At 70.2% G+C, this 56702-nt stretch carries 51 protein-coding genes and 1 pseudogene (1 of these 52 running past the window's edge); 23 read left to right on the top strand and 29 right to left on the bottom strand.

Annotated elements, in window-relative coordinates; genetic code table 11:
• Both ACIBK5_RS29475 and ACIBK5_RS29470 read left to right on the top strand, forming a co-directional pair.
• Positions 1–188, top strand: partial view of a response regulator transcription factor gene (locus tag ACIBK5_RS29475; protein WP_399024150.1) — the 3' portion only. The gene continues 481 nt to the left of window position 1, outside the view; only the last 188 of its 669 coding nucleotides appear in the window; the start codon falls outside the window, past its left edge; the stop codon is at positions 186–188.
• Positions 185–1597 (top strand): ATP-binding protein, encoded by a 1413-nt coding sequence (locus ACIBK5_RS29470; protein ID WP_399024148.1) that lies wholly within the window; start codon positions 185–187, stop codon positions 1595–1597. The genes ACIBK5_RS29475 and ACIBK5_RS29470 overlap by 4 nt, the downstream gene beginning before the upstream one ends.
• Before the next feature lie 15 nt (positions 1598–1612).
• Here the strand turns inward: ACIBK5_RS29470 and ACIBK5_RS29465 are convergent, their stop codons facing one another.
• The 4 genes from ACIBK5_RS29465 to ACIBK5_RS29450 all read right to left on the bottom strand — a co-directional run bounded on the left by ACIBK5_RS29465 (position 1613) and on the right by ACIBK5_RS29450 (position 4287).
• Positions 1613–2089 (bottom strand): MarR family winged helix-turn-helix transcriptional regulator, encoded by a 477-nt coding sequence (locus ACIBK5_RS29465; RefSeq protein ID WP_184590382.1) that lies wholly within the window; start codon positions 2087–2089, stop codon positions 1613–1615.
• A gap of 116 nt (positions 2090–2205) precedes the next feature.
• Positions 2206–3006 (bottom strand): AIM24 family protein, encoded by an 801-nt coding sequence (locus tag ACIBK5_RS29460; RefSeq protein ID WP_399024146.1) that lies wholly within the window; start codon positions 3004–3006, stop codon positions 2206–2208.
• The gene (locus ACIBK5_RS29455) at positions 3003–3653 is read right to left on the bottom strand and encodes an AIM24 family protein (RefSeq protein WP_399024144.1); all 651 of its coding nucleotides are present in this window, start codon (positions 3651–3653) and stop codon (positions 3003–3005) included. Before ACIBK5_RS29455 ends, ACIBK5_RS29460 begins: the two co-directional genes overlap by 4 nt.
• A 1-nt stretch (position 3654) precedes the next feature.
• Positions 3655–4287: an AIM24 family protein gene (locus ACIBK5_RS29450; RefSeq protein ID WP_184591833.1), complete on the bottom strand. Its 633-nt coding sequence runs from the start codon at positions 4285–4287 to the stop codon at positions 3655–3657.
• 229 nt (positions 4288–4516) lie between these two features.
• Here ACIBK5_RS29450 and ACIBK5_RS29445 point away from each other — a divergent pair, with 229 nt between their 5' ends.
• The 4 genes from ACIBK5_RS29445 to ACIBK5_RS29430 all read left to right on the top strand — a co-directional run bounded on the left by ACIBK5_RS29445 (position 4517) and on the right by ACIBK5_RS29430 (position 9192).
• Entirely contained in the window at positions 4517–4861 is a 345-nt protein-coding gene (locus ACIBK5_RS29445; RefSeq protein WP_399024142.1) for a DUF3817 domain-containing protein, read from the top strand.
• Complete coding sequence (locus tag ACIBK5_RS29440; protein ID WP_399024140.1) at positions 4858–5151, top strand: MTH1187 family thiamine-binding protein; 294 nt, start codon at positions 4858–4860, stop codon at positions 5149–5151. The genes ACIBK5_RS29445 and ACIBK5_RS29440 overlap by 4 nt, the downstream gene beginning before the upstream one ends.
• Positions 5152–5364: 213 nt before the next feature.
• Positions 5365–7233, top strand: coding sequence for a glycosyltransferase family 2 protein (locus ACIBK5_RS29435; RefSeq protein ID WP_399024138.1), 1869 nt, complete (start codon positions 5365–5367; stop codon positions 7231–7233).
• A gap of 3 nt (positions 7234–7236) precedes the next feature.
• Complete coding sequence (locus tag ACIBK5_RS29430; RefSeq protein WP_399024136.1) at positions 7237–9192, top strand: galactose oxidase-like domain-containing protein; 1956 nt, start codon at positions 7237–7239, stop codon at positions 9190–9192.
• Positions 9193–9229: 37 nt separating this feature from the next.
• On the opposite strand, the gene ACIBK5_RS29425 is transcribed toward ACIBK5_RS29430, so the two are convergent.
• Complete coding sequence (locus tag ACIBK5_RS29425) at positions 9230–10231, bottom strand: glycoside hydrolase family 6 protein (protein WP_399024134.1); 1002 nt, start codon at positions 10229–10231, stop codon at positions 9230–9232.
• Positions 10232–10415: 184 nt separating this feature from the next.
• Between ACIBK5_RS29425 and ACIBK5_RS29420 the strand changes: the two genes are divergently transcribed.
• The 3 genes from ACIBK5_RS29420 to ACIBK5_RS29410 all read left to right on the top strand — a co-directional run bounded on the left by ACIBK5_RS29420 (position 10416) and on the right by ACIBK5_RS29410 (position 13083).
• Positions 10416–10925, top strand: a complete 510-nt coding sequence (locus ACIBK5_RS29420) for a MarR family winged helix-turn-helix transcriptional regulator (protein ID WP_399024132.1) — start codon at positions 10416–10418, stop codon at positions 10923–10925.
• A gap of 43 nt (positions 10926–10968) precedes the next feature.
• Positions 10969–11307, top strand: a complete 339-nt coding sequence (locus ACIBK5_RS29415; RefSeq protein ID WP_399024131.1) for a DUF3817 domain-containing protein — start codon at positions 10969–10971, stop codon at positions 11305–11307.
• A 75-nt stretch (positions 11308–11382) separates the two neighbouring features.
• Complete coding sequence (locus tag ACIBK5_RS29410; protein WP_399024129.1) at positions 11383–13083, top strand: methylmalonyl-CoA mutase; 1701 nt, start codon at positions 11383–11385, stop codon at positions 13081–13083.
• Positions 13084–13190: 107 nt separating this feature from the next.
• Here ACIBK5_RS29410 and ACIBK5_RS29405 read toward each other — a convergent pair whose 3' ends face one another.
• Positions 13191–13811, bottom strand: a complete 621-nt coding sequence (locus ACIBK5_RS29405; protein ID WP_399024127.1) for a TetR/AcrR family transcriptional regulator — start codon at positions 13809–13811, stop codon at positions 13191–13193.
• Positions 13812–14044: 233 nt separating this feature from the next.
• Here ACIBK5_RS29405 and ACIBK5_RS29400 point away from each other — a divergent pair, with 233 nt between their 5' ends.
• The 4 genes from ACIBK5_RS29400 to ACIBK5_RS29385 all read left to right on the top strand — a co-directional run bounded on the left by ACIBK5_RS29400 (position 14045) and on the right by ACIBK5_RS29385 (position 18397).
• Complete coding sequence (locus ACIBK5_RS29400) at positions 14045–15019, top strand: tetratricopeptide repeat protein (RefSeq protein ID WP_399024125.1); 975 nt, start codon at positions 14045–14047, stop codon at positions 15017–15019.
• Positions 15020–15641: 622 nt separating this feature from the next.
• Complete coding sequence (locus ACIBK5_RS29395) at positions 15642–16286, top strand: DUF6230 family protein (protein ID WP_399024123.1); 645 nt, start codon at positions 15642–15644, stop codon at positions 16284–16286.
• Positions 16287–16476: 190 nt separating this feature from the next.
• Positions 16477–17061: a DUF6114 domain-containing protein gene (locus ACIBK5_RS29390; protein WP_399024121.1), complete on the top strand. Its 585-nt coding sequence runs from the start codon at positions 16477–16479 to the stop codon at positions 17059–17061.
• A gap of 91 nt (positions 17062–17152) precedes the next feature.
• Positions 17153–18397 (top strand): hypothetical protein, encoded by a 1245-nt coding sequence (locus ACIBK5_RS29385; protein ID WP_399024120.1) that lies wholly within the window; start codon positions 17153–17155, stop codon positions 18395–18397.
• A gap of 79 nt (positions 18398–18476) precedes the next feature.
• Here ACIBK5_RS29385 and ACIBK5_RS29380 read toward each other — a convergent pair whose 3' ends face one another.
• From ACIBK5_RS29380 to pta, 4 genes are all read right to left on the bottom strand, one after another.
• Complete coding sequence (locus tag ACIBK5_RS29380) at positions 18477–18842, bottom strand: hypothetical protein (protein ID WP_399024117.1); 366 nt, start codon at positions 18840–18842, stop codon at positions 18477–18479.
• Positions 18843–19001: 159 nt separating this feature from the next.
• A complete protein-coding gene (gene pyk / locus ACIBK5_RS29375; protein WP_399024116.1) occupies positions 19002–20429 on the bottom strand; it encodes a pyruvate kinase in 1428 nt (475 codons plus the stop codon).
• 74 nt (positions 20430–20503) lie between these two features.
• Positions 20504–21718 (bottom strand): acetate kinase, encoded by a 1215-nt coding sequence (locus ACIBK5_RS29370; RefSeq protein ID WP_399024114.1) that lies wholly within the window; start codon positions 21716–21718, stop codon positions 20504–20506.
• Positions 21715–23817 (bottom strand): phosphate acetyltransferase, encoded by a 2103-nt coding sequence (gene pta / locus ACIBK5_RS29365; protein WP_399024112.1) that lies wholly within the window; start codon positions 23815–23817, stop codon positions 21715–21717. Before pta ends, ACIBK5_RS29370 begins: the two co-directional genes overlap by 4 nt.
• Before the next feature lie 261 nt (positions 23818–24078).
• On the opposite strand from pta, the gene ACIBK5_RS29360 reads away from it, so the two are divergent.
• A complete protein-coding gene (locus tag ACIBK5_RS29360; protein WP_382497242.1) occupies positions 24079–25104 on the top strand; it encodes an ATP-dependent 6-phosphofructokinase in 1026 nt (341 codons plus the stop codon).
• A 37-nt stretch (positions 25105–25141) separates the two neighbouring features.
• Here the strand turns inward: ACIBK5_RS29360 and ACIBK5_RS29355 are convergent, their stop codons facing one another.
• On the bottom strand, positions 25142–25882 hold the full coding sequence (locus tag ACIBK5_RS29355; RefSeq protein WP_399024108.1) for a helix-turn-helix domain-containing protein: 741 nt from the start codon (positions 25880–25882) through the stop codon (positions 25142–25144).
• Positions 25883–26060: 178 nt separating this feature from the next.
• Between ACIBK5_RS29355 and ACIBK5_RS29350 the strand changes: the two genes are divergently transcribed.
• Entirely contained in the window at positions 26061–26519 is a 459-nt protein-coding gene (locus ACIBK5_RS29350; RefSeq protein ID WP_399024106.1) for a PPOX class F420-dependent oxidoreductase, read from the top strand.
• Between the two features lie 75 nt (positions 26520–26594).
• Here the strand turns inward: ACIBK5_RS29350 and ACIBK5_RS29345 are convergent, their stop codons facing one another.
• Complete coding sequence (locus ACIBK5_RS29345) at positions 26595–27383, bottom strand: IclR family transcriptional regulator (RefSeq protein WP_399024104.1); 789 nt, start codon at positions 27381–27383, stop codon at positions 26595–26597.
• Between the two features lie 196 nt (positions 27384–27579).
• On the opposite strand from ACIBK5_RS29345, the gene ACIBK5_RS29340 reads away from it, so the two are divergent.
• Together ACIBK5_RS29340 and ACIBK5_RS29335 are read left to right on the top strand one after the other, a co-directional pair.
• Positions 27580–28917 (top strand): gluconate:H+ symporter, encoded by a 1338-nt coding sequence (locus tag ACIBK5_RS29340; RefSeq protein WP_399024102.1) that lies wholly within the window; start codon positions 27580–27582, stop codon positions 28915–28917.
• Between the two features lie 36 nt (positions 28918–28953).
• The gene (locus ACIBK5_RS29335; protein WP_399024100.1) at positions 28954–30288 is read left to right on the top strand and encodes an enolase C-terminal domain-like protein; all 1335 of its coding nucleotides are present in this window, start codon (positions 28954–28956) and stop codon (positions 30286–30288) included.
• Between the two features lie 338 nt (positions 30289–30626).
• Here ACIBK5_RS29335 and ACIBK5_RS29330 read toward each other — a convergent pair whose 3' ends face one another.
• From ACIBK5_RS29330 to ACIBK5_RS29310, 5 genes are all read right to left on the bottom strand, one after another.
• Positions 30627–31466, bottom strand: coding sequence for a carbohydrate ABC transporter permease (locus ACIBK5_RS29330; protein WP_399024098.1), 840 nt, complete (start codon positions 31464–31466; stop codon positions 30627–30629).
• A 6-nt stretch (positions 31467–31472) separates the two neighbouring features.
• Complete coding sequence (locus ACIBK5_RS29325) at positions 31473–32396, bottom strand: carbohydrate ABC transporter permease (protein WP_399024096.1); 924 nt, start codon at positions 32394–32396, stop codon at positions 31473–31475.
• Between the two features lie 4 nt (positions 32397–32400).
• A complete protein-coding gene (locus ACIBK5_RS29320) occupies positions 32401–33792 on the bottom strand; it encodes an extracellular solute-binding protein (RefSeq protein ID WP_399024094.1) in 1392 nt (463 codons plus the stop codon).
• Positions 33793–33888: 96 nt separating this feature from the next.
• Positions 33889–34587 (bottom strand): response regulator, encoded by a 699-nt coding sequence (locus tag ACIBK5_RS29315; protein ID WP_399024092.1) that lies wholly within the window; start codon positions 34585–34587, stop codon positions 33889–33891.
• Positions 34584–36254, bottom strand: coding sequence for an ATP-binding protein (locus ACIBK5_RS29310; protein ID WP_399024090.1), 1671 nt, complete (start codon positions 36252–36254; stop codon positions 34584–34586). Before ACIBK5_RS29310 ends, ACIBK5_RS29315 begins: the two co-directional genes overlap by 4 nt.
• A 177-nt stretch (positions 36255–36431) precedes the next feature.
• On the opposite strand from ACIBK5_RS29310, the gene ACIBK5_RS29305 reads away from it, so the two are divergent.
• A complete protein-coding gene (locus ACIBK5_RS29305) occupies positions 36432–37826 on the top strand; it encodes a cation:dicarboxylate symporter family transporter (RefSeq protein WP_399024088.1) in 1395 nt (464 codons plus the stop codon).
• A 127-nt stretch (positions 37827–37953) separates the two neighbouring features.
• On the opposite strand, the gene ACIBK5_RS29300 is transcribed toward ACIBK5_RS29305, so the two are convergent.
• The 4 genes from ACIBK5_RS29300 to ACIBK5_RS29285 all read right to left on the bottom strand — a co-directional run bounded on the left by ACIBK5_RS29300 (position 37954) and on the right by ACIBK5_RS29285 (position 41020).
• Positions 37954–38166 carry a ferredoxin gene (locus tag ACIBK5_RS29300; protein ID WP_399024086.1) on the bottom strand — a complete coding sequence of 71 codons (213 nt, stop codon included), beginning with the start codon at positions 38164–38166 and terminating at the stop codon, positions 37954–37956.
• A gap of 3 nt (positions 38167–38169) precedes the next feature.
• On the bottom strand, positions 38170–39411 hold the full coding sequence (locus ACIBK5_RS29295; protein ID WP_399024084.1) for a cytochrome P450: 1242 nt from the start codon (positions 39409–39411) through the stop codon (positions 38170–38172).
• A 72-nt stretch (positions 39412–39483) separates the two neighbouring features.
• Positions 39484–40374 carry a DUF4097 family beta strand repeat-containing protein gene (locus ACIBK5_RS29290; protein ID WP_399024082.1) on the bottom strand — a complete coding sequence of 297 codons (891 nt, stop codon included), beginning with the start codon at positions 40372–40374 and terminating at the stop codon, positions 39484–39486.
• Positions 40375–40489: 115 nt separating this feature from the next.
• The gene (locus tag ACIBK5_RS29285) at positions 40490–41020 is read right to left on the bottom strand and encodes a hypothetical protein (RefSeq protein WP_399024080.1); all 531 of its coding nucleotides are present in this window, start codon (positions 41018–41020) and stop codon (positions 40490–40492) included.
• 218 nt (positions 41021–41238) lie between these two features.
• Here ACIBK5_RS29285 and ACIBK5_RS29280 point away from each other — a divergent pair, with 218 nt between their 5' ends.
• Positions 41239–43488, top strand: a complete 2250-nt coding sequence (locus ACIBK5_RS29280; protein WP_399024078.1) for an MMPL family transporter — start codon at positions 41239–41241, stop codon at positions 43486–43488.
• On the opposite strand, the gene ACIBK5_RS29275 is transcribed toward ACIBK5_RS29280, so the two are convergent.
• Together ACIBK5_RS29275 and ACIBK5_RS29270 are read right to left on the bottom strand one after the other, a co-directional pair.
• Positions 43485–44402, bottom strand: coding sequence for an aldo/keto reductase (locus tag ACIBK5_RS29275; protein WP_399024076.1), 918 nt, complete (start codon positions 44400–44402; stop codon positions 43485–43487). The genes ACIBK5_RS29280 and ACIBK5_RS29275 overlap by 4 nt on opposite strands.
• Before the next feature lies 1 nt (position 44403).
• Positions 44404–45318 (bottom strand): NAD-dependent epimerase/dehydratase family protein, encoded by a 915-nt coding sequence (locus tag ACIBK5_RS29270; RefSeq protein WP_399024074.1) that lies wholly within the window; start codon positions 45316–45318, stop codon positions 44404–44406.
• A 45-nt stretch (positions 45319–45363) separates the two neighbouring features.
• Here ACIBK5_RS29270 and ACIBK5_RS29265 point away from each other — a divergent pair, with 45 nt between their 5' ends.
• The 4 genes from ACIBK5_RS29265 to ACIBK5_RS29250 all read left to right on the top strand — a co-directional run bounded on the left by ACIBK5_RS29265 (position 45364) and on the right by ACIBK5_RS29250 (position 49058).
• On the top strand, positions 45364–45873 hold the full coding sequence (locus ACIBK5_RS29265; protein WP_399024072.1) for an Lrp/AsnC family transcriptional regulator: 510 nt from the start codon (positions 45364–45366) through the stop codon (positions 45871–45873).
• Between the two features lie 29 nt (positions 45874–45902).
• On the top strand, positions 45903–46316 hold the full coding sequence (locus ACIBK5_RS29260) for a MerR family transcriptional regulator (RefSeq protein ID WP_399024070.1): 414 nt from the start codon (positions 45903–45905) through the stop codon (positions 46314–46316).
• Positions 46317–46339: 23 nt separating this feature from the next.
• Positions 46340–46654 carry a thioredoxin family protein gene (locus ACIBK5_RS29255; RefSeq protein WP_399024453.1) on the top strand — a complete coding sequence of 105 codons (315 nt, stop codon included), beginning with the start codon at positions 46340–46342 and terminating at the stop codon, positions 46652–46654.
• A 124-nt stretch (positions 46655–46778) separates the two neighbouring features.
• Positions 46779–49058, top strand: a complete 2280-nt coding sequence (locus ACIBK5_RS29250) for a HelD family protein (RefSeq protein WP_399024451.1) — start codon at positions 46779–46781, stop codon at positions 49056–49058.
• Positions 49059–49107: 49 nt separating this feature from the next.
• Here the strand turns inward: ACIBK5_RS29250 and ACIBK5_RS29245 are convergent, their stop codons facing one another.
• From ACIBK5_RS29245 to ACIBK5_RS29220, 6 genes and pseudogenes are all read right to left on the bottom strand, one after another.
• Positions 49108–49515 (bottom strand): hypothetical protein, encoded by a 408-nt coding sequence (locus ACIBK5_RS29245; protein WP_399024068.1) that lies wholly within the window; start codon positions 49513–49515, stop codon positions 49108–49110.
• Positions 49512–49982, bottom strand: a complete 471-nt coding sequence (locus tag ACIBK5_RS29240; protein ID WP_399024066.1) for a hypothetical protein — start codon at positions 49980–49982, stop codon at positions 49512–49514. The genes ACIBK5_RS29245 and ACIBK5_RS29240 overlap by 4 nt, the downstream gene beginning before the upstream one ends.
• A 145-nt stretch (positions 49983–50127) precedes the next feature.
• Complete coding sequence (gene glgB, locus ACIBK5_RS29235; protein ID WP_399024064.1) at positions 50128–52884, bottom strand: 1,4-alpha-glucan branching enzyme; 2757 nt, start codon at positions 52882–52884, stop codon at positions 50128–50130.
• A gap of 31 nt (positions 52885–52915) precedes the next feature.
• Entirely contained in the window at positions 52916–54358 is a 1443-nt protein-coding gene (locus ACIBK5_RS29230; RefSeq protein ID WP_399024062.1) for a maltokinase, read from the bottom strand.
• Positions 54359–54570: 212 nt separating this feature from the next.
• Positions 54571–56271 carry a maltose alpha-D-glucosyltransferase gene (gene treS / locus ACIBK5_RS29225; protein WP_382497191.1) on the bottom strand — a complete coding sequence of 567 codons (1701 nt, stop codon included), beginning with the start codon at positions 56269–56271 and terminating at the stop codon, positions 54571–54573.
• Positions 56268–56702: pseudogene (locus ACIBK5_RS29220) on the bottom strand (alpha-1,4-glucan--maltose-1-phosphate maltosyltransferase); the annotation flags it as partial. The pseudogene ACIBK5_RS29220 and the gene treS, both read right to left, overlap by 4 nt.

Raw genomic sequence — 56702 nt, 5'->3', positions numbered from 1 at the left:
AGCAGCTCGTCCTGCGGGCCGGGGAGGTCGTGTCCAAGTCCGAGATCCTGGAGCATGTGTGGGACTTCGCTTACGAGGGTGACCCCAACATCGTCGAGGTGTACATCAGCACCCTGCGGCGGAAGCTGCGGCCGGGGCTGATCCGGACCGTGCGCGGGGCCGGGTACCGGCTGGAGAAGTCGCCATGAGGCGGCTGTTCGGGTCCGTCCGGGCGCGGGCCACGCTGGGCGCCACGCTCGTGGTCGCGGTGGCGCTCGTCGCGGCCGGGGCCGCCGTGCTGCTGTCGCTGCGGTCCAATCTGATCGGCGAGGCCGGGACGCAGGCCGAGCAGTCCGCCCGGGCCGTCGCCTCCGAGCTCGCCGCCGGGACGCCGTACGACAAGCTGTCCGGGCTGGACGGTGACGACGGGCCGGTGCAGGTCCTCGACGAGCACAAGCGGCTGGTCGCGGCCAGCGAGGACCTCCAGAAGATCAGCGGCACCGACTCCGACCAGGTGAAGCCGCAGCCGCCGGCCACGCCCGGCGCGGACGATGACGACGACGCCGACGAACACGAGGAGGCCGCCCTCGAACCCGGGGAGATCGCCGGGGAGAGCGTCTTCAGCAACGGGGCCGCGACGATCGACGGTGACGCGGAGGACTACCGGTTCGCCGCCGTGGAGGTGGAGACCCAGGACCGGGGGACCCTCAAGGTCTACGCCGGTTCGCCGCTGGCCGCCGAGCACGGGGCCGTGCGAACCGCGCTGACGGTGATGCTGATCGGGTTCCCGCTGCTGCTCGGCGTCGTCGGCGGAGTGACCTGGCTGGTCACCCGGCGGGCGCTGCGGCCGGTCGAGGGCATCCGGAGCGAGATGGCCGCGATCACTCAGTCCGAGGACCTCGCGCGGCGCGTCCCGGAGCCGGACACGCATGACGAGATCGCCCGGCTGGCCAGCACCACCAACGAGACGCTGGCGGCGCTGGAGACCTCCGTGGAGCGGCAGCGGCGGTTCGTCGCCGACGCGTCCCACGAGCTGCGGAGCCCTATCGCCTCGCTGCGCACGCAGCTGGAGGTGGCCGCCGCGCATCCCGAGCTGCTGGACCTCGACGGGGCCGTGGAGGACACCGTGCGGCTCCAGCACCTGGCCGCCGACCTGCTGCTGCTCGCCCGGCTGGACGCGGGGGAGCGGCCCAACGACGCGGGGGTCGACCTCGCCGGGTTGGCCCGCGAGGCGACCGAGGGACGCACGGGTGTGACGGTGGACGCGGAGCCGGTGGAAGTGGCCGGATCGCGGGGGCAGCTGGGGCGGGTGCTCGCCAATCTCCTCGACAACGCCCAGCGGCATGCCCGGTCGGCCGTCACCGTGAGCGTGCGGCGGGAGGGTGACCGGGCCGTGGTCGGCGTGGCGGACGACGGGGACGGGGTGCCCGAGGCCGACCGGGAGCGGATCTTCGAACGGTTCGTACGGCTGGACGCCGCCCGCAGCCGGGACGACGGCGGTGCCGGACTGGGGCTCGCCATCGCCCGCGACGTCGCCGTACGGCACGGCGGCACGCTCACGGCCGGACAGGGACCCGCAGGCGGAGCCCTGTTCGAACTCCGCCTGCCGCTCGCCTAGCCGGGACTCCGGTGGTTACGGGCGCCCGCGCTGTCCGCGCAGGTGCTCCGCGATGGGCTTGAGGGCCTTGTCGAGCTCCGTCAGGGCCTCGGGGGACAGCAGGTCGATGAAGTGCCTGCGCACGGACGCCACATGGTGGGGCGCCACCTTCTGCATCGTCGCCATGCCGTGGTCGGTGAGCACCGCGTAGAGCCCCCGGCGGTCGGATTCGCAGTTCTCCCGCCGGACCAGGTTCGCGTTCTCCATGCGCGTGATCTGGTGCGAGAGGCGGCTCTTGGACTGGAGGGTGGCGGAGGCGAGGTCGCTCATCCGCATCCGCTGGTCCTCCGACTCGGAGAGGTTCACCAGGATCTCGTAGTCGTTCATTGTCAGGCCGAACGGCTGCAGGTCCTTTTCGAGCTGGTACGTCAACAGCCTGTTGACCTCCAGGTGGGTGCGCCAAGCGCACTGCTCCGCATCGGTCAGCCAGCGCGTGGCCGTCTCGGTCTCCATGAATGAAGTCTACCTAAAAGGTTGAAAGGCGAACTAGTGAGGGTTTTCGTATGACGGCGCACGTCTGCCGAACATTGGTGCGCAGACGTTCGATGTCACACTCCGCAGACTACCGCTCACAGCCCGAAGCGACGCTGGAGGTCCCCCAGCTGTCCGGGAAGACGCGGTGCGCCGGATTGACCGGAGTGGGGTCCGGATGCCCCGCCGCCGGGCACACCGGCCTGGTGCGGAACGGCCCCCGTGGCCTGCTCGGCCATCAGGGTCTCGGACGACTGGAGGAGCACCGTGCCGGCGCCGACGAACTCGAACTGATGCTCCTCGCCGGAGGCCCCTCCGAGGCCTGTCAGCGCACGTAGACCGCCCATGACGCCGGTCATGTACCCGTGGTCGTAGTGGTGGCAGGGCGAGGGGCAGTCGGCCCAGCCGACCAGGGCCTGGGGGTCGACCCGGATCGGGGGTTCCATGAACACCACCGGGCCGTTCGACGCGGCCACGAACTTTCCGGTTCCGATGAGGGTCAGAAAACCCGGCACGATTGATTGCTTCAGTGCGAGAGTTGGCTGAAAAGCGAGGAGGTTGCCCGAGCGAATGGTCAGGTTGCCGTCCTCGAGGTCGAACGAATTCACGTCGAAGGCCCGGTCGGCGAGGAGCATCTTGCCCGAGCCCTCCGCCACGACCCAGTCGCTCGCGTGCAGAGGTGAATGGAACGAGGTGCGGACCAGACGGTCCAGTCGGCCGTGCCCGACGCCGTTGAAGTCGATCGAGCCGTAGTAGGCGATCATCTTCCCCTTCTGCAGGAACCACTGGCTCCCCTTCAGTTCCACACAGAAGGTGTAGGGGTTGACGTTGTCGTCGGGCGGCAGCGACGCAGGGTCGAAGACCGCGGGGCCGGCGCCCGGAGTTCCGTACGTGCTCACAGCTTCTCCTCCGACGCCTGGACGTACACCGCACCGCTGCCGCTGAGCTCCAGCTGGAACGCCTCGCCCGAGCCGCGGCCCACCATGTCCCGCCAGCCCAGCGCGGTGGACAGCTTGTTGCGGACGTCGCCGTGATGGGCGACGTAGGCCTGCGGGTCCACATGCACCGGCCGCTGGGGTGTGATGGGGATCTCGATCACCCCGCCGTGGGCCATGACCGCGACGGCCCCGTGTCCCTTCAGCGTGGTCGTGAACAACCCCTGGCCGCTCACCTGTCCTCGCACCATGCCCATGACGCCGCCCTGCGAGCCGAGGAACATCGTGCCCTGCTGGAGCGAGCCCTCGAAGGCCAGCAGGCGGTCCGCCTCGACGTACAGCGTGTCGCCGGTGAGCTGGATCACCTGGATGTGATGTCCGCCGTGCCCGAACAGCACCGTGCCGCTGCCCTCCACGGTCATCAGCGGCGTGTCCTCGTCGGCGACCCGGCGCCCGATCATCGACATGAGCCCGCCCTGCCCGCCCGCCGTGTTGGGCGTGAAGGACACCTCGCCCTTGTACGCGAGCATCGCGCCGCGCTGACTGAACAGCCGCTGACCGGGCGTCACCGTCGCCTCGACCATCTTCGCGTTGATCTCCCGGAAGGCCATCTCACACGTCTCCCGCGATCGTGTTCCGCTCGCTCGGCTGTACGTACACCAGCCCGTCCCCCTCGAAGCGCATCTGGAAGGCCTCGCCGCCGCCCTCCCCGAGCAACGTGCGGAACGTCACACCGGACTGGAAGGACTGCCGGAGATTGCCCTGGTGCGCCACATACGCCCCCGGGTCGACGGTCAGCGGATACTGCGGGCTCACCCGCAGCACCACCGCCGGCCCGTCCGACATGATCGCCGCCTGGCCGTGGCCCTCGACGGACGTCGTGAACAGCCCGTTTCCCTGTGAGGCGCCGCGCAGGCCGGTGAACTCCGTCCCCGTGCGCAGCCCGCCGTCGGTCGCGAGCAGGTTGCTCGACTCGACGTAGAGCTTGTCCCCCTGGAGGCCGACCAGGTTGATCTCGGAGGCGCGGTCGGCGAACCAGCAGGTACCGCGCCCCTTCACCTCCATCAACGTCATCTGCTCACCGGTCAGCCGCCGGGTCACCATGCCCCGGATGCCCTCGCCGCCGCCGCTGAGCTTCTTGAAGGCCATCTCGCCGTCGTACGCGACCATCGAGCCGTTCTTCGCCTTCACGGCATCTCCGGTCATGTCGACGGCGAGCACCTTGTTGCTCTGAAGTCGGAACATCGCCACGTACGGGAAGGTATCCGCAGGCCGGGTCCTGTGGACAGGGCCCGTAGGTGGAGAAAGTCCCTGATCGCACCCTTAGGGGCCGGAGAGCGGGACCCCGGGCCAAGGGCCCCACGGCTGTTTGCCACAATGGGCGGGACGCTTGTGCGTGCGTTCACAAACCCTCTTGCCGTTCAGCCCGTCCAGCCCGTTCAGACCGCCGCGTCTCTCCCACCGAAGGTGACCCGTGGACCTCAAGACCGCCACCGCCCTCCGCCGCCTCCGCCTGGTCTCGGCACCCGAGGCGATCTCCTTCCTTCTCCTGCTGATCTGCTCGGTGCTGAAGCGGACCACGGACTTCAACGCCGTGCCGGTGATGGGCATGGTGCACGGTGTTCTCTTCATCCTGTACGTGATCTTCTGGGCCGACGCGTGGAACCGGACGAAGTGGCCGGTGAAGACCGCCGCGCTGTACTTCGTGCTCTCGGTGCTGCCCGCCGGCGGCTTCTTCGCCGACCGCAAGCTGCGGCGTGAGGCCGAGGGCGCGGTCATCGCGTCCCGGGCGCGCCAGGAAGGGGCCGTGAGCGCGTGATCGTCGCCTTTTCCGTGACGCCGCTGGGGGTCGGCGAGGACGTGGGGGAGTACGTCGCCGACGCCGTGCGGGTGGTCCGTGAGTCGGGGTTGCCCCACCGGACCGACGCGATGTTCACGTCCGTCGAGGGGGAGTGGGACGAGGTCATGGACGTCGTCCGGCGTGCGGTGGCCGCGGTCGAGCGGCGGGCGCCCCGAGTGTCCCTCGTCCTCAAGGCGGACATCCGGCCCGGGGTGACGGACGGTCTGACCTCCAAGGTCGCGACAGTGGAGCGGCATCTCGCCGAGTAGGCGTCCTCGAGAGCGGAAGTGACGACGGGAACCCTGGTCCGATGCGGGCCGGGGTTCTTTTATGCCCGCGGCTGAGGCAGATGCTGCCGCGGGCATATGCCCGTCTCGCCACCCGCCTGGACGCTCTCAGGTCGACACTGCCCCAAAGATCCATTTTTGTATGGGTATCGGGGTATCGGTTCTCCGATCAGGCCTCAATTACTGGAGGGCACTGTGCGGCCGGAGGGCTACGACTACGACTCCTACAGCCGACTCGCCGGACCGCTCACGGAGCCGTCCGGTGAGGAGTACCGGGTGCAGTACGCCTCGCTCCTCGCCCGCGAGCCCCGCCGAATACGAGCCGTCCTCCTGATGAGCCTCGCACCGCTCCTCACCGGTGCCCTGATGGTCTACCTCGTCTGGCCCACCCACTGGGTGGAACGCGAGGGCGCCCAGCGCTGGCTCATCGGTCTCGACGTCACCATGCTGATGGCGATCGGCCTGATCGAACTCTTCATGCTCGTCAACGTCGCCTCCGTCGCCCACGCCACGATGGTCGCCTGCGACCCCGTCCCCGTGTTCCCCGAACCAGGCACCCGCGTCGCCTTCCTCACCACCTACGTCCCCGGCAAGGAACCCCTCGCCATGGTCCGCGCGACCCTGGAAGGAGCCACCCGCATCCACCACACCGGAACCCTCGACGTCTGGCTCCTCGACGAGGGCGACGACGCCGAGGTCAAGGCCATGTGCGCGGAACTCGGCGTACGGCACTTCACCCGGCGCGGCATCCCCGAGTGGAACCGCGACACGGGCGTCCACAAGGCCCGCACCAAGCACGGCAACTACAACGCCTGGATCGCCATGCACGGCGACGCGTACGACTTCTTCGCGTCCGTCGACACCGACCACATCCCGATGCCCAACTACCTGGAACGGATGATGGGGTACTTCAGGGACCCCGACGTGGCCTTCGTCGTGGGCCCCCAGGTGTACGGCAACTACCACAACCCCGTCACCAAGGCCGCCGAGTCCCAGCAGTTCCTCTTCCACGCCCTCATCCAGCGCGCGGGCAACCACTATCGCGCCCCCATGTTCGTCGGCACGAACAACGTCGTACGGATCTCCGTCGTCAAGCAGATCGGCGGGCTGTACGACTCCATCACCGAGGACATGGCCACCGGCTTCGAGATCCATCAGCACCGCAACCCGGACACGAACCGCTTCTGGCAGTCCGTCTACACCCCGGACGTGCTCGCCGTCGGCGAGGGCCCCGCCTCCTGGACCGACTTCTTCACCCAGCAGATGCGCTGGTCACGCGGCACCTACGAGACCCTCATCACGCAGTACTGGAAGGCGCCCCTCAGCATGCCGCCGGGCCGGCTGCTGTCCTACACGCTCATGCTCGTGTACTACCCGATGACGGCCGTCAACTGGTTCCTCGGGATCTTCAGCTGTTTCCTCTTCCTCTGGTTCGGCGCCTCCGGCACCGAGGTCGCCGTGTCGGTCTGGATGATGCTCTACAGCGACGCCGCCGCCTGCCAGATCGGGCTGTACCTGTGGAACCGCAGGCACAACGTCTCACCCCACGAACCGGAGGGCTCGGGCGGCCTGGCCGGCATGGCGATGTCGGCCGTGTCCGCGCCGATCTACCTCAAGTCCCTCAGCGAGGCGGTCATGCGCCGCCCCAGCCGGTTCGTCGTCACGCCCAAGGGCAACGACGCCTCCCCCGACCAGCCGGCCACCTTCCGTATCCACCTCTTCTGGGCGGCCCTGCTGGCCACCTCCCTGGCCGCCTCGGTGGCCCTGGACCACACGCATGCCGCGATGCGCACCTGGGCCCTGCTCGGCATGGCCATCTCCCTGGCGCCGGCCGCGGTATGGGCCGCCACGGCCTGGAAGGACCACCGGGAGCGGCAGCGGCAGCTCACCCTCGCCGACGCGCAGGCACAGGAACAGGCACCCGGACAGCTGCAGGAGGCGGCACCCCCGCACCCGCACCCACGCGTACCCGAAGGCAACGAGCCCGCCCCCGCCCCGGCCCCCGCCCTCGCCACCGTGTCCCCCGCGGCCCCGGTCTCCGGCACCCCGACAGGAGGCAGCTAGGTCATGGCCTACCAGCTCTCGCAGAAGACCAAGAAGACCGTCCTGGGGATCGGCGGCATCGCGCTCCTGGCGGGCCTCAACGCCCCGGCCGCGCTGGACTTCGTCTCCACGCAGTACCACGAGTACAAGATCGCCCAGCCCGAGTACATGGCGAAGTACGGCTCCTGGACCCAGCTCGACATCCCGGAGAAGTACCGCACCAACGCCATCCACGCGGCCCTGCTGCACACGGGCAAGGTGCTGATCGTCGCCGGGTCGGGCAACGAGCAGCGCAAGTTCGACGCGGGCGAGTTCGACACGATCCTGTGGGACCCGGAGAAGAACACCTACAAGAAGATCCCCACCCCGGAGGACTTCTTCTGCGCCGGCCACGCCCAGCTCCCCGACGGCCGCCTGCTGGTGGCCGGCGGCACCGCCCGCTACGAACGCCTCGGCGCCGAGGTGACCCGGGCCGGCGGCGGCATGCGCGTGAAGAACGAGAGCCCCGACAAGGCGGTGTTCCTGAAGAAGGGCACCCGCTTCCGCTCACCGGCCGGCTTCGAGTACGTCACCAAGTTCGACGTCACCGTCCCGAAGGCCAAGCGCACCCAGAAGATCACGTACAACAGCCGCGGTGTGATGCAGCCCTGGAAGACCAAGGTCACCGCCAGCGAGGCCCGCGTCTGGGTGGAGGCCGTGGACGAGGGCCCCCTGTCGGCCACCCGGAAGCAGGCGCAGTACGCCGTCGTCGGCCTGACGGGCAAGGCCGGCAACAACGTGTACGGCCTGTCGGAGAAGATCAACCTCGACAAGCAGGACTTCCAGGGCATCCGCGGCGCCTACGAGTTCGACCCGAAGGCGGAGAAGTACATCCCCGTCGAGCCGATGGACAAGGCCCGCTGGTACCCGACGCTCGTCGGCCTCGACGACGGCCGGGTCCTGGCGGTGTCCGGTCTGGACGACGTCGGCATGATCGACCCGGGCGACAACGAGATCTACGACCCGGAGACCAAGAAGTGGTCCCCGGGGCCCAAGCGGTACTTCCCGACGTACCCCGCCCTGTTCCTCACCAAGGGCGGCAAGCTGTTCTACCCGGCCTCCAACGCCGGTTACGGGCCCGCCGACCGGGGCCGCGAGCCGGGCCTGTGGGACGTGGAGAAGAACACGTTCCGCAAGGTGCCGGGGCTGACGGACCTCGACCAGACCGAGACCTCGGCCTCCGTGCTGCTGCCCCCGGCGCAGGACCAGAAGGTGATGATCCTGGGCGGAGGCGGCGTCGGCGAGTCGAAGAAGGCGACCCCGCGCACGGCCGTCGTGGACCTGAACAAGGACAACCCGGCCTTCCGGGACGGTCCCGACCTGCCGCAGGGCACGCGCTACCTGAACAGCGTGATCATGCCGGACGACACCGTGTTCACGTCCAACGGCTCCAGGGACTACCGCGGCCGCAGTGCCAGCAACATCCTCAAGGCGCAGTTCTACGACCCGAAGAGCAACGCCTTCCGGGAGGCCGCCGCGCCGAGGGTGGGGCGCAACTACCACTCCGAGGCGCTGCTGCTGCCCGACGGCAGGATCGCCACCTTCGGCTCCGACCCGCTCTTCGACAACCAGCAGAACACCAAGCTGGGCCACTTCGAGCAGCGCATGGAGGTCTTCACCCCGCCCGCGCTGCACCAGAACCCCCGGAACCGCCCCGTGCTCAAGGGCGGCCCGGAGAAGCTGGACAAGGACCACAGCATCACGTTCCGTACGGACCACCCGGAACGCGTGGCCGAGGCGCGGCTGATGCGGCCCAGCGCGGTCACGCACACGACCGACGTCGAGCAGCGCTCCATCGAACTGGACATCACCAGGAAGGGCGACGCGGTGACGTTCGAGGTGCCCCGCGACCCGGCCCTGGTCCCGCCCGGCTGGTACATGCTGTTCGTGACGGACGGCGAGGGCACGCCCTCGCGGGCCAAGTGGATCCACGTGGAGTGAGCGAAGGGGGAGGGGGCGAGGGAGGGAGGGGGCCGGTTCAGTCCTCGGCGTTGCGCGCCAGCTCCAGGGCGTAGTCCGGCCACCAGCGTCCGGCGTCCGGGCCGCCCTCGCAGTCTCCGTCCGACTCGCCGGGCCGCTTGATCCACAGATAGGCGTCGAGGGTCCGTTCGCCGGTCTGGGTCGTGGGCGGGGTGCCGAGTGCCCGGCCCGGCGGGTTGCACCAGACGCCGGGCAGGGGGCCGTTGCCGTTGCGGCTGGTGTCGACGACGAAGTGCTTGCCGTCGAGGGCCTCGGCCAGCCGGACGCCGTACTCCGTGGTCTCGTCGTCGGTCTGGAAGTTGGAGACGTTGAGCGCGAAGCCGTCGGCCTGTTCGATACCGGCCCGCCGCAGCGGCTCCACCAGCTTGTCCGGCTCCCGGATCCAGTCCGCGTTGCCCGCGTCCAGGTACACCTTGGTGTTCGGCTGCTGTTTCAGCCGGGTGATCGCCTCGCTGAGCAGCTGTTCGCGCTCGGCGTGGTACTCGCCGGGCGTGCAGCCGTCCACGATGTGCGCGACCGCGTCGGGTTCCAGCACGACCAGGGCCTCCGCCTCGCCGAGGGCGTCGGCGAACTGCCCGATCCACTCCCGGTAGGCGTCCGCGTCCTCCGATCCGCCCGCCGAGTGCTGACCGCAGTCCCGGTGCGGGATGTTGTACGCGACGAAGACGGCCGTCTTCCCCTCCTCGCTCGCGGCCGAGGCCGCCGCCCGCACCGTCGGTGCCGGATCGGTCTCGCCGGGCGGCCACAGCGCGAGCGGCCGGTCGGCGATCCGCCGGATCAGCTCGGCGTCCTCCTCCCGGTCCTGCTGCTGCCAGAGCTGTGCCTGCTGGGCCGCGGGGCTCTCGGGGTCGACCCAGAAGGGGGAGCCGGCCGCGTAGCCGGCCTTCGTGGTGTCGTCGCCGGTGTCGGACGCCGTATCGGCGCGGCCGTGAGCGGACGAGCAGCCCGCAGCGAGACCGAGCGCCGCGAGTGCCGCGAGGGCGTGGTTCAGCCGTCTCATGCCGCTCCCTGTGGGGAAGGTGACGTTCGGTGATGCATCGGATGCCAATAGTTACATACTCGTATGAATCATCATCTAAAGGACATCGCCTTGCCCTGCCCCCGGATGGCGCAGCCGGGAGGCGGGCGGACCGAAGGGCGAGACGGGGCTGGCCACCATGTGACCGGCCGGTAAGGTCGGGTTCGTGCCGAAGCCGCTCAGTCTCTCCTTCGATCCGATCGCGCGCGCCGACGAACGCTGGAAGCAGCGCTGGGGAAACGTGCCGTCCATGGGTGCGATCACCTCGATCATGCGCGCCCAGCAGATCCTCCTCGCCGAGGTCGACGCGGTGGTGAAGCCGTACGGGCTGACGTTCGCGCGCTACGAGGCGCTGGTGCTGCTCACCTTCTCCAAGTCCGGCGAGCTGCCGATGTCCAAGATCGGCGAGCGGCTCATGGTGCACCCCACGTCCGTGACGAACACCGTGGACCGGCTGGTGAAGTCGGGCCTGGTCGACAAGCGGCCCAACCCCAACGACGGCCGCGGCACCCTCGCGAGCATCACCGACAAGGGCCGCGAGGTGGTCGAGGCGGCCACCCGCGACCTGATGGCGATGGACTTCGGGCTCGGGGCGTACGACGCCGAGGAGTGCGGGGAGATCTTCGCGATGCTGCGGCCGCTGCGGATCGCGGCGGGGGACTTCGAAGAGCAGTGACCCGGGGCAAGATCCCCCGGAACGGGTGGTTACGCTCGACGGCATGAAAAAGAGCGTGCTGACGCGCTACCGCGTGATGGCCTATGTCACCGGCGTGCTGCTGGTCCTGCTGACCCTGGGCATGATCGGCAAGTATGTGCTCGACCTGAACGGCGCGGCGGACTTCACGCGCGTCGTCAGCATCGCGCACGGCTGGCTGTACGTCCTGTACCTGGTCTTCGCCTTCGACCTGGGCTCCAAGGCGAAGTGGCCGGTCGGCAAGCAGGTGTGGGTGCTGCTCGCCGGGACCGTTCCGACGGCCGCGTTCTTCGTGGAGCGCAAGATCAGCCACGAGCTGGAGTCCCGGCTCGCGGAGGACTCGCCGGCGCCGGTCAAGGCGTAAAAACACCGCCGTGCGGACGAACGTGCGGCGGTCTGCCATCGACATTTACTTGGACGTCCTAGTAAATTCGAAGGTATGGACGCTGACGCCATAGAGGAAGGCCGCCGTCGCTGGCAGGCCCGGTACGACGCCGCGCGCAAGCGCGAGGCCGACTTCACCACGCTCTCCGGCGACCCCGTGGAGCCGGTGTACGGGCCGCGGCCCGGAGACAGGTACGACGGTTTTGAACGGATCGGATGGCCCGGGGAGTACCCCTACACCCGCGGCCTGTACGCGACCGGCTACCGAGGGCGTACGTGGACCATCCGGCAGTTCGCCGGGTTCGGCAACGCCGAGCAGACCAACGAGCGCTACAAGATGATCCTCGGCAACGGCGGCGGCGGGCTCTCGGTCGCCTTCGACATGCCGACGCTCATGGGCCGCGACTCCGACGACCCGCGCTCCCTGGGCGAGGTCGGGCACTGCGGGGTCGCCATCGACTCGGCCGCCGACATGGAGATCCTGTTCAAGGACATCCCGCTGGGCGACGTCACGACGTCGATGACCATCAGCGGCCCGGCCGTCCCCGTCTTCTGCATGTACCTGGTCGCCGCCGAACGCCAGGGCGTCGACCCGGCCGTCCTGAACGGCACGCTCCAGACGGACATCTTCAAGGAGTACATCGCCCAGAAGGAGTGGCTCTTCCAGCCCGAGCCGCATCTGCGGCTCATCGGCGACCTGATGGAGCACTGCGCGGCCGGCATCCCCGCGTACAAGCCGCTCTCCGTCTCCGGGTACCACATCCGCGAGGCCGGGGCGACGGCCGCGCAGGAGCTGGCGTACACGCTCGCGGACGGCTTCGGGTACGTGGAGCTGGGGCTGTCGCGCGGGCTCGACGTCGACGTCTTCGCCCCCGGGCTCTCCTTCTTCTTCGACGCGCACGTCGACTTCTTCGAGGAGATCGCCAAGTTCCGTGCGGCGCGCCGGATCTGGGCGCGGTGGATGCGGGACGTGTACGGCGCGAAGAGCGAGAAGGCGCAGTGGCTGCGCTTCCACACCCAGACGGCCGGGGTCTCCCTCACCGCGCAGCAGCCGTACAACAACGTCGTACGGACGGCCGTGGAGGCGCTGGCGGCCGTGCTCGGCGGGACCAACTCGCTGCACACCAACGCCCTCGACGAGACGCTCGCGCTGCCCAGCGAGCAGGCGGCGGAGATCGCGCTGCGGACGCAGCAGGTGCTGATGGAGGAGACCGGGGTCGCCAACGTGGCCGATCCGCTGGGCGGTTCCTGGTACGTCGAGCAGCTCACCGACCGGATCGAGGCCGACGCGGAGAAGATCTTCGAGCAGATAAGGGAGCGGGGGCTGCGGGCGCACCCCGACGGGCGGCACCCGATCGGGCCGATCACCTCCGGGATCCTGCGCGGGATCGAGGACGGATGGTTCACCGGGGAGATCGCGGAGTCGGCGTTCCAGTACCAGCGGGCGCTCGAGAAGGGCGACAAGCGGGTCGTCGGTGTCAACGCCCACCACGGGTCCGTGACCGGGGACCTGGAGATCCTGCGGGTCAGTCATGAGGTGGAACGGGAGCAGGTGCGGGTGCTCGGCGGGCGGAAGGCCGGGCGCGACGATGCCGCTGTGCGCAGCGCGCTGGACGGGATGCTGGCTGCTGCGCGGAGTGGCGCGAACATGATCGAGCCGATGCTGGTGGCTGTGCGGGCCGAGGCGACGCTGGGGGAGATCTGTGGGGTGCTGCGGGACGAGTGGGGGGTGTACACGGAGCCTGCGGGGTTCTGAGTGCTGGTGCTGGTGCTGGTGCTGGGGTCGGGGTGGGTGCGCAGCCCGGCGTGGCGGGGTGCCGCTGCGCCCACCCGTGCCGCCCTTAGCGGCACGATTGCCCGCAGCTAGGGAGCTTGCTTGGCCAGGCCCTGCAGCAGTACCCGTGTGAAGCCGCGGACCCATTCCTGGTCCGCCGGTTCCGCGCTGACCAGGGTGCGGTGGACCACCGCTCCCGCGACCATGTCGAAGATCAGGTCGGCCGTGCGGGCCGCCGACTCCGGGTCCGGCTCGGGGGGCAGCTCGCCTCTCGTCTGGGCCCGGGAACGGCCCTCCAGGACCAGGCGTTTCTGACGCTCGACCACCGACACGCGGATGCGTTCGCGCAGGGCGTCGTCGCGGGTGGCCTCCGAGACCACCGCCATCAGGCCGCTCTTCGCCTCCGGGCGGGCCAGGATCGTGGCGAACTGGAGGACGACGCCCTCGATGTCCGCGGCCAGCGAGCCGCTGTCCGGCAGCTCCAGTTCGTCGAAGAGCTCCGCCACCGCGTCGACGACCAGCTCGTTCTTGCCCGCCCAGCGGCGATAGAGGGTTGTCTTTGCAACCCCGGCGCGGGTCGCGACGTCTCCCAGGGTGAGTTTGGACCAGCCCAGTTCCACCAGTGCCGCCCGCGTGGCGGCCAGGATCGCGGCGTCCGCCGCGGCGCTGCGCGGGCGCCCGGTGCGGCTGGCTGGGCTGCGGCTCTGCATGCCATGACCATAACGGGCGGTTCCCGTGTGGCCGTGAGGGAGATCACCGGGGGGTGGTGGTCCGCCGGTCCGGCGCGGCGTTACGCTACGTCTCGTAGCGAAAGCCCGTGATGGACGTACTCGGGCTTCGGCGACATGGCGTGGGGTGGGGACCCGGCGCCGAACGGGACCCGACCAGCCCGGCTTTCACACCGTTTTTCACACACGCGCGCAGTACGGGGGAGGATAGACGCATGCAGCCACGGAACATGTCCATGAGCGGAGTCGTCGACCTCGCCGCGGTGAAGGCGGCCCAGGAGGCCAAGTCGAAGGCGGAGCAGGCACGTGCCCAAGCCGCCCGGGAGGGTGGTGCGGGGGCGATCTCCCCGGCCGACCTCGTCATCGACGTCGATGAGGCGGGCTTCGAGACCGAAGTCCTGCAGCGGTCCGCCGAAGTGCCCGTCGTCATCGACTTCTGGGCCGAGTGGTGTCAGCCCTGCAAGCAGCTGAGCCCGGTCCTTGAGCGGCTGGCCGTCGAGTACAACGGCCGTTTCCTGCTCGCCAAGATCGATGTCGACGCCAACCAGATGCTGATGCAGCAGTTCGGCATCCAGGGGATCCCCGCGGTGTTCGCGGTCGTCGCGGGGCAGGCGCTGCCGCTCTTCCAGGGGGCCGCGGGCGAGGAGCAGATCCGGGGCACCCTGGACCAGCTGGTACAGGTCGCCGAGCAGCGCTTCGGCCTGACCGGCCTCACCGTCGACCCCGACGCCGAGGCGGGCGGCGCCCCGGCGGCTCCCGAGCGTCCCGCCGGTCCGTACGACGCGCTCCTCGAGGCCGCCGTACAGGCGCTGGACTCGGGCGATCTTGGCGGCGCCATCCAGGCGTACAAGAACGTGCTGAACGAGGACCCGGGCAACGAGGAGGCCAAACTGGGTCTCGCCCAGGCCGAGTTGCTCCAGCGGGTGCAGGGCGTCGACCCGCAGCAGGTGCGCAGGGACGCGGCCGACAAGCCGGCCGATGTGCAGGCGCAGATCGCCGCCGCCGACCTGGATCTGGTGGGCGGCCATGTCGAGGACGCTTTCGGCCGTCTGATCGAGACGGTGCAGCGCACGGTGGGTGACGACCGGGACACCCTGCGGATGCGGCTGCTGGAGCTGTTCGAGGTGGTCGGACCCGAGGATCCGCGGGTGATCGCGGCGCGCAGGGCCCTGGCACGCGCCCTGTTCTGACCAGTCGTTAAACACGTGGGCTTGTGGTGCCCGCGTGAAAGATTTGCCCACAGAGCGTCACCGCGGCCGCGCTTTACCAAAACTTGGTAATCGCGGCCGCTGTTACTGCGAGTAAGTCGTGGACGTTGATCTGTCGGTTTCTGTCCATCGATCAACAGCTTTGTACCGCCGGTGGGGGCCACCCTGTGTCGTCGGCCGAGACCGATGGGTCGTTGTTCGGTTATACGGCCGTTACTAGCCAGTAACGAACCCCCTTGTGCGGGCGGCGAGAATGCACCACGATCGGCCACGCTCGGTCCATTCCCGTACCCCGGCAGCCGGTTGGGTCGCGGGACGTCCTGGGTCCCCACCGAGCAGAGCCGGCGGCAGTGGCGCCGGCTCTTGGACAGGGGGGTCTTCGCCCATCCGGCGAAGCCTGTCCAGCAAGGTTGTGCGTGATGCGTGTCAGGCGCGACCAGTGGTTGTCGCTCGGGGGTGATCGCCGGTGATTCGGGCGCGAGTTGCGCCGCCGAGTGCAGGCGCTCTCCTTCCCGAGGACGTAGCACTTCTCCCATCCCTGCCCGGCTGAGCCGCGATTCGGGGCGAGCCAGGACAGGAGATGTACGTCCGAGAAGGAGGAAATATGGAGTCCCAGGTGCGTGGCGGGACCAGATGGAAGCGGTTCGCTGTGGTCATGGTGCCCAGCGTCGCCGCTGCGGCATGTGTGGGTGTAGGACTCGCGCAGGGAGCGCTGGCCGCGTCGTTCAGCGTCTCCGGCCAGCAGTTCAAGGTGTCGGCCAGTCACCTGCACGGTGAGGGTTTCGCGCAGTACGGCGGAATCGACACTGTCTACACCTCGACCGAGGGCAAGGAAAAGAAGCCGGTTCCCGTCGCGATCTCGTCGTTCGACGACGCGACGATCACCAAGATGTGCCAGTCGGTCGCGACGCCGATTCCCCTCATAGGCAAGACGGTCTACCTCCGTCTTGAGGCGGGGAACGACGCCAAGAAGCCGGTCACGGCCAAGAACCTCTACATCGACGTCGCCCAGCTCGACGCCGACGCGGAGTTCAAGAACATCGACATCGGTGTCGCGGTCAAGGACAAGACCCGCGGCCCCGACGTGAAGCAGGGCGAGAACGTGCTGCCGGGCGGCTTCGCCCAGCAGGCGGAGACGGCGGACCTTACCGGCGTCAAGCAGACGGCGTGGGCGACCACCGCCGGCACGTTCAAGCTGAGCGGCCTGTCGATGAAGCTCGGCATGGACAAGGGCATGGAGTGCTACTGACAGCCTCCGTCCCACGGGTGTCCGGGGGCGGCTGACCCGTCCCCTTCGAGGGGCGGGGCGGCCGTCGCTTCCCCGCCCCTCGGGCCCGGCCCCGCGCCGGGCCACCACACAGACTTAGACTTTCCGGCTTCTCCACACGCCTACGGCCGAGCCGGTACGTACCTCCATCGGACCGAGGGAGCTGTTTTCCATGAGTGCCGAGACTCCGGTCCAGAGCGCCGGGACTTTCGCCCGGTTGCGTCGGCGATTCCGTGACTGGCGGGGCACCCGGCCGTTCTGGGCAGGCCTGTTCACCATCCTCGGCGGAGTGCCGATCGCCTACTTCCCCTACGCCACCCTCAAGTTGGGCACCATGTCGCTCACCATGGCGACCACCGCGGGTGCCGGCTCCCTCATCATCGGGGTCCTGCTGATCACACTGGGACTGACCATGTGGTTCCAGCAGACGACACGGGTCTTCGCCGGTGTCGCGGCGATCATCCTCGCCCTGGTGTCGCTGGTGGTCTCCAACATCGGGGGCTTCCTCATCGGCTTCCTGCTGGCCATGCTCGGCGGCGCACTCGCCGTCGCCTGGGTGCCGGGCAAGTCGGAGGAGACGGGGAAGGGGCCCCGGACGGCCGCTCAGGGACCGACGGGAGAAGGAGCCGTGGAGCCCTCTCCCGAGAGCCCGGCCGGTGAGACGGGCGGGACGCACCCTCCGTACGGGACCGGCGACGGCGGCCCCGCGGACGGCGTCAGGTCCGAGGCCCACAACGGGGGGTACCGTGTCGGCTGACCCCCGCGACGGTTCTCCCGCCGCCCAGGCGAAGGGGAGAACGGGGCCACGTCACGCGGCCCCCAGGAAGCCGCTCTTCACCCGGTTCCAGATGCCCGCCGGCAAGGCGATAGCCATGGCGGCGATGCCCACCGCCGTCCTCATGGGCATGGGATTCACCCCGACGCTCGCCCTCGCCGACGAGCAGCCGTCGACCTCCAACAGCCTGACGGCCGACGAGTACAAGGACTGTCTCGCGGCAATGGAGGACGACAAGGACGGTGCCTCCCCGTCGCCCTCGGCGAGCGAGAGCGAGGCCGCGGGCGACGAGGACAAGGGCACGGCCGAGCCGACTCCCTCGGCGTCCGCCGGCTCGGACGCGGGTGCGGACAAGGACGGCTCGTCCTCTTCGTCGGATTCAGGTTCCGACGACGAGGGCGACAAGACCGAGCCCACCCCGACCCCTTCGGCATCCGAGGGCACGTCGGGCGAGGACGAGGCGACGCCCAGCCCGTCGCCGTCCAAGAGCGGTGGCAACGTCCTCGAGGACATCGGCGACGCGATCGGCGGCCTCCTCACGGGCGGCAAGTCCACCGAGAGCCCGAGCCCCACGCCCTCCGCGTCCGCCTCGCCGTCCGGCGACACGAGCACGGCTGAGGACACCGAGAAGCCCTCGGACACGAGCGGGGGCGACGCGTCCGACGCCGTCAAGAAGACGACCGACACGGTCGAGGACACCGTCAAGGACACGACGGACGAGGCGTCGAAGGCGGCCGGGGACACGACCGACGCCGTCGAGAAGGCGGCCGAGAAGGCCGAGGACGCGGCAGGGAAGGCCACCGCCTCCCCCAGCCCGTCCGAGAGCCCCTCCGTGGACCCCGAGGACTGCCCGGCCGCCACGGACGCCGAGGGAGGCGTCGACAACGAGCTCCTCGTCCCCGACGAGCCCTGGCGCCTGGAGGCCAGCTCGCTGACGCTGAAGGGTGCCGACTACCAGGGCATCGTCGAGGTGAAGACCGCGAGCGGCGCCACCAAGAAGGTCCTGAAGTACGTCATCAGCGACGGCACCGACATCGGGGACCTGCACCAGCTCGTCACGGACAAGGCGTCCGGCAAGACCCACCACGTCCAGGCGGCGAAGGGGTCGACGTCCACGATCACCGACGGCAAGACGGTGATGTACACGGAGAAGATCTCGGGCAACCTGCTCGGCCTGATCCCGATCACCTTCGACCCGGAGCACCCGCCGCCCCTGAACATCCCGCTGATCTACTTCACCAACGTGAAGGTCGTCCAGGCGGGCCAGTTCGGCGGCACACTGACCGTGCCGGGGCTGAGTCAGTACGTGACCGACTGATCCGGACTTCTCCCGGAGCCGCGAAAGGACTGTGCCCCGCCGGGTTCGACCCGGCGGGGCACAGTCCTGTCCTCTGAGGTCAGTCGTCCTCGCCCTCGACCGCCTCCTCGTCGTAGAAGCTCGGCAGGACATCGGTCTCCATGCCGTACTCGCCGAAGAGGTCGACCAGCGCTCTGGTCATGGCGTCCAGGCCGCCTTCACGGACGACCATGAGGTCGGGGATGTGGACGTACAGACCGCCGGCGTTCTCGCCGGTGGTGGAACGGCGGTCCATCACCTCGACGATCTTCCGGGGAGTCATGAGGCTGACGGTCCAACTCTTGCCCCCGGGGGCGCGGATGATCGCGTCGATGTCCTCGACGGTGTCGGCGTCATCCTCCAGAGCGAGGATGTACGTGACGGAGAAGTCGGCCGTCTCGACGACAACCAGAGGGTTATGAGCCATAGATCTTCATCAACTCCGCGATGGCCTTCGGCTCGTTGAGCGGTAGAGGGATTTCCAGTGGCGGGGCCACGTACGAGACGCGAGGGCGCCCCCTGGATCGCAGGGGGCGCCCTCGGGGCCGTTCAGGGGCCTGTACGGGCCTGTACGGGTCTTTGTGGGTCAGGACTTGGCTTCGCCCAGGTGGTGGACGCGGACCATGTTGGTGGTGCCGGGGACGCCGGGGGGCGAACCGGCGGTGATGACCACGATGTCGCCGTCGTTGAAGCGGTTCAGCTTGACCAGCTCCTGCTCCACCAGGTCGACCATCTCGTCGGTGCTGTTCACGAACGGCACCACGTACGGCTCCACGCCCCAGCTCAGCGCCATCTGGTTGCGGGTGCCCTCGTCGGTGGTGAAGGCGATGATCGGCTGCTGGGCGCGGTAGCGGGACAGCCGGCGGGCGGTGTCGCCGGACTGGGTGAAGGCCACCAGACCCCGGCCGCCGAGGAAGTCGGCGATCTCGCACGCGGCACGGGCCACCGAACCGCCCTGGGTGCGCGGCTTCTTGCCCGGGACGAGCGGCTGCAGGCCCTTGGACATCAGCTCCTGCTCGGCCGCGGTGACGATCTTCGACATCGTCTTGACCGTCTCGATCGGGTACGCGCCGACGGAGGACTCCGCCGAGAGCATGACCGCGTCGGCGCCGTCCAGGATCGCGTTGGCCACGTCAGAGGCCTCGGCGCGGGTCGGACGGGAGTTGGTGATCATCGACTCCATCATCTGGGTCGCCACGATCACCGGCTTGGCGTTGCGCCGGCAGAGCTCGATCAGGCGCTTCTGCACCATCGGGACCTTCTCGAGCGGGTACTCGACGGCGAGGTCACCACGGGCGACCATCACACCGTCGAACGCCATCACGACGTCCTCCATGTTCTGCACCGCCTGCGGCTTCTCCACCTTGGCGACGACCGGGACGCGGCGTCCCTCCTCGTCCATGATGCGGTGCACGTCCTGGACGTCCTTGGCGTCGCGGACGAAGGACAGCGCGACCAGGTCGCAGCCCATGCGCAGCGCGAAGCGGAGGTCTTCGATGTCCTTCTCGGACAGGGCCGGCACGTTGACGGCCGCGCCGGGCAGGTTGATGCCCTTGTGGTCGGAGATGACGCCGCCCTCGATGACGATCGTCTTCACCTTGGGGCCTTCGACCTCGGTGACCTTCAGCTCGACGTTGCCGTCGTTGATCAGGACCTGGTCGCCCTTGGTCACGTCGCCGGGCAGACCCTTGTAGGTCGTCCCGCAGATCGTCTTGTCGCCCGGGACGTCCTCGGTGGTGATGGTGAACTCGTCACCGCGCACCAGCTCCACGGGGCCTTCGGCGAAGGTCTCCAGACGGATCTTCGGGCCCTGGAGGTCGGCGAGGACACCGATGGCCCGGCCGGTCTCCTTGGCGGCGGCACGGACCCGGTCGTACCGGCCCTGGTGCTCGGCGTGCGAGCCGTGGCTGAAGTTGAAGCGGGCCACGTTCATACCGGCTTCGATCAACGCGACAAGCTGCTCGTGGGAGTCGACCGCGGGGCCGAGAGTACAGACGATTTTCGAACGGCGCATGGGGGCGATCCTATCGGTTTGTTTCGCAACGGAATATTCCGTCTGGCGGAAAATACAAAAGGGCGGGATGCCGCTCAGGTGTGATTCCCCGAACCAATTACCAGCGCGTAGGTCTGTGTCGCGATCTCCAATTCCTCGTCAGTGGGTACGACCGCCACCGCCACCCGGGCGCCGTCGGGCGAGACCAGCCGCGCCTCGTCGCCGCGCACGGCGTTGCGCTCGCCGTCCACCACCAGGCCCAGCTCCTCCAGGCCCGCCAGGGCGGCCTCCCGTACGGGAGCCGCGTTCTCGCCGACACCGGCGGTGAAGGCGACCGCGTCCACCCGTCCGAGCACGGCGTAATAGGCGCCGATGTACTTCTTCAGGCGGTGAATGTAGATGTCGAACGCCAGCTCCGCCTGCTCGTCTCCCTCGTCGACGCGACGGCGGATCTCCCGCATGTCGTTGTCGCCGCACAGACCGATCAGACCGCTCTTCTTGTTGAGAAGAGTGTCGATCTCGTCCGCGGACATTCCACCAACACGCATCAAATGGAAGATGACGGCCGGGTCCATGTCTCCGGAGCGCGTACCCATCACGAGCCCCTCCAAAGGCGTCAGCCCCATGGAGGTGTCCACGCACTTACCGCCCCGCACGGCCGAGGCCGACGCCCCGTTGCCCAGGTGCAGCACGATCACGTTGACGTCCTCCGGCGTCTTGCCCAGCAGCCCGGCGGTGGCCCGGGAGACATAGGCGTGCGAGGTGCCGTGGAAGCCGTAGCGGCGGATGCGGTGCTCGTCGGCCGTTCGTACGTCGATCGCGTAGCGGGCGGCCGACTCCGGCATGGTCGTGTGGAACGCGGTGTCGAAGACGGCGACCTGCGGCAGGTCGGGCCGCAGCGCCCGGGCCGTGCGGATGCCGGTGAGGTTGGCCGGGTTGTGCAGCGGGGCCACGGGGATGAGCCGCTCGATCTCTCCGAGCACGGCGTCGTCGACGACCGTCGGCTCGGTGAAGTGCTTCCCGCCGTGCACCACCCGGTGCCCGATCGCGGCCAGTTCGGGCGAGTCCAGACCGAGGCCGTCCTTGGCGAGCTCCTCGGCCACGGCCTTCAGCGCCGCGTCGTGGTCGGCGATCGCTCCGCCGCGCTCCCGGCTCTCGCCGTCGGCCGGGGTGTGCTTGAGCCGGGAGGTCTGCTCGCCGATGCGTTCGACAAGACCCACCGCCAGCCGGCTGCTGTCGCCCATGTCGAGCAGTTGGTATTTCAGCGACGAGGAGCCGGAGTTGAGGACGAGGACACGGGTGGCGCTCACTGGGCGGTTGCCTTCTCGCTCGGGGACGGGGCCGGGGACTGGGCCTGGATCGCCGTGATGGCGACGGTGTTGACGATGTCCTGGACGAGGGCGCCCCGGGACAGGTCGTTGACCGGCTTGCGCAGGCCCTGGAGCACCGGGCCGACGGCGATCGCGCCCGCCGAGCGCTGCACGGCCTTGTAGGTGTTGTTGCCGGTGTTCAGGTCGGGGAAGATCAGCACGGTCGCCTGCCCGGCGACCTCGGAGCCGGGCAGCTTGGTCGCCGCGACCGAAGGCTCCACGGCGGCGTCGTACTGGATCGGGCCCTCGATCTTCAGGTCGGGGCGGCGGGCGCGGACCAGCTCGGTGGCCTCGCGGACCTTGTCCACGTCCGCGCCGGAGCCGGAGGTGCCGGTGGAGTACGACAGCATCGCGATGCGCGGCTCCACGCCGAACTGCTCCGCAGTCGTCGCCGACTGCATGGCGATGTCCGCGAGCTGCTCGGCGTTCGGGTCGGGGTTGACCGCGCAGTCGCCGTAGACGAGGACCTTGTCGGCCAGGCACATGAAGAACACGGACGAGACGATGTCCGCCTCCGGCCTCGTCTTGATGATCTCGAAGGCCGGGCGGATGGTCGCGGCCGTGGAGTGCACCGAGCCCGAGACCATGCCGTCGGCGAGGCCCTCCTGGACCATCAGCGTGCCGAAGTAGTTGACGTCGGAGACCACGTCGTACGCCAGCTCCACGGTGACGCCCCGGTGGGCGCGCAGGGCCGCGTACTGCTCGGCGAACGCGTCGCGCAGATCGGATTCGGCCGGGTCGATCAGCTGGGACTCGCCGAGGTCGATGCCCAGGTCGGCGGCCTTCTTGCGGATCCGGTCGACCGGGCCGAGGAGGGTCAGCTCACACACGCCCCGGCGCAGCAGCACCTCGGCGGCGTGCAGCACACGCTCCTCGGTGCCCTCGGGCAGCACCACGCGGCGCAGGTCGGAGCGGGCCTGCTCCAGCAGCGTGTGCTCGAACATCATCGGTGTGACGCGGTCGCTGCTGGGCGCGGAGACCCGGTTCGAGAGTTCGGCGGTGTCGGCGTACCGCTCGAAGAGGCCGAGTGCCCGCTCCGCCTTGCGCGGGGTGGCCGCGTTCAGCTTGCCCTCCAGGGAGAACAGCTGCTCGGCGGTGGGGAAGCTGGTGCCGGCCACCGACAGCACCGGGGTACCGGGTGCCAGGCGGTCGGCGAGGGTGAGGATGTTGTCTCCGGGCACCTCGTCCAGGGTGAGCAGCACACCGGCTATCGGCGGGGTGCCGGCGCTGTGCGCGGCGAGGGCGCCGACGACCAGGTCGGCCCGGTCGCCCGGGGTGACGACGAGGCAGCCCGGGGTCAGGGCGCCCAGGAAGTTCGGCAGCATCGCACCGCCGAAGACGAAGCCGAGCACGTCCCGGGCGAGCCCCGAGTCGTCGCCGAGCACCACCTTGCCGCCGAGGGCGTGGCTGATCTGGGAGACGGTGGGGGCGGACAGCGCGGGCTCGTCGGGCAGGACGTAACAGGGCGCGGGGAGCCGGGAGTCGAGCCGGCGGGCGATCTCGTCGCGGTCCTCGCGGGCCACCCGGTTGGTGACCATGGCCAGGACGTCGCAGCCCAGCGTGTCGTAGGCCCGGTAGGCGTTGCGCGTCTCGGCGAGCACCGACTCGACGGTCTGCTTGCGGCCGCCCACGACCGGGATCACGGACGCGCCGAACTCGTTCGCGAGCCGGGCGTTGAGCGACAGCTCGTCCGGGAGCTGCGTGTCGGCGAAGTCGGTGCCGAGGACCAGGACCACGTCGTACTCGCGGGCCACCAGGTGGAACCGTTCGACGAGCGTGGACACCAGCTCGTCCGTGCCGGCCTCGGCCTGCAGGGCGGACGCCTCGTGGTAGTCCATGCCGTAGACGGTCGCCGCGTCCTGGGCGAGCCGGTAGCGGGCGCGCAGCAGCTCGAAGAGGCGGTCGGGCCCGTCGTGGACGAGAGGCCGGAAGACGCCGACCCGGTCGACCTGCCGGGTGAGGAGCTCCATGACCCCCAGTTCGACGACCTGGCGGCCGTCGCCTCGGTCGATGCCGGTCACGTACACGCTGCGGGTCACGCGCGCTCTCCGTTTCGTCTCGGTGGCATGTCTCTGTGCGGGATGCTTCTGTTCGGGATGCTTCTGCTCCGGAATGTCTCTGTCCGGGATGTCTCTGTGGGGCGTCGAAAAATCGCCTATCGAGGTGAGCGGAACCGCCTTGACAATACCTCCGTCGATGGATAAGGCGCCCGTCAGAGTCGGGTACCCCGCCGGGCCGGGGAGCGTGAAACAATCGGCAGAGGCTCACCGGTGTCAACAGCGAGCAGGAGACACAGCACGATGCGTATCGGAGTTCTCACCGCAGGCGGCGACTGCCCCGGCCTGAACGCCGTGATCCGGTCGGTCGTGCACCGGGCGGTCGACAACTACGGCGACGAGGTCATCGGCTTCGAGGACGGCTACTCGGGCCTGCTGGACGGCCGCTACCGCGCCCTCGACCTGAACGCGGTCAGCGGCATCCTGGCCCGCGGCGGCACCATACTGGGATCGTCCAGGCTGGAGCGCGACCGGCTCCGCGAGGCCTGCGAGAACGCCTCCGACATGATCCACGAGTTCGGCATCGACGCGCTGATCCCGATCGGCGGCGAGGGCACGCTGACGGCCGCGCGCATGCTGAGCGACGCGGGCCTGCCCGTCGTGGGCGTCCCGAAGACGATCGACAACGACATCTCCTCCACGGACCGCACCTTCGGCTTCGACACGGCCGTGGGGGTCGCCACCGAGGCGATGGACCGTCTGAAGACGACCGCCGAGTCCCACCAGCGGGTGATGGTGGTGGAGGTCATGGGCCGGCACGCCGGATGGATCGCGCTGGAGTCCGGCATGGCGGCGGGCGCGCACGGCATCTGTCTGCCGGAGCGTCCGTTCGATCCGGCCGATCTCGTCAAGATGGTCGAGGAGCGCTTCGCCCGCGGTAAGAAGTTCGCGGTCATCGCCGTCGCCGAGGGCGCCCACCCCGCGGACGGCACCATGGACTATGGCAAGGGCGCGATCGACAAGTTCGGCCACGAGCGCTTCCAGGGCATCGGCGCGGCACTCGCCCATGAGCTGGAGCGGCGGCTCGGCAAGGAGGCCAAGCCGGTCATTCTCGGCCACGTCCAGCGCGGCGGCTCACCGACCGCCTACGACCGGGTGCTCGCCACCCGGTTCGGCTGGCACGCGGTGGAGGCGGCGCACCAGGGGCGGTTCGGCCGGATGACCGCGCTGCGCGGGACGGACATCGTGATGGTGCCGCTGGCGGAGGCCGTGACCGAGCTGAAGACGGTGCCGAAGGACCGGATGGACGAGGCCGAGTCGGTGTTCTAGGCGTTTCGTACGTTCCCCAGACGTTCTGGGCCACGTTCTAGGCCGGGCTCTCCTGGATTCTCGTCCAGAAGTGCTCGACGATCCCGTCCAGGAAGTCGCGGGCGGTGCCGCCCGCGTCGCCGCTGCCGCCGCCCCAGCTCAGGGTGGCGGCCATATGGCCCTGGTAGTCCTCGTGCAGTGCCCGCAGGGCGCCCTCCAGGAACGGCCGGTCCAGGGGTACGAGTTTGGCCACCGGGCGCACATAGGCCTGCCAGCGCGTGCTGACCGCGCTGCGCAGCAGTTCGCCGAGCTTGGCGTTCCGGCCCGTGACGGTGACGAAGTCGCGCAGGCACAGGCCGAGCACGTCGGCGAGGGCGCCGGACTGGCGCTCCGTGCCGCGCCAGGTGTCGGTCTCCTCCATGCGGAGATACGCGTGGACCTCGTGGCCCACGGCCCGGGCCACGTCCTCGGGGGCGAGGCAGCGGGCGATGCGGTGCTCGCGCAGGGTGCGTGGTCTGCCGATGAGTTCGCCGGGTGAGCACCACAACACGCCTGCCAGGGCGGTGAGTTCGGAGTTGGACGGGGCCGCGGTCCCGCGCTCCCAGTCGATGACGTGGTCCGGGGTGACGCGGGGGTGTCCGTAGGAGACACGCATGCCGTGGGCGACGTGCTCGGGTGTCATGCCGAGGGCCGCGCGCAGGCGGCGGGCGGCGGGGGCGTTGAAGGGCGGGGCCGCCGGGGCGGACTGGGGACGGGGAGTGGGGGTGGTCTGGCTCGGGCGGGCTGAAGGTCGGCGCACGCGCCACAAGCTAGGGGGACGGGGGTGCGCTGACTACGGTCTGTTCGGCCAGGATCACGGATTGTAGGAAACTACGGCTACCGGTGGGTTCGGTGGCGGCCGGAGATCGGCTTGCCGGTCGGGGCGGGTTGGGGGTAGGGATGACCCCGGGCCCGATGATCATGGGTCCGGAAAGGCAGTGACTCACGTGAACGGCAAGCTCAACGGGCATATTCGCGAGCGACTTCTCGCGCCGAACTTCTGGCATCTCGCGACGGTCGGGGCCGACGGGGCGCCTCAGGTGTCGCCCATGTGGGCGGACATCGAAGACGAGTACGTCATGGTCAACACCTCGATCGGGCGGGTGAAGGAGGAGAATCTGCGGCGCAATCCGTACGTTTCGCTGTCCCACCACGACCCGGAGAACCCGTACGACCGGGCCGAGATCCGGGGGAAGGTCGTCCGGTTCGTGGAGGGCGAGGAGGCGGAGCGGGGCATGGACCGGCTGACGCGCAAGTACCTCGGGCAGGACCGGTATCCGTGGATGCTGCCCGGCGAGCGCCGGGTGATGCTGCTGATCGAGCCGACGCGGGTGCGGACGCTCGAAGGCGTGGAGCCGTTCCGGGCGGGGGTCCTGCCGGACGGGGCGACCGGCTGAGGAAGCCTTCGCGAGATTCCTGAAGCGTCGTGCGCGGGCCGTGGTCGGGCAGTCCCGACCACGGCCTTCCGCGCTTCAGCGCCAGTCCGGTACGCCCGAGGCCGGGGGCAGCCGGGACTCGATCCTCGCCCGGATGTCGCTCATCACGGAGACGATGCGGGTCTCGTGCTCCGGGGTCAGCCGGGCCACCGGGACCGAGCAGCTGATCGCGTCGACCGCCGGTGTTCCGCAGCGCAGGGCGAAGCCGAAGCCGGCGATGCCCGGCACCGTCTCCTCGCGGTCGATGGAGTAGCCGCGCTCGCGCACCCGGGCCAGGTCGGCGAGCAGGGCGGCGCGGTCGGTGTGCGTGTTCTCGGTGAGGCCCGCCAACGGGCCTTTGCCCAGGGGTAGTTCGTCGTCGGCGCGCTCGGCGAGCAGCGCCTTGCCCAGCGCGCCGGCGTGGGCCGGGACCCGGCGGCCGACCCGGCTGATGGTGCGCAGGTACTCGTGGGACTCGCGGGTGGCGAGGTAGACGACGTCCCGGCCGTCGAGCCGCGCCATGTGGATCGTCTCGCCGAGCGCGTCCGACGCCTCGTCCAGGTAGGGCCGGACCACCCGGATGCCGCGGTCCCCGTCGAGATAGCCGGTGCCGGTGAGCAGTGCGCGGATCCCGATGCCGTAGAGGGAGCCGGTGGCGTCGGTGCGCACCCAGCCGGAGTCGACGAGCGTCTGGAGCAGCTGGTACATGCTGCTGCGCGGCACGTCCAGGTCCTCCGCGAGCTGGTCGAGGCGTGAGGGCTGCTCGCCCCGCTCCGCGAGCAGTTCCAGCAGCGCGACGGTTCTGGCCGCCGACTTCACGCCGCGGACGCCTCTGCTCTCCTGCATGGGCCCCATCGTAGGTCCGCGTCGCCGCGCCGATCGCGCACATCAATCTGTGATCGCCCGGGCCATTGACCCACCCCGTTCACGCACTTAGCCTCCATCTGCATACGTGGACGCCATCTGCATACAGGGATGAGAACCTCGGCGGTTCAAGGCGCCCAACAGTTCAGAGCTCCCACCAGTTCAAAGGGGAACTGCCTTGCCTCTGCTCGTCGTCGGGATCAGCGTCGTGGTCCTGCTCCTGCTCATGACCCGGCTGAGAATGAACGGCTTCGCGGCCCTGCTGCTCGTCGCGGTGGGTGTCGCGCTGGTCCGTGGCATTCCGGTGGCGACCATCCCGGACGTCCTCTCCGAGGGCATCGGGGACCAGATCGGCGACACCATGCTGACCATCGGACTCGGAGCCATGGTCGGCCGGGTGATGGGGGACTCGGGCGCCGCACAGCGCATAGCCGGCAAGCTCCTCGACGCCTTCGGCCCGCGCTGGGTCCAGGTGGCCATGGTGGTCACGTCCATGCTCATCGGCGTGACCATGTTCTACGAGGTCGCGTTCGTCATCATCGTGCCCATCGCGTTCACGCTGGTCCGGGTGACCGGCGCGAAGCTGCTGTGGGTCGGGCTGCCGATGTCCATCGCCCTGTCCACCATGCACAGCTTCCTGCCGCCGCACCCCGGCCCCACCGCCGTCGCCGCGACCTTCCACGCCTCCGTCGGGCTGACGCTGTTCTACGGCCTGTTCATCGCCGTACCCGCGGGGGCGCTCATCGCCCTGACCTGGCCGCGTCTCCCGTTCGTCGCCCGGATGACGCCCACGATCCCCAAGGGGCTGGTCAGCGAGCGCGAGTTCAGTGAGGAGGAGATGCCGGGGCTCGGGTGGTCGCTGTTCGTGGCGCTGTTCCCCGTGGTGCTGATCGTGGCCGCGGCCGTGACCGACATGGCGGCTTCGGGGGACAGCCCGTACCTGCACGTCGTCGCCTTCGTCGGCTCCGCGCCGATCGCCCTGCTGCTGACCCTGTGCCTGGCGATCTGGGTGTTCGGACCGCGGATCGGGCGGAGCCTGAGCGATGTCGGCGCCTCCTGTTCGTCGGCGGCCCAGGCCATGGCGATGATCCTGCTGGTCATCGGTGCGGGCGGGGCCTTCAAGAACGTCCTCGTCGAGGGCGGTATCTCCGACTACATCAAGGACGTCACCGACGGCTGGTCCGTCTCGCCGATCGTCCTCGCCTGGCTCGTCGCCGTCATCCTCCGCATCGCGCTCGGCTCGGCCACGGTCGCCGTCGTCACGGCCTCCGGTGTCGCGCTGCCGCTGCTGGCGGGGGGCGGGGTGCACCCGGAGGTGATGGTGCTCGCCGTGGCGTGTGGCTCCATCGCGTTCTCGCACGTGAACGACCCCGGGTTCTGGCTGTTCAAGGAGTACTTCAACCTGTCCGTCGTCGAGGCGATCAAGGTGCGCACGTCCTATACGACGGTGCTTGCCGTGCTCGGGCTGGGGGGTGTGCTCGCGGTCGAGTGGGCGCTGGACGTTCTTGGGTTGTAGACCGATTCATCCACTAGTCAAGGGACTTGGACCAGCATGAGCAGCAGCCAGCCGACCGTTACCGGGTTCGCCGTCTACCCCGTCGCCGGGCGGGACAGCATGGAACTGAACCTCTCCGGTGCGCACGGGCCGTACTTCACCCGCAACATCGTCGTACTCACCGATTCCGAGGGGCGCACAGGGCTGGGGGAGGTGCCCGGCGGGGAGAAGATCACGCGGACGCTGCGGGACGCCGAGTCGCTCGTCGTCGGGGCCAGGGTGGGGGACTACCAGCGGGTGCTGCGGGAGATCGGGGAGCGGTTCGCGGACCGGGACGCGGGTGGGCGGGGTGCGCAGACCTTCGATCTGCGGACCACGGTTCATACGGTGACCGCGGTGGAGTCGGCGTTGCTCGATCTGCTCGGGCAGCATCTCGATGTGCCCGTCGCCGCGCTGCTGGGGGATGGGCAGCAGCGGGATTCCGTGCGGGTGCTGGGCTATCTCTTCTACGTGGGTGATCCGGACCGGACCGACCTGGAGTACGTGCGGGAGCCGGACTCGGACGTGGAGTGGTACCGGGTGCGGCACGAGGAGGCGCTGTCGCCGGAGGCGGTCGTGCGGCAGGCGGAGGCGGCGTACGACCTGTACGGGTTCCGGGACTTCAAGCTCAAGGGGGGTGTGCTGGAGGGGGCGGAGGAGGTCGCGGCGGTGCGGGCGCTGAAGGCACGGTTTCCCGAGGCACGGGTCACGCTCGATCCGAACGGGGCGTGGTCGTTGCGGGAGGCGGTCGAGCTGTGCCGGCCGCTGGTGGGGACGCTGGCGTATGCCGAGGATCCGTGTGGCGCGGAGGGGGGCTACTCCGGGCGGGAGGTGCTCGCGGAGTTCCGGCGGGCCACGGGGTTGCCCACGGCGACGAACATGATCGCCACGGACTGGCGGCAGATGGCGCATGCGCTGGCTCTGCAGTCGGTGTCCATTCCGCTGGCCGATCCGCACTTCTGGACCATGCGGGGGTCGGTGCGGGTGGCGCAGTTGTGCAACGCGATGGGGTTGACGTGGGGGTGCCACTCGAACAACCACTTCGACATCTCGCTGGCGATGGTGACGCACTGCGGGGCCGCGGCTCCGGGGGAGTACAACGCGCTGGACACGCACTGGATCTGGCAGGAGGGGCTGGAGCGGCTCACTGTCTCTCCGCCGCGCATCGTGGGCGGGGAGGTCGCGGTTCCGGACGCTCCGGGGCTGGGGGTGCGGCTCGACATGGACCGGCTTCTCGCGGCGCACGAGCTGTACCGGGAGAAGGGGCTGGGGGCGCGGGACGATGCGGTGGGGATGCGGTATCTGGTCCCGGGGTGGGAGTTCGACGGGAAGCGGCCGTGTCTGGTGCGGTAGTCGCCATCTCGCCGGGTGGTGGGTCGGGGCCGCGTCGGGGGGTGTCCGTCCTCGGATCGGCGCGATGGGGTTGCGAACCGGCTCACTGTCCGTTGACGCGCCAACCACTGCGGGCGAACACCCCCCGACACGTCCCCTTGCGTAGTCCCCCCAGCTGCGGGCATGCGTGCCGCTAAGGGCGGCACGGGTGGGCGGTGGGGGTCCCCCCGCTCGAGCGAAGCCGAGAGTGGGGGAGGCACCTCGTCGCGCCGAGCTGCGCAACGCCCCGCCCCCAGCACCGACGCCGCGCACCTCATGGCGCCGAGCTGCGGAACACCCCGCCCCCAGCCCCGACGCGTTCAGCCCTTCACCGCCCCGCCCAGGGCGAAGCCTCCTCCCAGGCGGCGGGAGATCAGTACGTACAGGAGGATGACCGGCGTCGAGTAGATGATGGAGAACGCGGCCAGCTGGCCGTACGCCACCATGCCCCGGTTGCCGAAGAAGTCGTTGATGCTGACGGACGCCGGCATCTGGTCGGGGGTGAGCAGGAGCATGAAGGGGACGAAGAAGTTGCCCCACATCATGACGAAGGAGAAGACCGTCACGACGGCCACGCCGGGGCCCATGAGGGGCAGGACGATGCGGACCAGGGACTGGAACGCCGACGCCCCGTCCGTCCACGCCGCCTCCTCCAGTTCCTTCGGTACGCCGTCCATGAAGTTCTTCATCAGCCAGATGGCGAAGGGGAGTTGGGACGCGGCGAAGAAGAAGATCGTGCCCTGTGTGGTGTCGATCAGGTCCACTTGGACGAAGAGGGCGTAGACCGGGACCATGATCGCCGTGATGGGCAGGCTGGTGGCGAAGAGGATCGTCAGCAGGAACGGGCGGTTGAAGCGGGAGCGGAAGCGGGAGAGCGGGTAGGCCGCGAGGGCGGCTGAGGCCACCGTGAGCAGGGTCGCGCCGCCGCACAGGATCAGGCTGTTGAGGAGGGGGGTGAAGGTGATCTCGGGGGTCAGGATCGCGTCGAAGTTGTCCAGGGTGAGGCCGTCGGGAGCCTTCACCCGGAGGCCGGCGTCGGGGTCGAGGGCGGACAGGACCACCCAGGCCAGGGGGAGCACGAAGGCCGCGGCGACCACCAGGAGCCCCGCGTCGGCCGCCAGGCGGCGGGTCGTGCGGCGGGAGGAGAGGGTGTGGGCCATGCCCGGTCAGACCTCCGTCCGTAGCAGGCGCAGGTAGACGAGAGAGAAGAGGGAGCCGACCAGGAGGAGCAGCAGGGCCACCGCGGTGCCGTAGCCGATCAGGCTGTTCTGGAAGGCCTGTTCGTACATGAACAGGGGCAGTGTCTGGCTTCTGCCGCCCGGGCCGCCTCGCGTCATCACCCAGATCAGGCCGAAGACCGAGAGGGTCTGGAGGGTGTTGAGCATCAGGTTGGTGCCGATGGAGCGGCGGATCATCGGGAGGGTGATGTGCCAGAGACGGCGCCAGCCGCCCGCGCCGTCGACCTCGGCCGCCTCGGTGATCTCCTTCGGGATCTCGTTCAGGGCCGCCGAGTAGACCAGCATGGAGAAGGCCGTACCGCGCCAGACGTTCGCGAACGACACCGCCAGGATCGGGAGCGTGAACAGCCAGTTCTGGGAGGGCAGGTGCAGCCAGTCCAGGATGGCGTTGAGGGTGCCCTCGCGGCGGAAGAAGGCGTAGAGCAGGAAGCCCGCCACGACCTCCGGCAGCACCCAGGCCGTGACGACGATGCCGCCGGTGAGGGTGCGGACCGGTTTCGACGCGCGCTGCATCAGTGCCGCCAGGGCCAGGCCCAGCGTGTTCTGTCCGATGAGGGAGGACAGGACGGTGAACACCAGGGTCAGCCATACGGCGTTCAGGAACGCCTCGTCCCCGAAGGCCCGGGTGAAGTTGTCGAGGCCGACGAACGACTCCTGGGCCTGGCCGGTCAGTTGGAGGTCGGTGAAGGCGATGTAGACGCAGTAGGCGATCGGGCCGGCCAGGAAGAGGAGGAGCAGGACGACCGCGGGGGTCAGGGGGAGGAGCCGCACCGGCAGGCGGGGGCCGCGCGCTGCCGGGTGCGTGTCCTTGGCGGTTTCGGTGAGCCGGGGGCGGGGGGCCGTGGCGGTCATCGGGTCACTTCTCGGCCACCTGGTTGTCCGTCGCGTCCCTGAGCGCGTCCGTGTAGGCGCTCGTCGCCTCGTCCACCGACGTGTCGCCCGTCGTGACGCCCTCCATCGCCTCCTGGACGGCCACCGAGACCTTGGGGTAGGCCGGGTAGGCGGGGCGGTAGTGAGTGTTCGCCACGAGGTCCGTGAAGAACTTGGTGCCGGGCTGGGCCGTGGCGTACGCCGGGTCCTTCGCCACGTCCTCGCGGACCGCGATGCCGGAGTTGGCGACGTACCACTTCTGCGCGTTGGCCTTGGTCTGCATCGTCTTGATGAACTCGAACGCCAGGTCCGGGTTGCCCGCCTTGGCCGGGATCGACCAGGTCCAGCCGCCGGACATGCTCACCTTGCCGGGCGCCTGGCCGTTCTGGGTCGGCATGGCGGCCAGGCCCAGCTTCTGAGACCACTCGGGCCACTCGTGGCCGCTGCCGGGCAGCCAGTCCTGCGGCAGCCAGGAGCCGTCGAGGGCGATGCCGAGCTTGCCCTGCGGGAGCCACTCGCCGCGGACCCGGGTCATGACGTTCGGGTCGAGCGCGTCGGAGACGTCCGGGCCGAGTTTCTCCTTGTAGACCGTCTCGACGAAGGAGAGCGCGTCTTTGAAGGCCTGGCCGCCGGCGATCCACTTCTTGCTCGTCTTGTCGTAGAGGGGGTCCGTGGTGCCGTCGTTCGTGCCGTAGAGCAGCATCTCGAAGGTCTGCATGGTGGCGGCCTCGCCGACCGGCTTGCCCGTGTAGACGTTGAGGGGGATCGTGTCGGGGACCTCGCGTTTGATGGTGCGGGCGGCTGTGAGGATGTCGTTCCAGGTCTTCGGCTGCCAGGTGGCGGGGAGGCCCGCCTTCTTGAAGATGTCCTTGTCGAACCAGAGGCCGCGGGTGTCCGTGCCGTCGGGGACGCCGTACGTCTTGCCGTCCTCGCCCTTGGCCGCCGCCTTCGCGGTGTCGATGAACTTGTTCCAGTCCGGCCACTTGGCGAGATAGGGGTCGAGGGGCTTGAGATAGCCGCTGGTGATGTCCGAGTTGATGAGGAACGTGTCCTCGTACACCAGGTCGGGGGCGGTCTTGGGGGAGCGGAGCATCTGCTGGAGCTTGGTGTAGTACTCCGAGTCCGGGGCCTTGATCGGGACGAGCTCGACCTTCTTGCCCGGGTGGGCCTTCTCGAACTGCTTCCTGATGTCCGCGAGATAGGTGTCCATCACCTTGATGGAGTTGTCCGTGGACTGTTTGAAGGAGATCTTCACGGTGTCCGGGTCGCTGCCGGAGCCCCCGCCGCAGGCGGTGAGGGCGGACGCGGCGAGGGCCAGGGCGACGAGGGGGGTGAGAGCGGCGGTGGGGCGCACGGGCACGACCTCCTGCGGGCGCACTTCTTTGTGGCCTGGACGGCTGCGTCGTGAACCTAAGTTGAGTGGTCTAGTCAGGTCAATGCGTGTGCGGTGGATTGATCGGCGTACGGTGAACCGTCATTGACCCGTGACCCAGCGGTACTGCAACTCCGGGCGCCCCACCGTGCCGTACTGCGGGCGACGGGCCGCGCGGCCCGCGTCCACCAGATGCTCCAGATAACGGCGGGCCGTGATGCGGGAGATGCCCACGGTCTCCGCCACACCGGCGGCCGTGAGGCCCTCCGCGCTGTCCCGCAGCGTCACCGTCACCCGCTCCAGCGTCGGCGCGCTCAGGCCTTTGGGCAGCGCGGCCGGGCCGGGTGCGCGCAGCGCCGCCAGGGCCCGGTCCACCTCGTCCTGGCCGCTCGCCTCGCCCACCGAGGCGTGGAACTCGGCGTACCGGACGAGACGGTCGCGCAGCGTGGCGAAGGTGAAGGGCTTCAGGACGTACTGCACGACCCCGAGCGAGACGCCCTCGCGTACGACGGCCAGGTCGCGGGCCGACGTCACCGCGATGACGTCGGCGTGGTGGCCGGCCGCCCGCAGGGAGCGTGCCAGGTGCAGGCCGTGCACGTCCGGCAGGTGCAGGTCGAGCAGCAGGAGGTCCACCGGGGTGCGCTCCAGGGCCCGGCGGGCCTCCGCACCCGTGTGCGCCTTGCCCACGGCCACGAACCCGGGGACCCGCCCGACGTACATGACGTGGGCGTCGGCGGCCACCGGGTCGTCCTCCACCACCAGGACCCGGATGGCATTCGCGTGGGTCGTGTCGCTCGTCATGCGGGGCCTCCAGAGCCCTCGGACACCGGGCCTCCGGATGTCACGCCTGCGGCGACCGCGCCGGACTCGCGCAGCGGCAGCCGTACCTCGAACTGAGCCCCGCCCCCGTCGGCCTCCGCCACCGACAGCGCCCCCTCGTGCCGCTGCGCCGCCTGCCGTACCAGGGCCAGTCCGAGACCTCGTCCGTCCGGGCCCGCCGGCTTCGTCGAGAAGCCCCGCTGGAAGACCGCCTCGGCGTGCTCCGGGTCCACGCCCGGGCCCGTGTCGGAGACCCGCAGTACCAGCTCCGGGGCATCGGCTGTGTTCTGTGTGTATGCCGCCACGGTCACCCGCGCCCGCACACTGCCCTGCGCCGCGTCCACGGCGTTGTCGATCAGATTGCCGAGGATGGTCACCAGATCCCGCGCCGGGAGCGTCTCGGGCAGCAGGCCGTCGTCCAGGCTGCTGTCCTCCGACACCATCAGCTCCACGCCCCGCTCGTTCGCCTGGGCCGTCTTGCCCAGCAGCAGCGCCGCCAGCACCGGCTCGCTCACCGCCGCCACGACCTGGTCGGTCAGGGCCTGCGCCAGCTCCAGCTCGGCCGTCGCGAAGTCCACCGCCTCCTCCGCCCGGCCCAGCTCGATCAGCGAGACCACCGTGTGCAGCCGGTTCGCCGCCTCGTGCGCCTGCGAGCGCAGCGCCTGCGTGAAGCCGCGTTCGGAGTCCAACTCGCCCATCAGTGACTGGAGTTCGGTGACATCGCGCAGGGTGACGACCGTACCGCGCCGCTCGCCGCCCGACACCGGGGAGGTGTTGATGACCAGGACCCGCGACGCCGTCAGATGCACCTCGTCCACCCGTGGCTCCGACGCCAGCAGCGCGCCCGTCAGCGGAGCGGGAAGCCCGAGCTCGGCCACCGACCTGCCCACCACGTCCCCCTCCACGCCGAGCAGCTCCCGCCCCCCGTCGTTGATCAACGCCACACGGTACTGCCCGTCCAGCATCAGCAGCCCCTCCCGTACGGCGTGCAGGGCGGCCTGGTGGTAGTCGTGCATCCGGCTGAGCTCCGCCGCGTTCATGCCGTGGGTGTGGCGGCGCAGCCGGGCGTTGACCACATAGGTGCCGACGGCGCCCAGGGCCAGCGCCCCGGCCGCGACGCCGATCAGGGCCGTGACCTGGCTCTGCACACGGTCGGTGATCGCCTGGACCCGGATGCCCGCGCTGACCAGGCCGACGATCTCCTTGCCGTCCTGGATCGGGGTGACCGCGCGCACCGACGGACCGAGCGTGCCGGTGTAGGTCTCGGTGAAGGTCTCGCCCTTCAGGGCCCTCTCGGTGTGGCCCTGGAAGGTCTGGCCGATCTGGTCAGGGTCGGGATGCGTCCAGCGGATGCCCTTCGGGTCCATGATCGTGATGAAGTCGACCTCGGTGTCCTGCATGACCTTCAGCGCGTACGGCTGGAGCTCGGCGGTCGGGTCGGGTGTGCGGGCCGCCTCCAGCACGGACGGGGAGTCGGCCACGGAGCGCGCCACCGCCCTGGCCTGGCGCGTTGCCGCCTCCTCGGCCTGGCTGCGGTCGCTGACATAGGTGAACAGTGCGTATCCGGCCACGACGACCGCTATCAGCACGGCCTGCATGGCGAAGAGCTGGGCCGCCAGGCTGCGGGGTCGGGGGACGGTGATGCGCATGTCGTCAGTCTGCCTCGTGGCCGATTGTGAACTAAATGAACGGAAGGGTGACCGCGCTCACAGAGCAGGACATAGTCACGGCATTCCCTATAACGCATCTCCGGGAGCCCCGCTCCCACTTTTCCGGACGTGAGCCGCACGCCGGTGATGCCGACGACGTCGTCAAGGAGGGCCGCCGTGACCAGCGCAGCCGATACGGCACCTGCCGCACGCAAACCCAAGCGGGACCGCACCCACTATCTCTACATCGCGGTGATCATCGCGGTCGCTGCCGGTATCGCGGTGGGTCTGGCCGCACCGGACTTCGCTGTCGGGCTGAAGCCGATCGGCACCGGGTTCGTGGCCCTGATCAAGATGATGATCTCGCCGATCATCTTCTGCACGATCGTGCTGGGCATCGGCTCGGTACGGAAGGCCGCCAAGGTGGGTGCCGTCGGCGGTATCGCCCTCGGCTACTTCATGGTGATGTCGCTGGTCGCGCTGGGCATCGGCCTGGTCGTCGGCAACATCCTGGACCCGGGCACCGGCCTCGCCGTGACCGACGCGGTCAAGGACGCCGGTCACGCGCAGATCGATTCCGAGGCCAAGGACACCACCGAGTTCCTGCTCGGCATCATCCCCACCACGATCGTCTCCGCCTTCACCAACGAGTCGGTCCTGCAGACCCTGCTGATCGCCCTGCTCGCCGGCTTCGCCCTCCAGGGCATGGGCTCGGCCGGCCAGCCGATCCTGCGCGGCATCGAGCACATCCAGCGGCTCGTCTTCCGCATCCTCGCCATGGTGATGTGGGCCGCCCCGATCGGTGCCTTCGGCGCCATCGCCGCCGTCACCGGCTCCGCCGGCCTGGAAGCGCTCAAGAGCCTCGCCGTGCTGATGCTCGGCTTCTACGTCACCTGCTTCCTCTTCGTCTTCATCGTGCTCGGCGCCCTGCTGCGCGTCATCTCCGGGCTGAACATCTTCGCGCTGTTCAAGTACCTCGGCCGGGAGTTCCTGCTGATCCTCTCCACCTCCTCCTCCGAGTCCGCGCTGCCGCGGCTCATCGCGAAGATGGAGCACCTGGGCGTCAGCAAGCCGGTGGTCGGCATCACCGTCCCGACCGGCTACTCCTTCAACCTCGACGGCACCATGATCTACATGACCATGGCCTCGCTGTTCATCGCCGACGCCATGGGCACGCCGATGTCCATCGGCGAGCAGATCCCGCTGCTGCTCTTCCTGCTGGTCGCCTCCAAGGGCGCCGCCGGTGTCACCGGCGCCGGCCTCGCGACCCTGGCCGGTGGTCTGCAGTCGCACAAGCCGGCCCTGGTGGACGGCATCGGCCTCATCGTCGGCATCGACCGCTTCATGAGCGAGGCCCGCGCCCTGACCAACTTCGCCGGCAACGCCGTGGCCACCGTGCTGATCGGTACCTGGACGAAGGAGATCGACAAGGAGCGGGTGGGCGAGGTCCTCGCCGGCCAGCTGCCCTTCGACGAGAAGACGCTGCTGGACGACGACGGCCACGGCGGCCCGTCCGACGAGCATGTCGAGCTGCCCGAGCAGGGCGGCGAGAAGGAGCTGGCGAAGACCTGACGGTCACGCCGCGCTCCGCGAGAATCCGGGCGGCTGGGTGTCCCCCCGTCGCTCAGCCGCCCGGTCCGTGAAACGCCGAGCGGACAGGTCCCCCTCCCCTGGGACCTGTCCGCTCGGCGTCGCCGTTTCACCCGAGCGTGATGGCTCCGGCCGGGCAGAGACCCGCGGCCATTCGGGCGGTGGCGCGGTGCTCGGGGGCCGGGTCGGGGTGCAGGAGTACCACCAGGCCTTCCTCTTCGTCCTGGTCGAAGACCTCGGGAGCCGTCAGGGCGCACATGCCGGCGCCGGCGCAGCGGTCGCGGTCGACTTCGATCCGCAGCGGTCCGTGTGGGTGGCTCATGGGCTACTCCTCGTCCCAGGTGACGGGCAGGCTGATCACGCCGTAGATGTTGGAGTGTTCGCGCAGCGGCACCTCCTGGGGCGGCACCGCGAGGCGCAGGGTGGGGAAGCGGGCGAAGAGCGCGCGGAACACGACGGTCATCTCGACGCGGGCGAGCTGCTGGCCCAGGCACTGGTGGGCGCCGTGCCCGAAGGAGAGGTGCCCGGTGGCCTCGCGGTGGATGTCGAGCCGGTCGGGGTCGGGGAACCGGCGCGGGTCACGGTTGGCGGCCTGCACGGAGACGGTCACCGTCTCGCCCGCCCTGATCAACCGGCCTTCCACCTCGACGTCCTCGAGCGCCGACCGCAGAATCGGGTCGGCCACGCTGAGGTAGCGCAGCAGCTCCTCCACGGCCTGCTCGGCGAGGCAGCCGGGGTCGGCGCGCAGCGCCTGGAGCTGGTCTGGGTTGCTCAGCAGGGCGAAGGTGCCGAGAGCGAGCATGTTCGCGGTGGTGTCGAGCCCGGCGGCGAGCAGCAGCCCGCCGATCCCGGCCAGTTCCTCGTCGGTGAGGTCGGAGGTGGTCAGATCGCTGAGCAGGTCGTCGGTGGGGTCGGCGCGCTTGGCGAGGACCAGTTCGTTCAGGTACTGGAGCAGCGCCGCGTAGGCACCGCCCCTCGCCTCCGCGTCCGCCGCCTGGTCGAAGATGGTCGCCACCTGGCTCTGGAACCGCTCCCGCTCGGCGTACGGCACGCCGAGCAGCTCGCAGATCATGAGCGCGGGCACGGGCCGCGCCAGCGCCTCGACCAGATCGGCCGTGGGCCCCGACCGCTCCATGGCGTCCAGGCACTCGGTGGTGAACCGCTCGACGCGCTCGGTGAGTCGACGCATGCGCCGGACGGTGAACTTCCCGGTGAGCAGACGCCGGTAGCGGGTGTGCTCGGGGGCGTCGAGGCCGGTGATGTCGCCGACCGGGGCCGGCGGCAGCTCCGCGGGCATCCCGGGGACCGGTACCGGCATGTGCAGGAGTTCGTAGCGTGAGCTGAAGCGCCGGTCGGCCAGGATCGCGCGGGCCGCGGCGTGGCCGGTGGCCAGCCGGCCCGTGTGGCCGTCGGCGTAGCGCAGGCGGCGCAGCGGCTGGTCGCTCAGCGCGGTGAGTTCGGCGGGCGGGTCGAAGGGGCAGCCGGTGTGCCGGTCGGTGGGCAGGGTGGGCGGCTCCTCGGCGGTGGTGCCGGACGTGGTGTCGGCGGCCGTCGGGTCGTACGGCATGCGGTCCTCCTGCGATCGTCGGGCGGGGCGTGCTTCGTGAAGTGGGGGTGGAGAGCGGGGGCGTGTCCGAGGTCAGGCGCGGCGGATGATGATGTCGCCGGCCGAGGTCCGGGCGTGCACCTCGACGGTCTCGTCGGAGTCCGCCGGGCCGGCCGAGGAGCCGAGCGAGTTGCGTACCGTGCCGTACTTGGCGTTCAGGTCGAGCCAGGCGGCGGTGCCTTCGTGGATGCCCACTTCGAGGTCGCCGACGGAGGTGCGCAGTTCGATCCGGCCACGCCTGGCGTCGCCGACGCGGATACGGCCGTTGGAGGCCATCGCGTCGACCCCGGCGTGGGCGACGCCGATCTCGATCCGGCCGTTGGCGCACTTGGCGCCCACGTCGCCGTGCGCGATGCCGACGGAGATGTCGCCGTTGGCCGCGTTGGCCCTCAGTCCGCCGGTGACCTCGCCGATGTCGGTGGCGCCGTTGCTGTTCTTCACGGTCGCGGTGCCGGCGACCGTGCCGACCTCGACCCGGCCGGCGCCGGTGATCTCGACGTCTCCGGCCGAGCGGGCCAGGCGGATGTCGCCGTGGTCGGTCTTGAGGACGGCCGCGCCGGCCTCGTCGACCTGGAGTTCGCCGAGCGAGGTCTTGAGCGTGACGTCTCCGAAGCGGCCTTCGCAGAAGAAGCCGCCCATGGCGGTGGTGCCCCGGACATCGGATCCCGCGGGGAGTTCGACGCTCACCTCGATGGCGCCCGGCTTGCCGAACAGGGTCCGCTTCCTGGGCGTCCTGACCGTGAGGCGGCCGCCCGAGAAGGTGACCTGGGTCTGCTGCACGGCGCGTACGTCGTTGTCGTCGGAGCCGTTGCGCGGCAGCACCTCCACGACCGTGTCGGTGCGCTTGCCCGCGGTGATGCGGGCGGTGCCGGCCTCCAGCTCGAGGGTGACGGAGATCGGTCCGGGGGTGTCGAAAGCAGGCATGGCTGTCCCGTCCTCTGGCTTGGTGGGTGGTCCCGCCGGTGAGGCGGGTGATGAGCGATGTCGGCGCGATCGGCGATCCGCCGGTGGGAGTGGAGTGGGCGGCCCGGCCAGGGGCTCAGTGGACCCAGCCGGTGAGACTCCTGCCGTCCGGGTCCTTGCCGCGGCCCGGTGGGCTCGCGCGCTCCCCGCCGTCGACGGCGAGGGACACGGCCCGCACCAGCCAGGCGTTGACCGACAGGCCCTCGGCCGCAGCGGCCTCCTCGGTGCGGGTCTTGAGCTGGGCCGGGAGACGGAGGCTGATCCGCGCCATGGTGCCGTCGTCGGCTTCCGCGGGCAGGGGTGGCGGTGCGGGCGCGACGGGGGCCGCGACCGGCTCCCGCGCCTCCCGGAACGGCTCGGGAGGGTGCGGCGCCGTCACCACGAACTCGGGCTCGGATCCGCGCAGCCGCACCTCGACCGAGCCCGGCGCCAGCTCCCGCGTGACCTCGCCCATGGCGGCGGACAGCGCGTCGAGGAGGGTCAGGCGGGCGGCGTACTCCAGCGGGGAGGTGAGCCGCTCGGCCAGGGCGCGGGCGTCGTCACCACCGGCATCCGCGGCGACGGCCAGCTCGCGCCGGAGGGTGTCGACGTAGGGCGTGAGGTCCATGACGTCATGATGGCACATGGGTGGCGCCATGGCGAGCCATATTGGCTCCAACTTGTTTGAGTGGCTTCTGACCTGCTCTTTCTCTCTGGTGTTGGGATGGATGTGCCTCGCTGTGGGCGCATACTGGCTTGCGGGCGAGTTGAAGTGATGCCATGGTGGCATCACTTCAGCGCCAGAGTCTGGTGCCATCCCTCGCTCACCGACAGGAGTTCCCAGCCGTGGCTACCTTCCTTTACAAACTGGGCCGTCTCGCCTTCCGGCGCCGATGGCTGATGGTGTTGCTGTGGGTGGTGGTCCTCTTCGGTGCGGGCTTCGCCGCCTCCGCCGCCCCGGCGCCGCCCGCGGACACCTTCTCGATGCCCGGCACGGAGTCGCAGAAGGCCTTCGACCTGCTGGAGAAGAAGTTCCCGGACGCGAGCGCCGACGGCGCGAGCGCCCGGGTCGTGGTCCGTGCGCCCGAGGGCGGGAAGCTCTCCGACCCCGCGCGCAAGGCCCAAGTCACCGAGCTGGTCGCGGAGTTGAGGAAGTCCCCGCAGGTGGCCTCGGTGAGCGATCCCTTCATGACGAAGGCGGTCAGCGAGGACGGCTCCACCGCCTACGCCGTCGCCACCTACAAGGTCTCCGCCGCCGAGGTCGGCGACAAGGCGCACGACGCCCTCGACGACGCACTGGCCAAGGCCCGTGACACCGGCCTGACAGCGGAGGCCGGCGGCGACGCCGTGAAGATCGACGCCGCCATGAGCGGCACCGGCGAGAAGATCGGCATCCTGGTCTCCGCCCTCGTCCTGCTCCTCACCTTCGGCTCGGTGATCGCCGCCGGGATGCCCCTGCTCACGGCCCTCATCGGGGTCGGTGTCGGGATATCCGCGATCACGGCGCTCGGCGCGACGCTCGGTCTGTCCAGCACCACGTCGACCCTGGCGATGATGCTCGGCCTCGCCGTCGGCATCGACTACGCCCTGTTCATCGTCTCCCGCTACCGCGCCGAGCTCATCGAGGGCCGCGACCGCGCCGACGCCGCCGGGCGGGCGGTCGGCACCGCCGGCTCCGCGGTCGTCTTCGCCGGGCTCACCGTCATCGTGGCCCTCGCGGGCCTGGCCGTGGTGAACATCCCGATGCTCACCAAGATGGGCCTGGCCGCCGCCGGCACCGTCGCCATCGCCGTCCTGGTCGCCCTCACCTTCGTGCCGGCGCTGCTCGGCTTCGCGCCGGTCAAGGTCCTGCGCCGCCGGGACCGCCACCGCTTCTCCGGCAAGCCCCTCAGCGCCCGCCGGCAGCGCAGGGCCGACAAGCTCGCCGCGAAGGACGCCCGTCGCAAGCCCAACCTCGGCTCCCGCTGGGCCGGTTACGTCCTGCGCCACCCCGTCGCCGTACTGGTCCTGGCCGTCCTGGGCCTCGGCGCGGTCGCCGTGCCCGCCGCAAGCCTGGAGCTCGGACTGCCCGGCGAGGGCACCATGGCCCCCGACACCACCCAGCGCAAGGCCTACGACCTGCTCTCGGACTCCTTCGGCCCCGGCTTCAACGGGCCGCTGACGATCACCGTGGAGGGCCCGGACGCCAAGGCCGCGGCCGACACCGTCGGCAAGCGGCTCGCCGGGCAGGACGGCGTCGCCACCGTCACCCCGGCCACGCCCAACGAGGCCGGCGACACCGCGATCCTGAACGTCGTCCCGGCCACCGGCCCCACCGACGCCGCGACCGAGGACCTGGTCCTTCAGCTGCGCTCCCTCGCCGACGGCTTCCGGGCCGACACCGGCGCCGAGGTCCTGGTCACCGGCCAGACCGCGATGTTCATCGACTTCTCCGAGACCCTCGACGACGCGCTGCTTCCCTATCTCGCCCTAGTCGTGGGCCTGGCGTTCCTGCTCCTGATGGTGGTCTTCCGCTCGGTCCTCGTGCCGCTCAAGGCCGCGCTCGGCTTCCTGCTCTCGGTGACCGCCGCGCTCGGTGCCGTCGTCGCGGTCTTCCAGTGGGGCTGGCTCGCCGATGTCTTCGGCGTCGACCAGCCGAGCCCGATCATGAGCACGATGCCGATCTTCATGATCGGTGTGGTCTTCGGACTCGCCATGGACTACGAGGTGTTCCTGGTGACCCGGATGCGGGAGGCCTACGTCCACGGGGCGCGGCCCGCCGAGGCCGTCGTCACCGGCTTCCGCTACGGCGGCCGGGTGGTGGCCGCGGCCGCCGCCATCATGATCAGCGTGTTCTCCGGCTTCATCGTGGAGGACAACGACTTCGTGAAGATGATCGGCTTCGGCCTCGCGGCCGCGGTGCTCTTCGACGCCTTCCTGGTCCGTATGACGATCGTCCCCGCCCTCTTCGCCCTGCTCGGCAAGTCGGCCTGGTGGCTGCCGCGGTGGCTCGACCGACTGCTTCCGAACCTCGACGTCGAAGGCGCGAAGCTCTCCGGCACGGCCCCGGCCGGGCAGGTGGCGCCGCAGCGCCGGGCCCCCGAACTGGTCGACTAGCGATCCCCGTCGACCGTGACCGGGCCCGGCTCGGCGGCCTCGTCCAGGCGGGCCTGTTCCTCTTCGCCGAGGAGCAGGTCCGCCGCGGCTGCCGAGTCCCTGGCCGTCTCCGGCCGGCTCGACCCCGGGATCGGGATGACGGCCGGGGAGCGCGTCAGCAGCCAGGCCAGCCCGACCCGCTGGGGGCTGACACCGCGCTCCGCCGCGACGGCGTGGAAGGCCGCGAAGCGCTCCGCTCCCTCCGTCCGCGACGGGCCGTCCAGGGAGCTGCGGGCCAGCCCGCCCAGCGGACTCCACGGCAGGAACGCCAGCCCCAGTTCGGCACACAGCCGCAGCTCCGGCTCGCTGTCCCGGACGGCGGGGGAGTAGCGGTTCTGCACCGACACCAGCCGGTCGCCGAGGATCTCGCGCGCCCGGCGGACCTGCTCCGCGTCCGCGTTGGACACCCCGGCCAGCCGGATCGTGCCCGCGTCGAGCAGCTCGCGGAGGGCACCGACCGACTCCTCGAACGGCACCGCGGGGTCCGGCTTGTGGAGCTGGTAGAGGCCGATCGCCTCCACACCGAGGCGCTTGCGGGAGGCGTCGGCGGCAGCCTTGAGATGACGCGGGTGGCCGTTCACCGTCCAGTCGCCGTCGGCCGGGCGGCCGCGGCCGCCCTTCGTCGCGACCAGCACGCCGGAGGTGTCACCGCCGTACGTGGCCAGTGCCCGGGCCAGCAGGCGCTCGTTGTGGCCTGGCTCCGCGCCCGGCAGATGGTAGGAGTCGGCCGTGTCCAGGAGGGTCACGCCCGCGTCGAGCGCGGCGTGCACGGTGGCCAGGGCACGCTTCTCGTCCGGCCGGCCCTCCAGGGACAGCGGCATCGCGCCGAGCCCGATCGCGCTCACCCGCAGTCCGCCCAGTGTCCTGTACCGCATGTCAGTCGCCCTTTCCGAGAGTCTCGGCGACGGCACGCGGCAACCACTGCCGGGCGTCGGTGAAGGTGTGGCCGAGCCGGGTGGCACGGCTGTTGTCCATGGCGTAGGAGCGGCGGAAGGAGAACGGGGAGACCTCGCCGACCTCCACGGGCCGGAACACGGCCCGGCCGCCCGGGATGCGCGCGGCCACCGCCTCGCACAGCTCCTCGGTGCTCAACACCCCGTGGGAGGCGGCGTTCACCGGCCCGGTGAACTCCTCGCCCGCCGCCCAGGCCAGGAAGCGGGCGATCTCCTCGACATGGATGTACGTGGCGGGCCGGTTCACGGCTGGGACTCTGATCGGCTCGCCGGTGCGTATCCGCTCGGCGTAGTGGGCCAGCCGTCCGGTGAAGTCGTCGTCCCCGCCCAGCACATGGGCCACCCGGACCGCCGTGTACGGCAGCGCCGGGCCGTCGGCCGCGAGGACCGCCTCGGCCTGCCGCTTGCCCTCCCCGTAGTGCGCCTCCAGGAACACCGGGTCGCCCCAGGGCAGTTCGAGGTCCACGGACACCGTGGACGGGACGACGGCCTCCTCGCGTACGAGGGCGGGGGAGTCCTCGTACTCGTACACCTCGACCGTCGAGGTCATCACATAGCGGCCGGTGCGGCCGGCGAAGACGCGGCGGGCGAGCGCCGCCTGGCGCGGGGTGTAGCAGACCTGGTCGACGACGGCGTCGAAGACGCGCGAGCCGAGCGCATCGGTCAGCGACCGCTCGTCGTACCGGTCGGCGACCAGCTGCTCCACCCCGGCCGGCGGCGGGGAGGACCCCCGGTTCAGCACGGTCACCCGGTGCCCTTCGTCCCGCAGCTGTGCGATCAGGCGCTTTCCGACGTAGCGGTTACCACCGATGACCAGTACGTTCCGGACCTTTTCCATGGCCATAATTCTCCCGGCGTACATTCACGTACTGAAGGGGGAACCATGGGAGTTCAGGCCGCCACGCCGAAAGAACCACGGCATCTGCGCCCCGCCGCCGACGAAACCTCGGTGGCCTTCGACGCGCTCGACCGGCAGATCCTCCAGCTGCTCCAGACCGACGGCCGGATCAAGCTCAGCGAGCTGGGCCGCCGGGTCCGGCTCAGTCCGGCGGCGGTCACCGAGCGGGTGCGGCGGCTGGAGGCAGCCGGCGTGATCAGCGGCTACGGCGCCCAGGTCGTCCCGGCCCGCCTCGGCTACGGCATCCAGGCGTTCATCCGCGTCAACCCGCACGGCGGTTACAACCTGAAGCACCCCAGGACCCTGGAGCTGATCGAGCGGCCCGAGATCACCGAGGTGCACCACGTGGTCGGCGAGGACTGCTGGATCCTCAAGGTCGCCGTCCGGGACACCGTCCATCTGGAGGAGGTGCTGGAGGGCGTCTCCGCGCTGGGGCGCACGACGACGTCGATCGTGCTGACCTCACCGGTGGAGCGGAAACCGCTGTTGCCTTGACGCGGGCGTCAAGGAATACGTTCGTACGCATGCGAATCGGCGAGCTGGCCGCACGGGCCGGGACCACGACGCGGACGCTGCGCTACTACGAGTCGCGGGGTCTGCTGCCCGCGCGGCGCACGGGCAACGGATACCGGACCTACGACGAGAGCGATCTGCGGCTGCTCCGGCAGATCCGGACGCTGCAGGACTTCGGGTTCGACCTGGAGGAGACGCGGCCCTTCGTGGAATGTCTGCGGGCCGGGCATCCCGAGGGCGACTCGTGCCCGGCGTCGCTCGCGGTCTACCGGCGCAAGCTGGGCGAACTGGACTCCCTGATCGGTGAGCTGACCACCGTCCGGGAAACGGTCGCCCGGCAGCTGGCCCGGGCCGAGCTGGCCGCCGAGGCTCGGACTCCGGGCGGTCCGGAGCCGCAGTGCGAGCTGGGAGGGGATCCAGGGTGAACGACGTGACCGGCATGACCGACGTGGTTGACGTGACGGACGCGGATTTCGAGGCGGAGGTGATCGGCGCGGAGCTGCCGGTGCTGGTGGAGTTCACCGCCGGCTGGTGCCCGCCGTGCCGGCAGATGGGGCCGGTGCTGAAGGCCCTCGCCTCCGAGGAGGGGGACCGGCTGAAAGTGGTGCAGCTGGACGTGGACTCCAACCCGGAGACGACCAACGCCTACAAGGTGCTGTCGATGCCGACCTTCATGGTGTTCCGGGGCGGTGAGCCCGTGAAGTCGATGGTGGGCGCGCGGGCCAAGCGGCGGCTGCTGGAGGAGCTGGCCGACGTGCTCTAGGCGACCCGCCCGGACAACAGGAAATCCCCCGAGCAATTGCGCTCGGGGGATTTCCTTGCGTATATTTGTTTGTTCGTGACTTCGACTCGAAAGAAAGTCACGTGAAGTTCAGTGAGCACAGTATATCCGGGCGGGAGTGGAATTGTCAAACACCGAATTTCCGGACGATGAATTGCGGCAGGAACAGGAATTCATCGACGGGTTGTACGCGCGCGTGGACGCGCTGCGCGGCGACGCCGAGACCTCCGTCACGGACGCCCTCGCGCAGGGCAACACGCCCATGCAGGCCAGACTCGAGCGGGACATCCTCGTCGCCGAGCGCTCCGGGCTGCTCGCCGCGCTGAACGCGGTGGACGGCTCCCTGTGCTTCGGCCGGATCGACCTCACCTCGGGTGTCACCCACCACATCGGCCGGATCGGGCTGCGCACCGACGACGCCGAACGCACGCCCGTCCTGATCGACTGGCGTGCCGACGTCGCCCGCCCCTTCTACCTGGCCACCGGGCACACCCCGATGGGTCTGAGGCGCCGCCGGCACATCGCCACCGACGGCCGGCGGGTCACCCAGCTGCACGACGAGATCCTCGACCTCGGCGACGAGACCCGCACCGGCCACGAGGACCCGACGGGCGACGCCGTGCTGCTCGCCGCCCTCGACTCGGCCCGCACCGGCCGGATGAGCGACATCGTGCAGACCATCCAGGCCGACCAGGACCGCATCATCCGGGCCCCGCACCGCGGCGTCATGGTCGTGGAGGGCGGTCCGGGCACCGGCAAGACGGCCGTCGCCCTGCACCGCGCCGCCTATCTGCTGTACGAGCACCGGGAACTGCTCGCCAAGCGGGCCGTGCTGATCGTCGGGCCCAACCCGGCGTTCCTCGGCTACATCGGCGAGGTGCTGCCCTCCCTCGGCGAGACGGGCGTGCTCCTCGCGACCGTCGGCGAGCTGTTCCCCGGTGTGAAGGCGACCGCGACCGACCCGCCCGAGGCCGCCGCCGTGAAGGGCCGGGCCGGCATGGCGGACGTCCTCGCCGAGGTCGTCCGAAGCCGACAGGCGCTGCCCGACCCCGTCATCGCCATCGAGCACGACCGCGAGGTCCTCATGCTCGACGACGGTCTGGTGAACGTCGCCCGCGAGCGCACCCGCGCCGTCAAACTGCCGCACAACGCGGCCCGCGAGCACTTCGAGGGCCATATCCTCAACGCGCTCACCGACCTGTACGCCGAGCGGATCGGCACCGACCCCTTCGACGGGTCCAGCCTGCTCGACCCCAGCGACATCACCCAGATCCGCGACGACATCGCCGAGAACCCCGACGTCTGGTCCGCCATCGACCAGCTGTGGCCGGTGCTCACCCCGCAGCGGCTCGTCGCCGACTTCCTCGCCGCGCCCGAGGAGTTCCTGCCCGCGGAGGACGCCGAGGCCGTACGCCGCCCGCTGACCCGGCGCTGGACCGTCGCTGACGTGCCGCTGCTCGACGAGGCCGCCGAACTCCTCGGTGACGACGACCGGCTGGCCCGGGAGCGCGCCGCGCGCGAGCGGGAGGAGCAGATCGCCTACGCGCGGGGCGTGCTGGAGGTGTCGTACGCCTCCCGGACCTACGAGTTCGAGGACAAGGAGGACAGCGACCCCGACGGCAGTGAGGTGCTGTCCGCGCACGACGTCATCGACGCCGAGCGGTTCGCCGAACGGCACGAGGAGGACGACCACCGCAGCGCCGCCGAGCGCGCGGCGGCCGACCGCACCTGGGCGTTCGGGCACATCATCGTCGACGAGGCGCAGGAGCTTTCGCCGATGGCCTGGCGGCTGCTGATGCGGCGCAGCCCGACCCGCTCGATGACCCTGGTCGGCGACCCGGCGCAGACGGCGGAGGCGGCCGGTGTCGGCTCCTGGTCGGGCATCCTCGACCCCTACGTCGAGGACCGTTGGGAGCACAACCGACTGGGCGTCAACTACCGCACCCCGGCCGAGATCATGGACGCGGCGGCGGCCGTGGTCCGCGCCGAGCACCCGGAGTTCGAGCCGCCGAGCTCGGTCCGCTCCACGGGTGTACGGCCGTGGGCGCGGGCCACCGACGACCTCCCGGGCGCGGTCGCCAAGGCGGTCGAGGAGCTCACCCCGGCCGAGGGGCGGCTCGCGGTGATCGCCCCGCGCGACCTCCACCGCGGCCTCGCGGCCCGGCTGGACGGCGTGACGGCGGGCGCCGAACCCGACCTCACGCAGGCGGTCGTCCTCCTCGACCCGCGCCAGGCCAAGGGGCTGGAGTTCGACTCCGTCCTCGTGGTCGAGCCCGGCCGGTACGGCACGAGCGATCTGTATGTGGCCCTCACCCGGGCCACCCAGCGGCTCGGCGTGCTGCACACCGGGGAGCTGCCGAAGTCCCTGGCCGAACACTTCGGGTAGCCCGGCCGGCACGGGCTCTCCGACGCCCCGCGGGACCTGAGGCCGCCTGTCAGAGCAGCGACCTCGGATCCCGCAGGGCGTGCCACAACCCGGCCGCGAGCGGTACGACCGTCAGGGCGAGGAAGACCCAGAACACGAACTCGGCGCCGGGCGCGAGGTCGTAGGTGGTGCCGTCCTCCCACTGGCAGTAGGCCCGCGGCGGAAACGGCGTGGACACTCCCCAGGCCTTTCCGCCGCCCAGGAAGCCCTCCCGCATCGGCTCGGCCGGACAGGGCGCGGTCTCCGGGAACAGCACGGGGTCGTCCGCCGTCATGATCACGACCCAGGTGGCGGCACCGCACGGCACCGCCCAGAACACCGCGGTCCGCACCCACAGCGGCAGCAGCGGATGTGCCAGCAGCCCGCGCAGCGCGACCAGGGCCACCACGAGTCCCACGAAGACGGGAAGCAGTGTCATGCCGACGCCGCGCCCTTCCGGGCGCGGAGTCCGGCCGCGTAGCCCGCGCCGATCGCGAGCACGGCGGCGGACAGGACGAAGGACGCGCTCGCCCGGTTCATCCACGCGAGGAAGGAGTCGCCGGCGTAGACGGTGCCGTCCTCGCGGACGCAGTCGACGCGCAGGGGCAGGTACGAGGACCGGTGGTGGGACAGGCCCTCGATCGTGTCCGGGCCGAAGCCGTCGAGGCAGGCCCGCACCGGGACCGAGGAGGCGCCTTCGCCGAACTCCCACTCCGAGTCCAGCACGGCGAAGAGCCCCAGGGAGTAGACGGACACGGCCGCCCAGGCGAACATCGCCGCCGCCCGGCGCAGCAGCAGCGGCAGCCAGGGCTCCGGGCGGCCGGGAAACGCCATCGCGACGACCCCCGCGGCCGCGACCAGCGCGCCGAGGGCACAGGCGGCGGAGATGCAGAGACCGATCAGCACGCCGTCACACCCTCCCGCGCGGGCGGACCCCCACGGCCCGGTGGGGTGGCACGGCGCATGCCGCCACCCCACCAGGGCACGCCCGCACGGGCTGTGACGGAAGCCACTCCTCCCGTCACAGAGGTGTCACAGCGGAAGCGGACGCCTACGCCGGGCGCAGCCACACCGTCGACAGCGGCGGCAGGGTCAGGCGGATACTGGCCGGGCGGCCGTGCCAGGGCTGTGCCTCGGGCTTGACCGGGTCGGGGTTGGTGATGTCGCTGCCGCCGTAGCGGGCGGCGTCGGTGTTGACGGCCTCGTGCCAGGCGGGGACGTCCTCGGGTACGCCCAGCCGGTAGTCCTGGCGGATGACCGGCGCGAAGTTCGACACGGCCAGGATCGGGGAGCCCTCGGGGTCCAGTCGCAGGAACGCGAGGACGTTGTCGTCGGCGGCGTCCCCGACGATCCACTCGAAACCGGCCGGGTCGGTGTCGAGGCGCCACAGCGCCGGGGTGGCCCGGTAGACGGTGTTGAGGTCGCGGACCAGGTCACGCACGCCCCGGTGGTCGGGCTCCGCTCCGTAGCCCGGGTCCAGCAGCCACCAGTCGGGGCCGTGCGCCTCCGACCACTCGGCGCCCTGGGCGAACTCCTGCCCCATGAACAGCAGCTGCTTGCCCGGGTGGGCCCACATGAAGCCGAGGTAGGCCCGGTGCCCGGCCCGCTGCTGCCACCAGTCGCCGGGCATCTTCGACACCAGGGAGCGCTTGCCGTGCACGACCTCGTCGTGGGAGATCGGCAGGACGTAGTTCTCGCTGTACGCGTACACCATCGAGAACGTCATCTCGTGGTGGTGGTACTTGCGGTGCACCGGCTCGTGGCTCATGTACTGGAGCGAGTCGTGCATCCAGCCCATGTTCCACTTCAGCCCGAACCCGAGCCCGCCGAAGCCGCTCGGGCCCTCGTGGTGGGTGGCCCGGGTGACCCCGTCCCAGGCGGTCGACTCCTCGGCGATCGTGACCACGCCGGGCACCCTGCGGTACAGCGTCGCGTTCATCTCCTGGAGGAACGCCACCGCGTCCAGGTTCTCCCGGCCGCCGTGCTCGTTGGGCGTCCACTGCCCCGCCTCGCGCGAGTAGTCGAGGTAGAGCATCGAGGCGACGGCGTCCACCCGCAGGCCGTCGATGTGGAACTCCTCGCACCAGTACAGGGCGTTCGAGACGAGGAAGTTGCGCACCTCCCGGCGCCCGAAGTCGAACTCCAGCGTGCCCCAGTCGGGATGCGCGGCCCGCAGCGGATCCTCGTGCTCGTACAGGGGCCGCCCGTCGAACTCGGCCAGTGCCCAGTCGTCCCGCGGGAAATGGGCCGGCACCCAGTCCATGAGGACGCCGATCCCGGCCCGGTGCAGCGAGTCGACGAGGTGCCGGAAGTCGTCCGGTGTGCCGAGGCGGGCCGTCGGCGCGTAGAAGCCGGTGACCTGGTAGCCCCAGGAGCCGCCGAACGGATGCTCCGCGACCGGCATCAGCTCGACGTGCGTGAAGCCCAGGTTCTTCACGTACCCGGGGAGCTGATCGGCCAGTTGGCGGTACGTCAGTCCCGGGCGCCAGGAGGCCAGATGCACCTCGTACACCGAGAACGGCGCCTCGTGCGCCGGGGCCTCGGCACGCCGGGCCAGCCACTCCGCGTCGCCCCACTCGTACGCCGAGGACGTGATGACCGACGAGGTCGCGGGCGGCACCTCCGTGCGGCGGGCCAGCGGGTCGGCGCGCAGCGTCCTGGACCCGTCGGGGCGGGTGATCTCGAACTTGTACAGCTCGCCCTCGCCGATGTCCGGCAGGAACAGCTCCCACACCCCGGACGAGCCCAGCGACCGCATGACGTGCCCGGTGCCGTCCCAGAAGTTGAAGGTGCCGGCCACGCGCACGCCGCGGGCGTTCGGCGCCCACACCGAGAACCGGGTGCCCGTCACGCCCTCGTGGGTCATCGGGTGCGCGCCCAGCGCCGTCCACAGCTCCTCGTGCCGGCCCTCGCCGATCAGGTGCAGGTCGAGATCGCCCAGCGTGGGCAGGAAGCGGTAGGCGTCCTCGGTGTCCAGGAGCGTGCCCTCGTACTCCACGAGCAGCCGGTACGCCGGTACCTCCCGCAGCGGCAGCAGCCCGGAGAAGAACCCCTCCCCGTCGTCGTGCAGCTCCGCCCGCAGCTCCCCGGCGACGACGGTCACCGACAGGGCGTACGGCCGGAACGCCCGGAACGCGATCCCGCCGGGCACGAGGTGCGCGCCGAGCACGGAGTGCGGGTCGTGATGCGTCCCGCCGAGCAGCCGCTCCCGGTCCACCGCGTCGACGGCGGGCGAGACGGCGATCTCCATCTCCGGCGGGACTACCTGGGCGGGGGCGGCCTTCCGGGCAGCGACCTTCCCGGCGCCCGCTGCCCTGGCAGGGGCCTTCTTGGCGGGGGCCTTCTTCGCCGCGGCCTTCTTGGCAGGGGGGTTGGCTGCCGTGGTCTTCGTGGCGGCGGACTTGGCGGTGGTGGCCTTCTTGGCGGCGGCCTTCGTGGTGGTCGTCTTCTTCGCCGCGGTCTTCGTGGTCGTCGTCTTCTTCGCAGCCGTCTTCTTCGCAGGGGTCTTCTTGGCGGCTGCCTTCGTCGCGGCCACCTTCTTGGCGGTCGACTTCGCCGCGGTCGCCTTCGCGGGATCCGCCTTCTTCGCGACGGCCTTTGTGGCGGCGGCCTTTGTGGCGACGGCCTTCTTCGCGACGGTCTTCTTCGCCACGGCCTTCTTCGCGACAGCCTTCTTCGCCGCCGCCTGTTTCGGTACCGCCGTCTTCTTCGCGGCGCTCTTCTGCTGGGCGGCCGTCGGCTGCTCGGGGATCTTCTCCCCGGCCGTCTTCTTCGGGTGCGAACCGCTGGACTCGGAGCGGGGGGTCACGGGCGCAGCCTCCTGGGCGCAGGTGGGTCAGTCAGGTCAGGTGGCCGGACGAGGAGAGCCGGCTTATGGCGGCCAGGGGCACCGGCAGCCAGTCGGGGCGGTGCCGGGCCTCGTACACCACCTCGTAGATCGCCTTGTCCGTCTCGTAGGCGCGCAGCAGCACCGGGTCGGTGCGCGGATCGCGGCCGGAGGCCTCCGCGTAGCCGGAGCAGTACGCGGACCGGCAGGTCTCGGCCCAGTCCGGCTGGGGCGGATCGGCCGAGCGGGCCGCGTAGTCGAAGGAACGCAGCATGCCGGCGACATCCCGTACCGCCGGCTGCGGCATACGCCGCTCGGGCAGGGGCCGGGCCGGCTCGCCCTCGAAGTCGATCAGCGACCACTCGCCGGCCGGTGAGCGCAGGCACTGCCCGAGATGCAGATCGCCGTGCACGCGCTGCGCGGTCCAGGTGCGGCCCTCGGAGGCCAGATCGCCCAGCGCCGTGAACGCCGACCGCAGCCCCTCGGCGTAGGGCCGCAGCGTGGGCACCGCCTGGACGGCCGCCTCCAGCCGCTCCAGCATGCCGTCCACCATGAGCTGGAGCTGCATGTGACCGAGCGTGACCGTCGGCAACGCGCGGGCCAGCGCGGTGTGCACCTCGGCGGTGGCCCGCCCCAGCGCCCGTGCCTCGGCGCCGAAGTCCTCGCCCTTGGCCAGCTCGCGCAGCGCCAGCTCCCAGCCGTCGGAGGCGCCCTGCACGAACGGCTGGAGCACCCCCAGCACATACGGCTGACCGGCGAGGTCCCCCGGGCCCGCGGAGATGACCGGGTCCGCCGTGGGGTCGATGTCCGCGACCATCCAGGCCGTCGGCGCGGGCACCCGGGGGCAGTCCTCGCGGGCCAGCGCCAGCGGCAGCTCCAGATCGGGGTTGACCCCGGGCACGATCCGGCGCAACAGCTTCAGGATGAACGTATCTCCGTAGACGACGGACGAGTTGGACTGCTCGGCGGTCACCACGCGGGGCACCAGACCGGACCGGATGTCCTGGCCGGGGTCCCGCTCGAAGCGGAGCCTGCCGATCCGGGCGTGGGTGCGCAGCGCCTCCAGCAGCAGCTCGGCGGGCCTGGGGTCGTGCAGGGCGTCGTAGACCGTGCGGCCGGCCAGCGGCCCCGTCGGTACGTGTCCGATGAGCGCGGGCGCCAGCCGAGGCGGCAGCGCCTCGCGCACGCCTATCAACAGCTGGTAGCAGTCGCCGGGATGGCCGGGCGCGCCGGGGGACGGCACGAGCGGCTGATGGGCGCGGACGAGCAGGTGGTACAGGCCCAGTTTGGCACTGGCGGGGAGCAGCTCGGTGGCCTCGACCAGGGTGAACCCGGTGACCGGGCGGCCCTTGCCGGCGAACCAGCGCTGGCGTGGCAGCCATTCCCGCAGCAGTGGATCCAGGGAGGCGAGAAGGCCGGGCGGGGTGGTGACGGTGCGTGTGACGGCTTCCGACATGGCGTCGCGTCCTTTCACCCATTCTCGGTGCGCCTCCGTCGCCTTCGGTCGGCTCCGGCGGCGCCCCTCCGGCTCACGCGGGCGGGTGGGGTGTCCTTCATGCGTGCCCCGGGCGGGGCAGGAGAAACGCCCCGCCGCGGGGGTTTGGCGGCCTGCCCCGCGGATCAGGCCTCAGCAGGCCGTTCCAGGCCTCACACGGCCCTCATACGGCCTCATACGGTGTCCCCGCGGAGCCGGAACCAGTAGAAGCCGTGGCCCGCCAGGGTCAGCAGATACGGCAGCTCGCCGATGGCAGGGAAGCGCACCCCGCCGAACAGCTCCACCGGGTGCCGCCCCTCGAAGGCGCTCAGATCCAGCTCCGTGGGCTGCGCGAACCGGGAGAAGTTGTTCACGCACAGCACCAGGTCGTCCTCGTACTCCCTGAGGAAGGCCAGCACCGCCGGGTTCGTCGACGGCAGCTCGGTGTAGGTGCCGAGCCCGAAGGCGGGGTTCTGCTTGCGGATCTCGATCATGCGGCGGGTCCAGTGCAGCAGCGACGAAGGCGAGGACATCGACGCCTCGACGTTCGTGACCTGGTAGCCGTAGACCGGGTCCATGATCGTCGGCAGGAACAGCCGCCCCGGGTCACAGGACGAGAAGCCCGCGTTGCGGTCGGGCGTCCACTGCATCGGCGTGCGCACCGCGTCCCGGTCGCCGAGCCAGATGTTGTCGCCCATGCCGATCTCGTCGCCGTAGTAGAGGATCGGCGAGCCCGGCAGGGCCAGCAGCAGGGCCGTGAACAGCTCGATCTGGTTGCGGTCGTTGTCGAGCAGCGGGGCCAGCCTGCGCCGGATACCGATGTTGGCGCGCATCCGTGGGTCCTTGGCGTACTCGGCCCACATGTAGTCGCGCTCTTCGTCGGTGACCATCTCGAGCGTGAGCTCGTCGTGGTTGCGCAGGAAGATGCCCCACTGGCAGTTCGAGGGGATGGCCGGGGTCTTGGCCAGGATTTCCGAGACGGGGTAGCGGGACTCCCGCCGTACGGCCATGAAGATGCGCGGCATGACCGGGAAGTGGAAGGCCATATGGCACTCGTCGCCGCCGCTGGGATAGTCGCCGAAGTAGTCGACGACGTCCTCGGGCCACTGGTTGGCCTCGGCGAGCAGCACCGTGTCGGGGTACTGCGCGTCGATCTCTTTGCGCACCCGCTTCAGGAAGTCGTGCGTCTCCGGGAGGTTCTCGCAGTTGGTGCCCTCCTGCTGGTACAGGTAGGGCACCGCGTCCAGCCGGAACCCGTCGATGCCCAGGTCCAGCCAGAACTTCAGCGCGGAGATCATCTCCTCCTGCACGGCAGGGTTCTCGTAGTTGAGGTCCGGCTGGTGGGAGAAGAAACGATGCCAGTAGTACTGCTTGCGGACCGGGTCGAAGGTCCAGTTGGAGGCCTCGGTGTCGACGAAGATGATCCGCGCGTCAGGGAACTGCTTGTCGTCGTCGGCCCACACGTAGTAGTCGCCGTAGGGCCCGTCGGGGTCCTTGCGCGACTCCTGGAACCAGGGGTGCTGGTCGCTGGTGTGGTTCATGACGAAGTCGATGATCACGCGCATGCCGCGTTGGTGGGCGGCGTCGACGAACTCGACGAAGTCGGCGAGGTCGCCGAACTCGGGGAGCACGGCCGTGTAGTCGGAGACGTCGTAGCCGCCGTCGCGGAGCGGGGATTTGAAGAACGGCGGCAGCCACAGGCAGTCGACGCCGAGCCACTGGAGGTAGTCGAGCTTGGCGGTGATGCCCTTCAGGTCACCGACGCCGTCGCCGTTGCTGTCCTGGAACGAGCGGACGAGCACCTCGTAGAAGACGGCGCGCTTGAACCACTCCGGGTCGCGGTCCCTGGCAGGAGTGTCCTCGAAGGTGTCCGGAACGGGTTCGTTGACGATCATGTTGTGGGTGACCCTCCGATCTGCGGGGTGGACGGTCGCAGCACCGTGAAGACGTGCGCGGGGCTCCGGCCCGGTTCGAGACGCACGTAGTTGGCCCTGCCCCAGTGATAGGTCTCGCCGGTGAGCTCGTCCCGCACCGGCACCGACTCGTGCCAGTCCAGGCCGAGTTGCGGCATGTCCAACGAGACCGTGGCTTCCTGGGTGTGGTGGGGGTCGAGGTTGGCGACCACCAGAACCGTGTTCGAACCCTTCCGCTTCGAGTAGGCGATCACCGCCTCCTGGTCCGCTTCGTGGAAGTGCAGATCGCGCAGCTGCTGGAGGGCCGGGTTCTCCCGCCGGATGGTGTTGAGCCTGGTCAGCAGCCGGGTGATGGTGCGTCCCTCGCGTTCGGCGGTGTCCCAGTCGCGGCGGGTGAGCTGGTACTTCTCCGA

This window comes from Streptomyces sp. NPDC050546, assembly GCF_044457425.1.
GTDB lineage: Bacteria > Actinomycetota > Actinomycetes > Streptomycetales > Streptomycetaceae > Streptomyces.
Note: the sequence above shows the minus strand (reverse complement) of the source record. Positions and strands in the feature narration are given on the sequence as shown.

Excerpts from the sequence above, each read along its gene's own strand:
- ACIBK5_RS29470 (WP_399024148.1), top strand. The coding sequence starts at position 185 with ATGAGGCGGCTGTTCGGGTCCGTCCGGGCGCGGGCCACGCTGGGCGCC.
- ACIBK5_RS29465 (WP_184590382.1), bottom strand. The coding sequence starts at position 2,089 with ATGGAGACCGAGACGGCCACGCGCTGGCTGACCGATGCGGAGCAGTGC.
- ACIBK5_RS29455 (WP_399024144.1), bottom strand. The coding sequence starts at position 3,653 with ATGGCCTTCCGGGAGATCAACGCGAAGATGGTCGAGGCGACGGTGACG.
- ACIBK5_RS29450 (WP_184591833.1), bottom strand. The coding sequence starts at position 4,287 with ATGTTCCGACTTCAGAGCAACAAGGTGCTCGCCGTCGACATGACCGGA.
- ACIBK5_RS29430 (WP_399024136.1), top strand. The coding sequence starts at position 7,237 with ATGGCCTACCAGCTCTCGCAGAAGACCAAGAAGACCGTCCTGGGGATC.
- ACIBK5_RS29425 (WP_399024134.1), bottom strand. The coding sequence starts at position 10,231 with ATGAGACGGCTGAACCACGCCCTCGCGGCACTCGCGGCGCTCGGTCTC.
- ACIBK5_RS29415 (WP_399024131.1), top strand. The coding sequence starts at position 10,969 with ATGAAAAAGAGCGTGCTGACGCGCTACCGCGTGATGGCCTATGTCACC.
- ACIBK5_RS29410 (WP_399024129.1), top strand. The coding sequence starts at position 11,383 with ATGGACGCTGACGCCATAGAGGAAGGCCGCCGTCGCTGGCAGGCCCGG.
- ACIBK5_RS29405 (WP_399024127.1), bottom strand. The coding sequence starts at position 13,811 with ATGCAGAGCCGCAGCCCAGCCAGCCGCACCGGGCGCCCGCGCAGCGCC.
- ACIBK5_RS29400 (WP_399024125.1), top strand. The coding sequence starts at position 14,045 with ATGCAGCCACGGAACATGTCCATGAGCGGAGTCGTCGACCTCGCCGCG.
- ACIBK5_RS29395 (WP_399024123.1), top strand. The coding sequence starts at position 15,642 with ATGGAGTCCCAGGTGCGTGGCGGGACCAGATGGAAGCGGTTCGCTGTG.
- ACIBK5_RS29390 (WP_399024121.1), top strand. The coding sequence starts at position 16,477 with ATGAGTGCCGAGACTCCGGTCCAGAGCGCCGGGACTTTCGCCCGGTTG.
- ACIBK5_RS29385 (WP_399024120.1), top strand. The coding sequence starts at position 17,153 with ATGCCCGCCGGCAAGGCGATAGCCATGGCGGCGATGCCCACCGCCGTC.
- ACIBK5_RS29380 (WP_399024117.1), bottom strand. The coding sequence starts at position 18,842 with ATGGCTCATAACCCTCTGGTTGTCGTCGAGACGGCCGACTTCTCCGTC.
- pyk (WP_399024116.1), bottom strand. The coding sequence starts at position 20,429 with ATGCGCCGTTCGAAAATCGTCTGTACTCTCGGCCCCGCGGTCGACTCC.
- ACIBK5_RS29360 (WP_382497242.1), top strand. The coding sequence starts at position 24,079 with ATGCGTATCGGAGTTCTCACCGCAGGCGGCGACTGCCCCGGCCTGAAC.
- ACIBK5_RS29345 (WP_399024104.1), bottom strand. The coding sequence starts at position 27,383 with ATGCAGGAGAGCAGAGGCGTCCGCGGCGTGAAGTCGGCGGCCAGAACC.
- ACIBK5_RS29335 (WP_399024100.1), top strand. The coding sequence starts at position 28,954 with ATGAGCAGCAGCCAGCCGACCGTTACCGGGTTCGCCGTCTACCCCGTC.
- ACIBK5_RS29330 (WP_399024098.1), bottom strand. The coding sequence starts at position 31,466 with ATGGCCCACACCCTCTCCTCCCGCCGCACGACCCGCCGCCTGGCGGCC.
- ACIBK5_RS29325 (WP_399024096.1), bottom strand. The coding sequence starts at position 32,396 with ATGACCGCCACGGCCCCCCGCCCCCGGCTCACCGAAACCGCCAAGGAC.
- ACIBK5_RS29315 (WP_399024092.1), bottom strand. The coding sequence starts at position 34,587 with ATGACGAGCGACACGACCCACGCGAATGCCATCCGGGTCCTGGTGGTG.
- ACIBK5_RS29310 (WP_399024090.1), bottom strand. The coding sequence starts at position 36,254 with ATGCGCATCACCGTCCCCCGACCCCGCAGCCTGGCGGCCCAGCTCTTC.
- ACIBK5_RS29300 (WP_399024086.1), bottom strand. The coding sequence starts at position 38,166 with ATGAGCCACCCACACGGACCGCTGCGGATCGAAGTCGACCGCGACCGC.
- ACIBK5_RS29295 (WP_399024084.1), bottom strand. The coding sequence starts at position 39,411 with ATGCCGTACGACCCGACGGCCGCCGACACCACGTCCGGCACCACCGCC.
- ACIBK5_RS29290 (WP_399024082.1), bottom strand. The coding sequence starts at position 40,374 with ATGCCTGCTTTCGACACCCCCGGACCGATCTCCGTCACCCTCGAGCTG.
- ACIBK5_RS29285 (WP_399024080.1), bottom strand. The coding sequence starts at position 41,020 with ATGGACCTCACGCCCTACGTCGACACCCTCCGGCGCGAGCTGGCCGTC.
- ACIBK5_RS29275 (WP_399024076.1), bottom strand. The coding sequence starts at position 44,402 with ATGCGGTACAGGACACTGGGCGGACTGCGGGTGAGCGCGATCGGGCTC.
- ACIBK5_RS29270 (WP_399024074.1), bottom strand. The coding sequence starts at position 45,318 with ATGGAAAAGGTCCGGAACGTACTGGTCATCGGTGGTAACCGCTACGTC.
- ACIBK5_RS29265 (WP_399024072.1), top strand. The coding sequence starts at position 45,364 with ATGGGAGTTCAGGCCGCCACGCCGAAAGAACCACGGCATCTGCGCCCC.
- ACIBK5_RS29260 (WP_399024070.1), top strand. The coding sequence starts at position 45,903 with ATGCGAATCGGCGAGCTGGCCGCACGGGCCGGGACCACGACGCGGACG.
- ACIBK5_RS29245 (WP_399024068.1), bottom strand. The coding sequence starts at position 49,515 with ATGACACTGCTTCCCGTCTTCGTGGGACTCGTGGTGGCCCTGGTCGCG.
- ACIBK5_RS29230 (WP_399024062.1), bottom strand. The coding sequence starts at position 54,358 with ATGTCGGAAGCCGTCACACGCACCGTCACCACCCCGCCCGGCCTTCTC.
- treS (WP_382497191.1), bottom strand. The coding sequence starts at position 56,271 with ATGATCGTCAACGAACCCGTTCCGGACACCTTCGAGGACACTCCTGCC.